The organism is Anabaenopsis arnoldii (assembly GCF_028331025.1).
GTDB lineage: Bacteria > Cyanobacteriota > Cyanobacteriia > Cyanobacteriales > Nostocaceae > Anabaenopsis > Anabaenopsis arnoldii.
Map to the genome: position 1 here is coordinate 1 of NZ_JAQMUH010000024.1, position 48,178 is coordinate 48,178.

Consider the following 48,178-nt stretch of genomic DNA (forward strand, 5'->3'; position numbering starts at 1 on the left):
CACTATTCCCTATCCCCTATCCCCTATTCCCTATTCCCTACTCACTATTCCCTACTCACTATTCCCTGTTCCCTGTTCCCTGTTCCCTGTTCCCTTAAAACCATAATGATGATGTCCTAACCAATATGTCCGTTGCTATAAAACCCAATACTAATGTACTTTCATTTAGCGATCTGCTTGCAGATCGCCTGTGCCAGTTGCGTCAGTCCTATTAATAACTTATTTTTATATTAAAAACTTATATAAAAATAACTACATAAAATCGTTTTTTTGTTAAAATAAATAATAATATTTATCTGAGTTAATCTAAGTCAAACAAAAGGTAAAAAAGATTTTAGTAGCAAAAATTAGGTCAATTTAATAATTGATAAAAATAAATTATGCCGCGCATATTTGACAACATAGAATTACAATTATTGCCCATATTAAGAGATACACTTAAAGTCTCCTATAGAGCAGATTTTTGTGTGGGCTATTTTAATCTGAGAGGTTGGCGAAAAATAGATGATTTAATTGAACAATATATTGGTGGAGAACGCGCTTGTTGTCGGTTACTAATAGGAATGCAAGCTTTACCCAGTGATGAATTCCATGCTGCATTTACCCTTGGTACTGGTGAAGGAAAAATTGATAATAGTGCTATTGTTCGCTTCAAAAAACGCATGGCCTCTGAATTTCGCCAACAGTTAACTATTGGTGCGCCTACCAATGAAGATGAAACAGGGTTAAGGCGATTAAGTCACCAACTGAAAACAAAAAAATTAATTATTAAACTGTTTTTGCGCCACCCTCTCCACGCCAAACTATATCTTGTCCATCGCCAAGACCCGAACACACCCACAGTAGGATTTTTAGGTAGCAGTAACCTCACACTTCCTGGTTTGGCAAAGCAAGGAGAATTAAACGTTGACATTTTAGATCATGATGCTTGTAATAAACTCCAAAAATGGTTTGACGACCGTTGGAAAGATTACGGTTGTATAGATATCTCCCAAGAATTAGGGCAAATTATTGATGAAAGTTGGGCAAGATCAGAATTAATTCCTCCTTATCATATCTACCTCAAGATTGCTTATCATCTATCCCATGAAGCTATCGCCGGAATTTCCGAATTTCGCATTCCCCGTGAATTTAATAACTTGTTTGAATTCCAAAAAGCAGCAGTACAATTAGCAGCACGTCATGTTACCAGACGTGGGGGTGTACTGGTTGGGGATGTAGTTGGTTTAGGGAAAACCTTAGTAGGAACTGCCCTAGGGAAAATATTACAAGAAGATTGTTATTTAGAGACCCTGATTATTTGTCCTAAAAACTTAGTAGAAATGTGGCAAGAATATGTAGATAAATATCGGCTGTATGCTAAGGTAATGCCAATTAGTAAAGTCCAGAATCAATTACCAGAACTACGCCGATACCGCGTTGTATTAATTGATGAAAGTCATAATTTACGTAACCGGGAAGGAAAACGTTATCGAGCAATTGCCGAATATATCGCTGCTAATGAAAGTAAATGTATTCTCTTATCTGCTACTCCCTACAATAAAACTTATTTAGACCTTTCTTCCCAATTGCGGCTATTTGTCCCAGAAGACGAAAATTTGGGATTTAGACCAGAAGCTTTAATTAATGAACTAGGAGGCGGAACTAGAGGAGAATTAGAGTTTATTAAAAAGCATCAATGTTCTGTACGTTCCTTAGCAGCATTTGAAAAAAGCGAACATCCTGATGATTGGCGAGAATTGATGAAACGCTACATGGTACGTCGGACTCGTTCATTTATTAAAGAAAATTATGCCCATGTTGACGAAGCTGGACGTAAATATTTAAAATTTGCAGATGGCAGTCGTTCTTTTTTCCCAGACCGCATACCTCGTACCATTAAATTCACCTTAGAAAATGCCAATTCTGACCCATACTCTCAACTTTATTCGGCATCAATAGTCGAAGTAATTAATCAACTTAATCTACCCCGCTATGGACTGGGTAATTACATTAATTCCAAACATAAACAACCACCGACAGAATCAGAACAACGCCAACTAAATAGTTTATTTCGCGGTGGGAGAAGGTTGATGGGTTTTTCCCGTACCAACTTATTTAAACGCTTAGAAAGTAGCGGTATTGCTTTTGTTCAATCAATTGAACGCCATATTTTACGTAACTTTATTTATTTATATGCAATAGAACAGGGGTTAGATATTCCTATTGGTACTCAGGATGCTGAACTATTAGATACTAGGAATAACGATGAAGATACAGATTCAGTTGCAGCAACTTTATTTGATACCGAAACAGAAGAAGATGATTCTAGTAACGATATTCCACAAGAAGAACAGGAAAATACAACTGTCACAGAAAAGAGTTTTTCTCAAAAAGCAGAATCAATTTACCAAGAATATACATCCAAATATAAAAAGCGATTTAAGTGGCTACGTTCTACATTATTTGACGTTAAAAGATTGAAACGAGATTTATTAGCAGATGCCAAATCTTTAATAAAAATATTACAGGAACTTGGACAATGGCAACTTCAGACAGATACAAAACTTGCAGCCCTAGTTAACCTTTTAACCAAAACTCACCCTCATGAAAAAGTTCTAATCTTCACACAATTTGCAGATACAGTTCATTATCTAACTGAGAATTTGCCAACTTGGAATATTACTAATGTGGCTGGAGTAACAGGACAATCTAAACATCCAACAGAAATTACCAGCAGATTTAGTCCTGTGAGTAATGGTAAACGAGAACAGATATCATCAAAACAAGAACTGCGCGTTTTAATTGCCACTGATATTCTCAGCGAAGGTCATAACTTACAAGATTGTGCAATTATTGTCAATTGGGATTTACCTTGGGCAATTATCCGTTTAATTCAAAGGGCTGGACGGGTAGACAGAATTGGACAAAATGCCGAAAAAATTCTCTGTTATTCCTTTTTACCAGCAGAGGGAGTAGAACGGATTATTAATTTACGGGGGAGACTTCGCCAAAGATTACAAGAAAATGCCGAAGTTGTAGGAACAGATGAAGCATTTTTTGAAGATGACGATACTCAAGTAATTCTTGATTTATATAATGAAAAATCGGGAATTTTAGATGGGGAAGAAGATGCAGAAGTAGATTTAACCTCAGAAGCATTTCAAATTTGGAAAAAAGCCACTGATAATAACCCAGCTTTGAAAAAGATAATTGAAGAAATGCCAAGTGTGGTTTATTCCACCCGCGCTCATACTCCCCAACCTGTGCAACCAGAAGGCGTACTACTGTACATGAAAACCACCGATGGTAATGATTCCTTAATTTATGTTGACAGGGAAGGTAACAGCGTTACTCAATCCCAATTGGGAGTGCTGAGGGCGGCGGCCTGTGCAGAATCTACACCAGCTATACCTAAAAATCAGCAGCACCATGAATTAGTGAAAAAGGGTGCGGAATTAATTGCCCAAGAAGAAAAAAATGCTGGTGGTCAGTTGGGAAGACCTTCTGGTGCAAGATTCCGTACCTATGAACGACTCAAAAGTTATGCACAGGAGATGAAAGGTACACTTTTTGTCACAGATGAACTGCTGAAAGCTATTGATGATATTTACCGTTATCCCTTGCGACAGTCAGCAATTGATACTCTCAATCGGCAACTACGAAGCGGTATCAGTAATCAGCAGTTGGCGGACTTAGTGGTAGCACTGCGAATGGACGAACGCTTGTGTATTGTCAGTGAAGAAGTAGAGAAGCGAGAACCCCAAATTATTTGTTCATTGGGATTGTTTCAAGCGTAACAGATGTAAATTAATCTTCACTTTTTTTAACGTGACATATATTACACCTATTGCGTATAATTAAAAACTAATGATGCTAGTCACCATCAAAGTATTTGGGGACTATGGCTGGTTCATGCAGTTTCTTTATCTTAAATAATATGTCCATTGACTTCACCTCAAGCCGCGAACTGCTGCAAAATTTTAATTTTCAGGACTTATTCATCCAACAACTAGGGTGGGAGTCTCCAGGACGAGAAAAACCTGTGGTGATGGAAGTTGATGGCGAAAATTACACCCGTAGTAAAATAGCAGAATTAGCGGGGGCAGTTGTATTTGAAATTACCTCTGATTCTGGTCAAATACCTAATAGTCAGACCCTTGAGGCAATTTATAGAGAAATCGCTGAATTACATTTAGAAAATTTGTTAATTTTTATTGATAGTGAGCGCACTCAATCATTATGGTATTGGGTGAAGAGAGAAGGAAATAAAATTTATCCCCGCAACCATGTTTATACTAAAAGTCAAGCCGGTGATTTACTCTTAGGTAAAATTAGTGCTTTGCGAGTTCCCATTGAGGAATTAGAAAATATTACAGTTATTGATATTGCAGAACGGTTACAAAGAGGTTTCGATGTTGAACGAGTAACCAAGAAATTTTTCAATGAATTTCAACAACAACATACTACTTTTTTAAGTTTAATTAAGGGGATTGATAATGAAGCAGATAGGCGTTGGTATACCTCGGTTTTACTGAACCGCTTAATGCTTGTCTATTTTCTCCAACGCAAGGGATTTATTAAGGGGTTTGCAGATGATGTTGATAATACTCTCTATTTGCAAAATCAATTACAAAAAAGTCAAGCAAGAGGTGAAAATTTATTTTTTCAAGAATTTTTAAACGCTTTGTTCTTTGAAGGGTTTGCGAAACCTGAAGAACAACGTCTTGAACCCGCTAAAGCATTAATTGGTGATGTTAAATATTTGAATGGTGGATTATTTTTAAAGCATAAAATTGAGCAAGAATACAATAATATTTCTATCCCGGATTCGGCTTTTGAAAATGTATTGAATTTATTTGCTAAATTCTCTTGGAATTTGGATGATACACTAGGAGGTAATGATAATGAAATTAATCCCTATGTATTAGGTTATATTTTTGAAAAGTATATTAACCAAAAAGCTTTCGGTGCTTACTATACCCGTCCGGAAATTACCTCTTATTTATGCGACAGAACCATCAATAAACTCATTCTCGACCAGGTAAACCAATTAGCAGCACCCCGCAAGTTTGACAGTATTAATGATTTAATTACCAAACTAGATAGTAATTTATGTCAACGGTTACTTTATGATATTTTACCAAATCTTTCTTTATTAGATCCGGCTTGTGGTTCTGGTGCATTTTTGATTGCGGCACTGCAAACACTGATTTACATTTATTCTAGTGTAATTGCCATGATTGAAATTAGAATTAAAGATCCGAGTCTTAAACAGCGTCTAGATAAAGACAGAGCCGCACATATTTCTCTACAATATTATATTAAAAAGCAAATTATCACTAATAATCTTTACGGCGTTGACATCATGCCGGAAGCGGTAGAAATTGCCAAACTGCGGTTATTTTTAGAATTGGTTGCTTCTGCTCATACTGTGGATGAATTAGAACCATTACCTAATATTGATTTTAATATTATGGCAGGTAATTCTTTAATTGGTTTGATGCAGATAAATGAAGCAGATTATGATTCTTCTCGTCGGGGACAGTTGGATTTATTCAGTAAGACTTACAGTCAGTTATTAGAAGAAAAAAATCGCCTGATTTCTGCTTATCGTCATGCTAGTAGTTATAGTGAAGATTTACAAGCATTACGTCAAGATATTGATGCTAAAAAAGCAGAAGCACAAAATAATTTGAATGATATTTTGTTGCAAGAGTTTAAAAAATTAAGAATTAAATACGAGGAAGTACAATTAAATGGTAAATCACAAAAACGGGATTTAACACTGGCTGATATTGAAGCTTTTCAACCTTTTCATTGGGGTTACGAGTTTGATGAAATTTTACAAAAGAATAAAAAAGGTTTCGATGCAATTATCACAAACCCACCTTGGGAAATATTTAAGCCTAATGCTAGAGAGTTTTTCCTTCAGCATAATGAATTAGTGAGAAAAACCAAAATGAATATTAAAGAGTTTGAGAAAGAACAAAAGAAACTTTTACAAACTCCTAAAATTGCTGAAGCTTGGTTACAATATCAGAGTGAATTTCCCCATGTCAGTGCTTACTATCGTTCAGCAGAACAGTATAAAAATCAGATTTCTGTTGTCAATGGTAAAAAGTCTGGTACAGATATTAACTTATATAAATTATTTGTAGAACAATGTTTTAACCTATTACGCAAAGGTGGGGAGTGTGGGATTATTATTCCCTCTGGTATTTACACAGATTTGGGTACTAAGCAACTCAGGGAAATGTTATTTACCCAAACTAAGATTGATGCAGTATTTGGACTGTCTAATGAAAGATTTATTTTTGAAGGTGTAGACCATCGCTTTAAATTCTGCTTATTAACTTTTGAAAAAGGAGGAGTGACAAATTCATTTAGGTCTGCATTTCGTATCGACCCACGAGAAGCTGTGCGAGTTAATGAAATTGAGCTATTTTTACAAAATCATGATGAACATATTCAAATTTCAGTGCCTTTAATTCGTAGATTATCACCTGATTCTCTTTCTGTGATGGAGTTTAAGAAAGAGGTAGATATTAATATTGCTGAAAAAATGCTCAAGTTTCCCTTACTTGGTGAAAAGATAAACGGTAAGTGGAATTTGCGGTTAACTCGTGAATTTGATATGACAAATGATAGCAAGTTATTTCAGCAGCAACCAGGGAAGGGGAAATTACCACTTTACGAAGGGAAAATGATTCATCAGTTTACTCACCTTTATGCTCAACCCAGGTATTGGGTAGATGAACAGAAAGGGAGGAAAGCGTTATTAGGCAAGAATGGGATTGATGAGGGTCAAGATTTAGATTATCAAACATATAGACTTGGTTTTCGTTCAGTAGCATCTAGTACAAATGAGCGTTCATTAATTTCAAGTATTGTACCTCAATCTGTATTTTGTGGTAACTCATTATTGGTGTCACAAATATATTCAGAAGATTATCAAGTTGCTATAAATAACCAAGAAATGTTATTTGGAATAACAATATTTAATAGTTTTGTGATTGATTATTGTTTACGCCAAAAAGTAACTACTAACCTGAATATGTTTTTTGTTTACCAACTACCAGTACCACGCTTAACAGAAGGAGACAAATACTTTAACGACATAGTAGAACGTACAGCCAAACTTATTTGTACCACACCAGAATTTGACGAACTCGCCCAAGAAGTAGGACTAGAATCTCATAAAAATGGCGTAACCAACGAAACAGAACGCGCCCAAATGCGTGCAGAACTAGATGGAATCATAGCCCATCTTTACGGTTTAACAGAAGCAGAATTTAGTTATATTCTCACCACATTCCCCATTGTTCCCGAACCAGTCAAACAAGCAGCATTAGCAGCTTATCGCACCTTTGCACCCCTGACTGGAGATGCAGAAATTATCGAATTAATTCAACAGGGAGAAGGGGCAAAAATCGAGTTCAAATCAACAGCCCGTTGGAATTTACGCGATAATAAACAAGATAAAGCAATGGAACATGAAATCGTTAAAACTGTTGCGGCATTTTTAAATGCAGATGGAGGTACATTATTAATTGGAGTAAATGACGACGGCGAACCCTTGGGCTTAACAAATGATTATCAAACATTGAGAAAACAAAATAACGACGGCTATATGCTGTTTTTAAATAATGATTTACTGTTAAGAGAAATAGGTAAAGATAGTGGTACACTCTTCCAAATTACCTTTCATCAAGTAAGTGGACAGGATGTATGTCGAGTAATTGTTAAACCTTCACCCAAACCTGTATATGTAAAAGTTAAAGATAATAGCGGTAGAGAAGAAGAGGTATTTTACCTTCGCAGTAATAACTCCAGCGTTAAACTTTCAACCAAAGAAGCTGTAGAATATAGTAAAAATCGGTTTGTCATCTAGTATGAAATTTACAGGGATAATGGCTACAACGTACCCTAGGCGATCGCGCCAGCGCTGCGGCACCGATCAGCTTATCCCCATACCTGAAGTCAGGGATCTTACGCCCCCCACAGATCCCCGACTTCTAGTTAAGTTATCCTAGATTATCTCTAATGATGTGAGAAGTCGGGGATCTTACTCTCCCCACAGATCCCCGACTTCTAGTTAAGTTATCCTAGATTATCTCTAATTATGTGAGAAGCAGTGTCGGGGTTGATTGCGCGATCGCTGCTGCACTGAGCAGATCCCATTGTCATCTAGTATCGAATTTACAGCGATAATGGCTACAACTTACCCTAGGCGATAGCGAAGCGCTGCTGCAAGCAGATCGCCTAAGGCAGTCTGGCTTCATAATAGAAGAATAAAATACAAGTCAGAATTAACAGTAAGGTGAATATGCGATTACTACACACAATGCTCAGAGTAGGTAACCTAGAAGAATCTTTGAAATTTTACTGCGAACTCCTGGGGATGAAATTGTTACGCCAAAAAGACTACCCCGGTGGGGAATTTACCTTGGCGTTTATCGGCTACGGCGATGAAAGCCAAAACACCGTGATAGAATTAACTTATAATTGGGGAGTAGAAAAGTACGACTTAGGTAACGCCTATGGTCACATCGCCTTGGGTGTAGATGATATTTATACCACTTGTGAGGCAATTAAAGAACAGGGTGGTAAGGTAACCCGGGAACCAGGACCGATGAAACACGGTTCTACAGTCATTGCTTTTGTAGAAGACCCAGATGGATATAAAATTGAACTAATTCAGATGGGAAGGGTCAGCACCTAGATAAGATAGTCTGTCAGGGATGGGCGGCTTTGGGTCTGACACTCATCGGCTACAATTGCTCAGGAAATTCCCCTCAATCTTCACCCCATGACAAGAGTTTTCTCCTAACTGTATGGGGTGCGGTGACTGGCAAAATCATGAAAATAATTGAGGATGACTAAACAAGATTTTCATCCTAGGCTAATTACAGAGGAGACGGCGAGAGCGTCAGAAACCTGCGCCCGACCGTCACCCAAAACTCATAGATTAAAACTTTTCTGAACCTACCCAATCTCAAATCCTTAAAGATGCAGCCTACAGATCCCAATAAATTTACTGATACAGCCTGGGAAGCGATTGTCAAATCTCAGGATATAGTGCGTGGATATCAACAACAACAATTAGAAGTAGAACATTTAATTATAGCCCTTTTACAAGAACCTACCAGTTTAGCTGTGCGGATATTCACCCGCGCTGAGGTTGATCCCCTGCGGTTACAACAGCAGTTAGAAGCTTTTACCAAGCGTCAACCCAAAGTTGGGAAAAATGATCAGCTTTATCTGGGGCGCTCTTTAGATATCTTACTAGATAAGGCAGAAGCAACCAGGCTAAGAATGGAGGATGGTTATATCTCAGTAGAACACATCATTTTGGCTTTTGCCGATGATGAACGGATTGGAAAACGGATTCTCAAAAGTTTTGACACAGATAGCGCTAAGTTAGGAACTCACATTAAAAGTGTTCGCGGTACCCAAAAGGTAACAGACCAAAACCCAGAATCTCGCTATGAAGCACTACAAAAATTTGGCAGAGATTTAACAGAACAAGCAAAAGCAGGAAAATTAGACCCGGTAATTGGGAGAGATGACGAAATTCGCCGGGTAATTCAGGTATTATCTCGCCGCAGTAAGAATAACCCCGTGCTGATTGGGGAACCAGGGGTGGGGAAAACTGCGATCGCCGAAGCTCTAGCACAGCGTATGGTTAATGGCGATGTCCCGGAATCTCTAAAAAATCGTCAATTGATTTCCTTAGATATTGGTAGTTTAATCGCCGGGGCGAAATTGCGGGGGGAATTTGAAGAACGCCTGAAAACAGTTCTCAAGGAAGTCACCGAGTCTAACGGTCAAATTGTCCTATTTATCGATGAACTACACACCGTTGTCGGTACTGGTTCCAATCAACAAGGAGCTATGGACGCGGGTAACTTACTCAAACCCATGTTAGCTCGGGGAGAATTACGCTGTATTGGAGCGACCACCTTAGATGAATACAGGAAATTTATTGAAAAAGACGCAGCTCTAGAACGCCGTTTTCAGCAGGTTGTCGTCGGTCAACCCAGTGTAGAAAATACCATTTCTATTCTCCGGGGGTTAAAGGAACGGTACGAAGTTCACCACAATGTCAAAATTTCTGACTCAGCTTTAGTCGCTGCTGCTACTTTGTCCGCCCGTTATATTGCTGACCGCTTTTTACCAGATAAGGCCATAGACTTGGTAGATGAAGCCGCGGCTCAGTTGAAAATGGAAATTACCTCTAAACCAGCGGAATTAGAAGCTATTGACCGCCGCTTGATGCAGTTGGAAATGGAAAAGCTATCTTTGGCGGGGGAAGAACGGGAAACCGCCCCAGCTAGGGAGCGCTTTGAGCGCATTGAACAAGAAATTGCCAGTTTGACGGTGAAACAGCAACAGTTTAATGAACAATGGCAAGGGGAAAAACAATTATTAGAGGCTATTAGTAGCTTAAAAAAAGAAGAGGACGCTTTGCGGGTGCAAATTGAACAGGCAGAAAGAGCCTATGATTTGAATAAAGCAGCCCAGTTAAAGTATGGTAAACTCGAAGGGGTGCAACGCGATCGCGAAGCTAAAGAAGCCCAACTATTAAAAATTCAAAGCCAAGGCTCTACATTATTGCGCGAACAAGTCACCGAAGCCGACATCGCCGAAATTGTCGCTAAGTGGACTGGTATACCGGTAAATCGCCTCTTAGCCTCGGAACGCCAAAAACTCCTAAAACTTGAACAACATTTACATCAACGGGTAATTGGACAGCAGGAAGCAGTCACCGCCGTATCCGCAGCCATTCGTCGCGCCCGTGCGGGAATGAAAGACCCCGGCCGTCCCATTGGTTCATTCCTGTTTATGGGACCCACAGGGGTAGGTAAAACTGAACTAGCGAGGGCTTTAGCGCAGTTTCTCTTTGATTCCGATGATGCTTTAGTCCGTTTGGATATGTCCGAGTATATGGAAAAACACTCCGTATCTCGCCTGGTAGGTGCGCCTCCAGGATATGTCGGTTATGAGGAAGGGGGTCAACTTTCCGAAGCTGTGCGCCGTCACCCCTATTCCGTGGTGCTACTAGATGAAGTCGAAAAAGCCCACACCGATGTATTTAATATATTGCTGCAAGTTTTAGATGATGGGAGAATTACTGACTCTCAGGGTAGAGTCGTAGATTTCCGAAATACCGTCATAGTCATGACTAGTAACATCGGTAGCGAATATATTTTAGATGTGTCTGGGGATGAGAGTAAGTATGAAATGATGCAAAAACGGGTCACAGATGCACTGCGATCGCACTTCCGCCCAGAATTTCTCAACCGGGTAGATGATATCATCCTCTTCCACCCCCTGAGCCGTGCAGAAATGCGCGACATCATCCGCATCCAACTAAAACGGGTAGAAAACCTCTTACAAGAGCAGAAAATCTCCTTTGACATATCCGCAGCCGCCTGTGATTATTTAGTAGAAGTAGGCTATGACCCAATTTACGGCGCACGTCCTTTAAAAAGAGCAATTCAGCGAGAAGTAGAAAACCCCCTAGCTACCAAATTACTAGAAAATACCTTCATCCCTGGAGACACTATTTACATCGATAAACAAGACCAGGGTTTAAGCTTTAGTAAAACAGTCCCCCTCAAAGTGACCATTTCACCCTCCACCCTCACAGTATTAGAGTCAAAAAGCCAGTAAAAAGCTCTGTTCTCCCCTAGGGTAGACCTAACTATCTCAGCCAAGATACGGAAATCCGAATCATACCATGGGGGGGAAACAATGCCCAAATTACGGTGCAATAGCCGGGACTATACCTTTAAAATTCTATAGGTAGGAATCTCTAAATCCTACTGACAGCTAAAATCAGATATTAACATCAAATTTACCAGTCATGCTCGAACAAGGCACCATCAGTATTCATACTGAAAATATTTTTCCCATTATCAAAAAGTCCCTGTACTCAGACCATCAAATCTTCTTCCGGGAATTAGTATCTAACGCCGTTGACGCCATCCAAAAGCTGAATATGGTATCCCGTGCTGGGGAATTTAGCGGCGATATCGGTGAACCAGAAATTCAAATTACCATTGATAAAGGTAAAAAAACCCTAGCCATCAGCGATAATGGCATTGGTATGACCGCCGAAGAAGTGAAGAAATATATCAATCAGGTGGCTTTCTCCAGTGCTGAAGAATTTATTCACAAGTATGAAGGTAAATCAGACCAACCGATAATTGGTCACTTCGGTTTGGGTTTTTACTCCTCCTTTATGGTGGCGCAAAAAGTAGAAATTGATACACTGTCCTATAAAGAAGGAGCCCAAGCTGTTCACTGGACCTGTGACGGTTCCCCAGCTTTTACTTTAGATGAGTCCACCCGCAGCACACGCGGTACTACTATTACTCTCACCCTCCAAGGAGAGGAAGAAGAATTTTTAGAAGCAGCACGAATTAGGAATCTTGTCAAGACTTATTGCGACTTCATGCCAGTACCGATTAAACTGGAAGGTGAAGTTTTGAATAGGCAAAAGGCACCTTGGCGGGAGTCTGCTCATAACCTCACTCAGGAAGATTATTTAGAATTTTATCGCTACTTGTACCCCTTTCAGGAAGAACCACTGTTATGGGTGCATTTGAATACTGATTACCCCTTTATTATTAACGGGATTTTGTATTTCCCTAAAATGCGCCCCGATGTGGATGTGACTAAAGGACAAATTAAGCTGTTCTGTAATCAAGTTTTTGTCAGCGATAACTGTGAAGAAATTATACCCCAGTTTCTTATGCCCATGCGGGGTGTAATTGATAGTACAGATATTCCTTTGAATGTCTCCCGCAGTGCATTACAAGGCGATCGCACAGTGCGCAAAATCGGCGACTATATAGCCAAGAAAGTAGGCGATCGCCTCAAAGAATTATACCGCGACAACCGCGACCAATACATCAACGCTTGGAAAGACCTCGGCACCTTTGTAAAATTCGGTGTTCTCAACGACGAGAAATTTAAAAAACAAATCGAAGACATCATCATCTTCCGCACCACAGCCAAACTGGAAGAAAAAGCCGAAACCCCCACATCAGAAGGGGATGCGTGGGAAACTACCACCTCAAACTCATCTGCTCTACCATACACAACCCTGAAAGAATACCTGGAACGTAACGAAGAACGCCATAAAAACCGCGTATTCTACAGCACCGATGAAACCAGTCAATCCGCATATATAGAACTTCACAAAAACCAAGGGTTAGAAGTCCTATTTATGGACTCATTCATCGACACCCACTTTATTAACTTCCTAGAACGGGAATACTCCGATGTGAAATTTACCCGGGTAGACTCCGACCTAGATAATACCCTGCTAGACCAAGACAAAACCGGGGAAATAGTTGACCCCAAAACCAACAAAACCAAGAGCGAGACCATTAAAGAACTCTTTGAAAAATCCCTCAACAAACCCAAGGTTAACATCCGCACCGAAGCCTTAAAATCAGAAGACCCCCAAGGAACACCACCCGCAATGGTACTCTTACCAGAAATTCTGCGTCGTATGCGGGAAATGAGCGCCATGATGCAACAACAAAATGTAGAATTCCCCGAAGACCATATTTTATTGGTGAATACCGCTCATCCTCTGATTCAAAACCTAGCAAATCTCAACCAAGGTAGTATTATTCAGGGAGATGGTCAATCATCTACAGAGCCATTAGTTACCATGATTTGTCAACACGTCTATGATTTAGCCCTCATGACTCAAAAAGGATTTGACCCCCAAGGAATGAAATCCTTTGTTGAACGCTCTAATGAAGTGCTGACTAAGCTGACAGAACAAGCCAGCAAATAGAAACACACGCCCTTTTGGGGACTACAATAGAAAGGTTGTATTCAAATAAAAACTTGGAGATAGTTGCTATGTCTCGTCGCTGCGAATTAACTGGTAAAAAAGCTAACAATGCCTTTGACATTTCTCACTCTCACCGCCGTACCAAACGCCTACAACACGCAAATCTACAAAATAAGCGTGTTTGGTGGGCCGGTGGTAATCGCTGGGTAAAAATGAAGCTCTCCACCAAAGCCATCAAAACCCTAGAAACCAAAGGCTTAGAAGCCATGGCTAAAGAAGCCGGAATTAATCTTAATCATTACTAAGCTGTGAAAAAAGGTATCAAGTACAAGATTTAATTTTTACTATTTACCTGAGAGAGAATACTTATACCCCCCAAGTGGGGGTTTTTTCAATTTGGGACAATCCCTAAATTATCAAGCTAATCAACGAATAATTACTTAATATAGAATGTGCTAAAATTTTTAGATATTCAGCAACAGCACTTAATTATTTTTACTCGCTACCCAGAACCAGGTAAGACCAAAACCCGACTTATACCTGCTTTGGGTGCTGTGGGTGCTGCCAATTTACAACGGCAGATGACAGAACATACAATACTTCAGGTGCAAGCACTACAAAAAACTACTCCTATATCCTGGGAAGTACGTTTCACCGGTGGTAACTTGCAACTGATGGCAGATTGGCTAGGATATGATTTACTCTACCATACCCAAGGAGAAGGAGATCTAGGCTCCCGCATGGGGCGATCGCTAACTGAGTCCTGGCAATCTGGCGCTCAAAAAGTAATTATTATTGGTGTAGATTGTCCCGGAATCAATGCTCACATTCTCACCCAAGCTTTTGAGCAGCTACACACCCATGACCTGGTATTGGGTCCGGCCATTGACGGCGGTTATTACTTGATTGGCTTGTGTCGTCCCTTCCCAGAATTATTGTTTAATATCCATTGGGGAACTTCTCAAGTCTTACAACAAACAATGAATATTGCTGAAAACCTGAAAATATCTGTTTCTTTCCTACCTCCTTTAGGTGATGTGGATCTTCCAGAGGATTTAGCGATTTGGCAACAATATTCAGGTAACTTTAAATAGGAAAATTACTTTCATACACGAAAAATAATTATGACTAATCGTCTTGCTGCGGGTAATGCTGCTTTGACACTCAAGGTAGTGGGGATAATTTTACTTTTGTCCTTCTTCCTAGAGTTTTTAATTGTGATTTTACCCTTCCAACCCACCGATCCGGGATGGCAAATCAATTTAGCTACCTCATTAGTTGACAGAGGTATTGTACCTTTAGTGGGTATAGGAATGCTATTCGCCGGTTATTGGGCTGATACTGTTCATCATAGCGATGGCCCCAAACCTATAGATATCAGATTTCCTATCTTGATACTCTCCAGTATTTTAGGGTTAATTTTCCTCTTAATTTTCCCCTTACACTTGAATAATGTCCGACAAGCGAGCGCCAACAGTCTCGGCCAAATCCGCCAAGAAGCTCAACAAGCAGAAAATGAAGTTAACAATCGGTTATCCCAATTCCAAGCCCAAATCAACAATGAGCAAGGAAAAGCTCAATTAGAACAACTGCGCAACCAAGTGAGAAGTCAGTTTACCGAGCTGCTCAAAAATGACCAAACATACCAACAAGCACTCAATAACCCTCAACTTCCCGCACAACAGAAAGAATTACTCAAGAAATTTAAAGCCAATCCCTCAGAACTCGAGACTTTTATCGCCCAGCAAACAGACCCCCAAGCACAAGCAAATCAAAGATTAACCGAAATTCGCCAACGTCGCGAAGAAGCTGAAAAACAAGCCAGAGGAAACGCTTGGAAGTCTGGACTGCGAATTGGTGTGAGTAGTTTGCTCTTATCCCTGGGATATATCATTATTGGCTGGACAGGTTTAAGAAGGATGAAACATATCTCGGTCACTAGTGAAGATAAATATTATTAACTTAATTTTCACAAAAAAAACCCCCGCTCAGTGACAAATTATCATCCTTCTTTAGCTGTAATCTAAGACTTACAGAATTTTCAGCAGCTTTTCACTCAGCGCGATAGGATCAGTAGTATATTAGAGACTTGCAATAATGGTTTACAAGTCTCACACATCCCATCCCCCATGTTCTTCCTTAGTCAATCTCTATATGCACCCGACTAGAAAAATGCTGTTTCCTGAGCAGCAAGTGTATATTTTTACAGCATTATTCCAGATGCTAGCAATCTTTACCCTCTAGCTAAAGTATTAAATATTACAATTAACTCTTGAGAATTTGATAAGTGTGCTGGTATGAATAGCAATCACAAAAATTCTAGTAATCTCAAACAGGAGCATAGAGACTGGGGAATTAATCAGCTAAAACAAGACTTAAAAAATGACCTAATTGCCGGTTTATTAGTAGTTATTCCTTTAGCAACAACTATTTGGCTAACTATTACCATTGCTAATTGGGTAATCAACTTCCTGACGAAAATTCCTAAACAACTCAATCCCTTTGACGGACTCCAACCTATAGTAGTAAATATACTGAATTTAGCTGTGGGGCTGGCAGTCCCTTTACTAAGTATTCTTTTAATAGGGTTGATGGCTAGGAACATTGCTGGGCGTTGGTTATTGGATTTGGGAGAGCGCCTATTGCAGGCAATTCCCCTAGCAGGGCAGGTATACAAAACTCTCAAACAGCTGTTAGCAACCCTGGTCAAAGATTCCAGCGACAAGTTTCGCCGGGTAATTCTAATAGAGTATCCCCGAAAAGGAATATGGGCGATCGGCTTCGTTACCGGTAATATCAGTACCGATATTCAAGCTCATATGCCCCGTCCCATGTTGAGTGTGTTTATTCCCAGTACCCCCAATCCTACCACCGGCTGGTATGCCATAGTTCCAGAAGATGAGGTAGTAACTCTATCTATCCCCATAGAAGATGCTTTTAAAGTATTAGTCTCTGGAGGGATTATCGCTGAGAATAAGACTCTACCCCCCCTAGTTATACCTCAGGAGCGCAATATAGAAACACAACCCTGAAAACGGCAAAGTTTCCAGTCAATAGATAGTATGATTATTTGACTTTGCCACCATTGCGGCCATACTCACCTTTCTCATTAGTGCTTAAGCACATACTTCAATGCAAGAACGAAAACCCCAGCAAATTGCCCGTGAATTGGCACTTTTAAGTCTCAGCCAGTTGCCAATTAACCCCAAAAAATTAACAGAAGAGCATCTACCAAAATTAATACTAGCCACAGTCCGCACCCTGAGATCAGAAGTGCAAGATACTCTAGATAATGCTACTGGAGAACTACAACGCAGTAATGATCGCCTCTTAACTAGCCAAACTCGTGCTTCAGACATCGATACAGCCAGAAACCTCCTGAAAGAGGCGATTAACTACACCCAAACCGCTATCAATCAACTGGGAGCCGCAGTTGAGTTCCCAGAATTGATTCAATTAGCAAATCAAGATAAGGAAGTTGGCAAATATGCCATTAAACTGGTGAAAATAGTCAACGAACACCGAGTGATTATCGATGAACATATTTCCTCAGCTTTAGTAGATTGGCAAGTGACTCGCCTAGCCCAAATAGACCGAGATATTTTGCGGATCGCAGTGGCAGAAATGATGTTTTTCAATCTGCCTGACAGAGTAGCTATTAATGAAGCTGTAGAGCTAGCTAAACGCTACAGTGGAGATGAGGGTCATCGTTTTATTAATGGTGTTCTGCGCCGATTTACCGAACAAAAAGCACCTGTGTAGATTAAAGCGCAAATTTTCCCCCCCCCAAATATCCTCAAGACCCTTGAGGATATTTAGTTAAAATCATCAACTAATACTTATAGATGTAATGGCTTTTAATTGGTTCCAGCGTCAACATCAGGATTCTTCTGATACCCCAGCCGCCGAAAAACAAGAGGTAACTCCTCCAGTAACAGAACCCCAAGTAGACCCCACAGAAGATTTATTGGCCTTTGCCAAATCTGCTTATAAAAATATCCAGCAAAAACAACAAGCTTCACCAGTAACAACAGCACCAGAAGTCGCAGATGTGGAAGCACAAACAATAGAAACTGTGCTAGACACCGCCCCTGTAGTCAGTGAAGTCGCCCTTACAGCAGAGTTAGATGTGGAAACTGCCAATAATCTAGACTCAGGGAGTCTAGATGCAGCTACACCAGAACCCACAGCCCCCAGTAATTTATCCTTTTTAGAACGGGCGGCCGCAGAACGGCAAGCCAAGCAAGAAAGGCTGATAGCCGCGGCTATTGAAGTGGCTCAACCAGAGGTGGTAACCCCAGCTACCACCGCAGAAACTACCCCAGATCAAGAAGCATTAGCTTTTGATGAAGGTTTTCTCTGGTCAGCAGAAGTATTGGCCGCCCAAGGTAGGCGAGCAGAAGATATTTCTGTGGAGGAAATTACCTGGCTGAAAAAACTCCGGCAAGGTTTAGACAAAACCCGCCGCAATATTCTTAACCAACTTAAGGCAATTGTCGGCCAAGGACCACTCAATCAAGCGGCTGTGTCGGAAATAGAAGCCGCACTTCTCCAAGCTGATGTGGGTGTGGAGGCTACAGATTACATTGTCAATACCCTCCAGAAAAAACTGTTAGCAGAGGTAACGCCCCCAGAAGAGGCGATCGCCTACCTGAAACAAATTTTGCGCGATATGTTAGACGCGCCACTACAAAAAGCCCCAAGTTTCAGCTTCGCCCCAGAAAAGGAAACTTTGAATATTTGGTTGATTACCGGGGTGAATGGGGCAGGGAAAACCACTACTATCGGCAAAATCTCCCACCTAGCCCAAAAATCTGGTTATAAATGCTTGATTGGGGCCGCAGATACCTTTCGGGCCGCAGCAGTGGAACAGGTGAAGGTGTGGGGCCAGCGTAGCGGTGTGGAAGTCATTGCTAATCCGGGGAAAAATACAGACCCCGCCGCCGTGGTCTTTGATGCGATCGCCGCCGCCCAAGCACGAGAAACGGAGTTACTATTGGTAGACACCGCCGGGCGACTGCAAAATAAGAAAAACTTAATGGACGAACTCGGCAAAGTCCGCCGGATCATCGACAAAAAAGCCCCTAATGCCAAAATAGAATCCCTATTGGTTTTAGATGCCACTTTAGGTCAAAATGGATTGCGTCAAGCTCAAGTTTTCTCCCAAGCCGCCCAACTCACGGGCGTAGTCTTAACTAAGCTAGATGGTACAGCCAAGGGAGGTGTTGCCTTAGCCGTGGTGCAGCAGCTGGGTTTGCCCATTCGCTTTATTGGCGCTGGTGAAGGTATGGAAGATTTGCGTCCTTTTTCTAGTTACGAATTTGTTGAAGCTCTCTTGAGTGGCTAATTGGGATTTTTTTAGTTAATATTTCTTCTGGGTCTGGCTGATTCATCTCCTGTGGGGGATATTTAGATGGAAAATTTGCTATGCTCACAAAGTCGAGGGCACAGACCCCCATTTAGCTGGTGTTTCAGTCGGCAAAAATTGTTTCATCTCCTCAGACATCTGTCTTGGTGTGTTGGTTTTCCCCACATCACGGATTGATAAATCTCAAGGGTGTTGATTTTTGCCCATCCCAGAGTCAAATACAAACAGAACACTCAATAATTAAGGCAAGGAGTAATTGCCTATAAAAGTTAATGCTGGGGATGAGAAACCTGTGAGCAATAATAAAATTAAAATTTTTTTGACTCCAAAGATGTATGATTTGCTAATTAAGTTCTAGAAAAATTAGGGTATTTATATGTTATGAGAGTATTGGCTGATTTTTACCTACTCATTGTTGATGGAAATTGCATCAATATTTAGCTAGAGATATCATAAGCAAATACAATAATTCTCTCTAGTTCGATGTTAAGTCTTGTGACTATTGCTAAAAATATCCACCTTGTCCCAATATAACTTAGCAATTTACTTGATTTATTCAGTAACCTAAACTCTATATTAAGTGCAATCATACCTTTGCCTGTGTCTCAACTGCCCTCTCAACCCACTGATACTAATAGTAGTGCTAAGACGGATGTCACACCAGTTGTGGCACTCAAAGAACTTGTGGAACGGTTGCGCCGAGAACAAAATAAAATCCAAGATTTACTCAGTTCTTTAGGATTTGCCCTCAGAAGTTTCAATAATTTGAACCAGTTTTTACAGCTGATACCACTGATCGCCACTCGAGTCACAGATGCAGATGGTAGTGCTTTATTCCTACATAAACCTAATGGTCAAATTCGCTTAGAGCAACTACACTGGCAGGATAGCCGCCAGCGTAAGAATATCCGCAAAGCTCTAGAAACAGCTAGTAGTCAAATCACACTTCTATCTCATACAGGACCTTTAGCAACAGCTACAGGGATGTTAGATGACCAAATCCATCGCTATTTAGATCCAGATGTGCAAATCTTTGGCACAGCAATTCTCGTCAAGCATACAGAACGGGGTTGGCTTTACGTCCTCAGCCGCGATCCTGAATATAGCTGGACGGATACCAGACAAAAGTTAGTCAGACTGGTAGCAGATCAAACAGCTGTAGCCATTGAAAACGAAGAACTAGCCGTAGAATTGAGGAAAAAAGAGCGCTTAGATCAAGAACTAGAAATTGGGGCAGAAATTCAACGGCGACTTCTACCCCGTCAATGTCCGATTATTCCCGGTGCGACCCTAGCCGCACGCTGTAAACCCGCTAATCGTGTGGGTGGAGATTACTATGACTTTATCCCCACCAATCACAATCAAGTACAGCTAAATGGTAAAACTACCCAGGAAACAAGGGGCTGGGGTTTGGTAATTGGCGATGTCATGGGTAAAGGTGTCCCAGCAGGACTAATTATGACCATGATGCGGGGAATGCTTCGTGGCGAAGTGTTCCATGGTAATTCCCCATGTGTAATTCTGCAAAATTTGAATCGCGTTATGTATGCGGATTTGGAAAATTCCCATCGCTTTGTGACTCTGTTTTACTCAGAATATAATCCTGTAAATCGGGTTTTATCTTATAGTAATGCCGCACACAATCCTCCGTTGTGGTGGCACGCAGCCACGAAAACTATTACCCGCTTGGATACTTTGGGAATGCTGATTGGTTTAGATGCCAATAGCCAATACGAAAATGCCCAGGCACAGTTAGAACCTGGGGATACAGTCATCTATTATACAGACGGGTTGACTGATGCGGCGGCGGCTAGTGGCGATCGCTTCGATGAAGAGAATTTTGTGGCTGCTTTTAATGCCGCTTGCAGGTATTGCAGTGGACCAGAGGAGATTGTAGATTATTTGTTTGAGCAAGTTCTGGAATTTATCGGTGGTGAAAGGCAAAACACCGATGATATGACATTAGTAGTTCTGAAAATCCATTGACAATCAGCTAATTATCTGCTATAGTTTGCATTTTTGCTGTAGATAGACTGCCAAAGAAGTCATAGCGGTCTAGTGCTTCCAAGATACCCCAGGCATAATTTCCTTGAGCAAAGTAAATTTGTGGATATTCCCGTAACTTTTCCAGTTCACGGCTGTAATTACCCACAACCACACCCAAAGTATTACCAGACAGCATTGATTCATCATTACCAGATGCACCTGCTACTAAAAATCGTTGTATTGGTAGTCCCCACTTCAAAGCACAATAACGAATAGCATCTCCCTTAGAAGCCCGGATAGGCAACAAATCAAGATACATATTATGGCTATAGACTCCTTTAACATGGAGCTTATGCCGCCGCAGATGACGCATAATTTCCTTAAAGCTTAAACATTTCACTTCATCAATAAAGTAACTGACTTTAAACTGACCTTGAGCTTCTGGGGGTTGCAGAGAAACACCCGGTAGTGTCTCCATTGCTTGACGGACAGCCTCAGCATTCCAATGGTAACTAATATGTCTTTGCCAGTTACTATCTGGGACTACCTGGGGTCCATAATAGATTTCAGTACCAGCCGAGACAATCAGCAAATCTAGTCTGGGAAAGTCCCATTCTTCCAACATATCCAAAGAACTTTGCAAATTCCGCCCTGTAGCAATACCCACGCCGGTAGATTGACCTTCCTGATGTACTCGCTCAATCAGTTTGTGTAAAGCTTCTTGGTCGCCTAACAAGGTATTATCAATTTCACAAACCAGAAACCGATCTGCGATCGGTAACCGGTTTTGGTCAGGGATATTCCAATCAGGGAGGTCACTTGCTAAAGCCCTTGGTAGGGGACTCAGCTGAGATTGCACTGGTCGTTGAGATAACTGCTGCACCTGTTCGAGATAACGTTCTACGTGACTAGACCAAGAGAAATTATCCCGCACTCGATGTAATCCATTTTCAGACCAAGTTTGCCATTGTTCTGTATCCGTGATGGCTGTACGCAGAGCATCCTGGATCTGGGTCACATCTAGAGGATCAATCAACATTCCATTGTGGCAGACCTCCAGGATATCTCGTGGACCACCATCCGATGTGGCGATAATTGGCACACCGCAGGCTGTAGCCTCAATTAAGGTGAGACCAAATGGCTCAGTTAATGCGGGATTGATAAACACTCCCCGTGTTTTCGCCACCAATCGATATAGTTCCGGAACTTCATCAGATGAATGGTGTTTGGGGTAGGCGACGTATCCGTAAAGGTCGTAGCGATCGATTAAGTGAAAAATTTCTGCAAACACATGGCGTGGGTCTGATTCCATGGTGCTGATGTCATCGCGATTTCCTAAAATCAGGACTAAATTTGCTAAATGACGCAACTGTGGATCTTCACCATAAGCTTTCACCAGAGTACCGACATTTTTCTTAATTGCTGGACGAGAAAGCGCCATAATCATCGGCTTTTCCGGATGATTGAGAAATCGTTTTAAATCCTGGTAAATTCCTGGTTCCTGCCAATTTTCTGGAATCGGGTAAAAGTCCTTGAGTGCTACCCCCGGCGGAATGACCACCATTCTATCAGGCTGATAGTGGTCATAAATACCGTACTGCTCGGTGACTTCTTGATGGGTACTAGCGATAACTAAAGCGGCGCTGGCCAAAGTGGTTTCCTCAGCCTCAATTCTGGTACTCATGTGATAAGTGCTTTCAATGGTTTCCCTTTTAGCACCCTGGTCTAAAAGTCGTTGTTGTTTCACACGTCCTAAGGAGTGACCAGTATGCACAAGCGGTACACCTAACCAACCAGCAACCCGACAACCTACATAACCAGCATCGGCGTAATGGCTATGAATGACATCGGGTAGTTTTCCCACTTGGCGCAGGTGCTTGAGTAATTCATCGGCAAAATTATCTAAATGCGGCCAGAGAACTTCTTTGCGCAGATAGCGCCGGGGACCGCAATTAACACGAATAATTTGGGCCTTGTCACCCAGAACTTCTACCGGTTGAGCATAATCGGAACTAACTTTTGGATCATTAATTAAACGAGTTACCAGGTCTACACGTTCTACTTGTGGGTTCGCTGCTAAAGCCTGAGCCAGTTCTACCGCATATTTAATTTGTCCCCCGGTGTCAGCATCTCGCCCTAATTCTAGATTCTTACCCCGAATTAACCCGTGAACACTGACTAGTAGAATATATAATCCTGGGCTATCTGACATTTTGCATCCCTCAATTTTACTGTGTTACAGCCCTGCAACAGCTTCTTATACACCCGGCTGTTGACTTCTACAGATTAGTGACAAAATTATGCTGATGTTTAAGAATTATAAAACAAATGTGCCAATTTGTAACAACAGTGTCTGAGAGGATGTTTGATAATAAGTTTTCAACAGGTAATTTTTATCTGAGGGAACAGGGAACACCGAACAGGTAACACAGTATTACCAACAAAGCGAAATTACTGGTTTTTTGTCGGCGCTGATTCTGATATTAATAAACTAAACAACCAGGAATACTTTCTCGGCTTCCCCTGGGGGGCATTGATCAAAGTAGGCAGCATTGATTACATATAAACTTATGGCGCTCATAGTTCAAAAATACGGTGGTACATCTGTTGGTTCTGTAGAACGTATTCAAGCTGTTGCACAGCGTGTTTACAAGACTGTTAAGGCGGGTAACTCTGTGGTCGTCGTGGTTTCGGCGATGGGTAAAACCACAGATGGACTGGTGAAAATGGCTCAGGAAGTTTCTCGCCATCCCAACCGCAGGGAAATGGATATGTTGCTTTCTACTGGGGAGCAAGTCACTATTGCTTTAGTTAGTATGGCATTGCAAGAAATTGGACAGCCAGCAATTTCTATGACTGGTGGTCAAGTAGGAATTGTGACTGAAGCTGAACATACCCGCGCCCGAATTTTACATATTGAAACCCAACGGCTGCGTCATCAAATTGCTCAAGGGAAAGTGGTTGTAGTTGCTGGATTTCAGGGTATATCTAGTCTCAGAGATATGGAGATTACTACTTTGGGTCGGGGTGGTTCCGACACCTCCGCTGTGGCTATTGCTGCGGCTATAGGGGCGAATTTTTGTGAAATTTATACCGATGTCCCTGGTATATTGACTACAGACCCCCGCCTGGTAGCAGAAGCTCAGTTAATGGAGGAGATTAGCTGTAATGAAATGCTCGAACTCGCAAGCCTGGGGGCGAAAGTTTTACATCCCCGCGCTGTGGAAATTGCCCGCAATTATGGGGTGCCACTGGTGGTAAAATCTAGTTGGCGTGATGACCCTGGTACTTGGGTAACATCCCCTAAACCCCAAGGGCGATCGCTAGTGAATCTAGAAATTGCCCGCCCTGTGGATGATGTAGAGTTTGATACAGACCAAGCCAAGGTGGCATTGTTGCGCGTCCCCGATAAACCAGGGGTAGCAGCGCGGTTATTTGGGGAAATATCCCGGCAAGATGTAGATGTAGATTTGATTATTCAGTCTATACATGAAGGTAATACTAATGACATTGCTTTCACCGTCACAGCACCGATATTAAAACGCGCGGAAGCGGTAGCATCCGCCATCGCCCCAGCATTGAGAAACCACCCCAACTCTGATGAGGCTGAGGTGATGGTACAGCAAAATATTGCTAAGGTCAGTATTGCTGGGGCGGGAATGATTGGGCGCCCCGGGGTAGCAGCTAAAATGTTCGCGACTTTAGCCGCAGCACAAGTAAATATTCAGATGATTTCTACTAGTGAAGTTAAAGTTAGTTGTGTAGTAGATGCGACAGAGTGCGATCGCGCTGTGGCTGCACTGCGTCAAGCTTTTGAAATTGCAGAAGACCAGGACATTAAGAAACCAGAAGCAATTGCTGTGTTATCTGCTCCCGCAGTGCGTGGTGTCGCCCTCGATATGAACCAAGCACGTCTAGCAATTCGTCAAGTACCCGACCGACCAGGGATGGCGGCCAGGTTATTTGGACTATTAGCACAGCATAATGTCAGTGTGGATATGATTATTCAATCTCAACGGTGTCGAATAGTTGACGGTATTCCTAGAAGGGATATTGCTTTTACTGTCTCGCAGATGGATGGGGAAAGTACACAAAAAATGCTCACTCAAGTGGCGGGAGAATTAGAATGGGGTGAGGTTGTCTTAGATAATGCGATCGCCAAGGTAAGTATCGTTGGTGCAGGGATGGTGGGACAACCAGGTATTGCGGCGAAAATGTTTGACGCTTTAGCCGAAAACCAAATTAATATCCAAATGATTGCTACCTCAGAAATCAAAATTAGTTGTGTTGTAGCACAAGAAGATGGTGTCAAAGCTTTGCAGGTTATTCACAGCGCCTTTGGGTTAGCTGGTACCGAAAAGTTTGTAGTTCCCGCCTAATTATTCATTGAATATCTGCCTAGGTCTTCAGTGATTCATGACTACAATTGCTTTGAGGAAATAGGCATTATTATAAGTGTAATCACTGATAGACTTATGACTGGTAGAATCTTAGATACGCGTTATCACATCCTGGAAGTCCTGAATGTAGAGGAGAAGGTACAAACCTATTTGGCTGAAGATGCTATCGTTCCCGGTCGTCAATTGGTAGTCAAGGAGCTACATCCTGATGGTGATACTCTCCCGGATTTAAATCTGCTGCGAGAGTTATTTCTCCATGAGGGACACAAGTTACAGCAACTTAGTCAGGAACATGACCAAATCCAAAATCTAGTGAGTTATTTTGAAGAAGATGGAAAATTCTATCTAGTTGAAGAATATATTATTGGTAATACCTTAACCAATGAGATTTTACAGGGCATACCTTTAACACAGGAAGAGGTAATTAGTGTTTTATCTCAAGTATTAGAAGTTTTGGTATTTGCACATCAGCGGGGAGTGATTCACCAGAATATTAACCCCGCAAATATCATCCGTCGAGAGTCAGATCACAAATTAGTTTTAGTTAATTTTGGCGCTATTCCCGAACTGATAACCAATACCGTCGCTAATCTTGAATATGTACCTATAGAACAATTGCGCGGTCAACCTCAATATAATAGTGATATATATGCTTTAGGGATAATTGTCATTGCGGCAATTATGGGTTTAACAGAGCAGGAAATATCAACCTTACAACAGCAGAAAGGTTTGCTAACAGGGGCAATTATTTGGCGGCGGAAAAATATTCAAATTTGTCAGGAGGTAGGAAAAATTTTAGATCAAATGGTACGCTTTGACTATCAGAAGCGATACCAGTCAGTAATTGAAGTTTTAAAAGATATAGAGCAGGTGGAAACTCATGAATTTACTTACAAGCAACTCCCAAAAGTTTGGTTAATCCTAGGGGGAATAGGTTTTATAGGGATAGTGACAGTATTGAGGTTAGTTTCATCACTGATAACTATTGCTTCTCCAGTAAAATTTGAGCAACTATACCAGGAGGGATTGAGAAAATATCAAGAGGGAAACTATCAATCTGCAGTTGAGAATTTTACCCAAGCTATTAGACTAGACTCAAGCAATTATCAGGCTTATAAGAGCCGTGGAAATACATTTTACCGGTTGGGAAACTATCAGCAAGCAAAGATAGATGCTACTAAAGCTATTGAATTAAACCCAGAAAATGCTGATGCTTACTATGATAGGGGATTTTCTTTATATGGATTGGGTAAATACCAAGAAGCAATTACTGATTATACCAAAGCGATCGCCTTAAATTCTCGTCATGCCTATGCTTATTATGCTCGGGGTTTAGCCTTAGTACAGATGAATGACAATAGAAGCGCTAATGAGAATTTTAGCACGGCCATCAGGCTGCGACCTAATTATATTGAGGCTTATTTACAACGGGGTATTCTCCGCCGTCGTCTGAGAATTTACCAAACCGCTATGGAGGATTTTGATGCTATCATTAAGATTAATCCCGGTGATGCTAGACCTTATTATCAAAAAGGTTTAATTTACGCTAGCAAAAATCAAAAATATGCAGCCATTCGGGAATATACTCACGCCATTAATCGCTATCCTCAAGCAGTCGCCTATCTCCGACGGGCGGATATGCACAGCGAGTTAGGATATAGATTAAAAGCTGGTAAAGATTATGATCAAGCTTTAGAGCTAAATCCCCGGTGGGGAGCAGCTTATAATCACCGAGGTATTCATCGTCTTTCTTTTGGAAATTACCAAGGTGCAATTGCAGACCATACTAAAGCTATTGAACTCAATTCTCAGGATGTAGCGGCTTACAATAATCGTGGTAATGTTCACCTACAATTGGGAAATTACAAAGCTGCGGATAAAGATTACTCTCAGGCGATCGCCATTAATCCTCAATATGGGTTAGCCTATTATAACAGGGCTGTGAATCACACAAAACAGGGAAATACACAAAGTGCGATCGCCGATTTTCAACAAGCTATTAAACTTTTCCAAAAAACTGGAGATCAAAATAGTCTTCGTGACGCACGCCAAGAACTGAACTTACTCCAAACTAAGGCATCACCTACAGATACACTTCACGAATCCTAGCAACTAAATTGCAGAATACCACACATACCCGCGTCAAATCAACCAGGGGTGTTCAGGTGAGGTTCCAGTTGATTTTATCACCCCATCAGCCTAATTTTCCAAAGACGAGTAATTTTTGTGACTTGAGGTAAAATGCTAAGATTTGTATAGTTATTTAGAAACTTAGACATCTGTGGAAGTTGAGGAGTATATTGATATGGCTAAAGAATACCTTAATAAAACAGATTATGAGAGTGCGATCGCTCATTGTAATCAAGCATTACAACTAAAACCAGACAATGCTGGCGCTTACTTCCAGCGGGGTAAAGCGCGCTACTACTTAGGAGAAATCAGCGCAGCCATTGAAGATTATACCCAAGCCATTAAAATTAATCCCCATGACGCTTATGCTTATAACAACCGGGGTAATGCTTACAGTAAATTAGGCAATAGGCAATTAGCAGTTAAAGATTATACCGAAGCGCTGAAACTTAACCCCAATGATGCTTATGCTTATAACAACCGGGGAGTAGCTCTCTATTACTTAGGCGAAACCGCCGATGCAATTGCAGATTATACCCAAGCCATCAAAATTAACCCTAATTTAGCTTATGCTTACAACAACCGGGGAAAAGCTCGTTATTACTTAGGACATAACCAGGGAGCAATTGCAGATTATACCCAAGCCCTGAAAATTAACCCTAATTTCGCCACAGCTTACTACTTGCGGGGTCTAGTTCACTATCACTTAGGAGAAACCATTGCTGCAATTGCAGATTACACCCAAGCCCTCAAACTTAACCACAATGATGCTTTAGCTTATTACAACCGGGGTTTAGCTCACTCCGATATAGGAGATAACCAGGGCGCAATTAATGATTATACTCAAGCCATCAAACTTAACCCTAATTACGCTTTAGCTTACTACAATCGGGGGTTAGCTCGTTATGATGCCGGAGATAACCAAGGAGCAATTGCAGATTATACCCAAGCTATCAAAATTAACCCCAATGATGCTGATGCTTACAATAACCGGGGAAATATTCTATCTGACCTAGGAGATGAACAGGGAGCAATTGCAGATTATACCCAAGCCCTCAAAATTAACCCCAATGATGCTGATACTTATAATAACCGCGGTTCAGCCCGTTATTACTTAGACGACAATCAGGGAGCAATTGCAGATTATACCCAAGCCCTTAAGATTAATCCTAATTATGCTTCTGCTTACTTCAACCGGGGGTTAGCCCTCTGTGATTTAGGAGATAACGAGGGTGCGATTAATGACTGGAAAGCTGCTGCATATATCTATCAAACAGCAGGGGATGAAGTATGCTATCAATATGCTGTAGATAAAATTGAACTGCTCTCACGCAACGGCGATCAAAAGTCATAAATCATAGTTAACCTAAATCTGGTTCTCCCCTAGAGGATGCTAAAAAATGCTCTTGTCCCTATTGCCAAGGCTTAATTAATTGATACACTTATGCTATAATAGACCAGTTAAGCAGCATCTATGGTACACGTCAAGCGCGTGGAACTCACTCACTTTAAATCCTGCGGTGGTACTACCTCGGTTCCTCTACTACCGGGGTTTACCGTCATTTCTAGCCCCAATGGTTCGGTAAAATCTCATATTCTCGATGCGTTGCTGTTTTGTTTAGGGCTTTCTAGTTATCAGGGAATGGGAGGGGATAGGTTACCGGATGTGGTGAATAATCCTCAAAAGCCTCAAGGACACCCTTGGGTTTTTGATGGTTGTGATTTTTCCCGCGTCTGCATATCTCCTCAAGGTGTTAATATTCCTTGTCAGATGAAGGCGAATTTTTACTAATGGACTGGAAAACTATATTACAAGCCCAACAGACAGACTTTATTAACCGAATGAAATCCGGTGATTTATTCCAGTGTGACCAGCAAGGAAAGCACAGTGAGTTAACGGTGATCACCGATGACCAGTTACAGCAATTACGGGATTTTTGCTGGGAAATGGCTGACAAGTATATAAATAAGTCCTCTTCTGTTCGTGATCTGTTTGTTAACAACATGAAGGGAAAGCTAGGGGAGGAGGTAGTTAAAACCCGTTTAGGTGATCTGCTCACGAAGGTTGACTATGAAAAATATCAGGGTGGTGATGGTAAGGTAGACTTTACCCTCACAGCTGATTCATCTATTGGTATTCAGGTAAAAGCTCGTCAGGGTAAATTTGAGCAAATTGAATGGTCAATTAGTCAAGAAGAAATTAACAAAAATGCTGTTTTGGTTTGTATTTTAATTGAAGAGCAAGTCAATGAGGCACAAAATCAATATCATTTAGTCCTAGCAGGGTTTTTACCCACTAATATAACCACTGCGACCGGGGGGAAAGCCAGGGTAAAAATCAATGAGTTGCTCTATTGTGGGGGTTTACGGGGCTATTTAGAAAGTTTGACAGTTTCCCCACTTGATGAAACTGTGCAAAATGCTCAAGTTGACCACAACCGGGGGGTATATCCCTCTAAGTTAGGAAACAACCAGGGGGGAATTAAAGACTTTACCCAAGCTATTCACATTAACCCTAATTTGGCTCAAGCTTACTTCAACCGGGGGGTATATCCCTCTAAGTTAGGAGACAACCATGGGGGAATTAAAGACTTTACCCAAGCTATTCACATTAACCCTAATTTTGCTCAATTTTACTTCAACCGGGGGGTATATCGCTCTAAGTTAGGAGACAAGCAGGGTGCAATTGATGACTATACCCAAGCTATTCACATTGACCCTAATTTGGCTCAAGCTTACCACAACCGGGGGGTAGATCGATCTAAGTTAGGAGACAACCTGGGTGGAATTAAAGACTTTACCCAAGCTATTCACATTGACCCTAATCTTGCTCAAGCTTACTACAACCGGGGGTTAGCTCGTTCTGACTTAGGAGACAAGCAGGGTGCAATTGATGACTATACCCAAGCTATTCACATTGACCCTAATTATGCCAAAGCTTACTACAACCGGGGGTTAGCTCGTTCTGACTTAGGAGACAAGCAGAGTGCAATTGATGATTTTGAGACTGCTGCCAATATATATGAAAGACAAGGAAAAACAAAAGACTATCAAACTGCTATGGATAAAATTAAATATCTCAACGATGATATTCCATCCTGAAACAGCTTAATCTCAACTCATACTGAACCTAAATCTGGTTCTCCCCTAGAGGATGCTAAAAAATGCTCTTGTCCCTATTGCCAAGGCTTAATTAATTGATACACTTGTGCTATAATAGACCAGTTAAGCAGCATCTATGCTACACGTCAAGCGCGTGGAACTCACTCACTTTAAATCCTGCGGTGGTACTACCTCGGTTCCTCTACTACCGGGGTTTACTGTCATTTCTAGCCCCAATGGTTCGGTAAAATCTCATATTCTCGATGGGTTGCTGTTTTGTTTAGAGCTTTCTAGTTCTCAGGGAATGGGAGGGGATAGGTTACCGGATGTGGTGAATAATGCTCAAAAGCCTCAAGGACACCCTTGGGTTTTTGATGGTTGTGATTTTTCCCGCGTCTGCATATCTCCTCAAGATGTTAATATTCCTTGTCAGATGAAGGCGAATTTTTACTAATGGACTGGAAAACTATATTACAAGCCCAACAGACCGACTTCATCAACCGACTGAAATCCGGTAATTTACTCCAGTGTGACCAACCAGGACAGCACAGTGAGTTAACCGTGATCACCGGTGACTCGTTACAGCAATTACGGCGGTTTTGCTGGCGCATGGTTGATATATATAGACGTAGTAACTCTAAGAGTGAGGATGTGTTTGTTAACAACATGAAGGGAAAGCTAGGGGAGGAGGTAGTTAAAACCCGTTTAGGTGATCTGCTCACGGAGGTTGACTATGAAGAATATCAGGATGGTGATGGTGGTGTAGACTTTACCCTAGCTGCTGATTCATCTATTGGTATTCAGGTAAAAGCTCGTCAGGGTCAATTTGATCAAATTGAATGGTCAATTAGTCAAAAAGAAATTAACAAAAATGCTGTTTTGGTTTGTATTTTAATTGAAGAGCAAGTCAATGAGGCACAAAATCAATATCATTTAGTCCTAGCAGGGTTTTTACCCACTAATATGACCAATGCGACTGGGGGGAAAGCCAGGGTAAAAATCAATGAGTTGCTCTATTGTGGGGGTTTACGGGGCTATTTAGAAAGTTTGACAGTTTCCCCAGTTGATAAACCTGTGCCAAATGCTCAAGCTTACTTCAACCGGGGGAAAGCTCGCTCTAAGTTAGGAGACAAGCAGGGTGCAATTGATCACTATACCCAAGCTATTCAGATTAACCCTAATTTTGCTAATGCTTACTTCAACCGGGGGTTAGCCCTCTGTGATTTAGGAGATAACGAGGGTGCGATTAATGACTATACCCAAGCTATTAAAATTAACCCTAATTATGCTGATGCTTACTTCAACCGGGGGTTAGCTCGCTATCTTTTAGGAGACAACCAGGGTGCAATTGATGACTATACCCAAGCTATTAAAATTAACCCTAATTTTGCTAATGCTTACTACAACAGGGGGAATGCTCGCTATCTTTTAGGAGACAACCAGGGTGCAATTGATGACTATACCCAAGCTATTCACATTGACCCTAATCTTGCTAATGCTTACTTCAACCGGGGGTTAGCTCGCTATCTTTTAGGAGACAAGCAGGGTGCAATTGATGACTATACCCAAGCTATTAAAATTAACCCTAATTTTGCTAATGCTTACTACAACAGGGGGAATGCTCGCTCTGACTTAGGAGACAACCAGGGTGCAATTGATGACTATACCCAAGCTATTCACATTAACCCTAATTTTGCTAATGCTTACTACAACCGGGGGAATGGTCGCTCTAACTTAGGAGACAAGCAGGGTGCAATTGATGACTATACCCAAGCTATTCACATTAACCCTAATTTTGCTAATGCTTACAATAACCGGGGGTTAGCTCGCTCTAACTTAGGAGACTACCAGAGTGCAATTGATGACTATACCCAAGCTATTCAGATTGACCCTAATTATGCTAATGCTTACAACAACCGGGGGTTAGCTCGCTCTAACTTAGGAGACTACCAGAGTGCAATTGATGACTATACCCAAGCTATTCAGATTGACCCTAATTATGCTCAAGCTTACTACAACCGGGGGTTAGCTCGCTATTTTTTAGGAGACAACCAGGGTGAAATTGATGATTTTAAGACTGCTAAATATCTGAATGATGATATTCCACTCTGAAACAGCTTAATGTCAACTAATACCTAACCTAAATCTGGTTCCCCCCTAGAGGATGCTAAAAAATGGTCTTGTCCCTATTGCCAAATCTTAATTAATTGATACACTTATGCTACATTAGCCCAGTTAAGCAGCATCTATGGTACACGTCAAGCGCGTGGAACTCACTAACTTTAAATCCTTCGGTGGTACTACCTCGGTTCCTCTACTACCGGGGTTTACGGTCATTTCTGGGCCGAATGGTTCGGGTAAATCTAATATCCTGGATGCGTTGCTGTTTTGTTTAGGGCTTTCTAGTTCTAAGGGAATGCGAGCGGATAGGTTACCGGATTTGGTGAATAATGCTCAAAAGCCTAAAGGACGCGCTGGAATTGAGGCCAGTGTGACGGTAACCTTTGATTTGTCGGGGGATGTATCCGGGACACAAACCCAGATTGGGGAGGGTGCTCTAACTGAGTGGAGTGTAACCCGCAGGTTGCGGGTAAGTCAGCAGGGGAGTTATACCTCTAACTACTATATTAATGGTGTAGCTTGTACTCTGACGGAGCTACATGAGGAGTTGAATAACCTGCGGATTTATCCAGAGGGTTACAATGTGGTGTTACAAGGGGATGTTACTAGTATTATCTCTATGAATGCTAGGGAACGTCGAGAAATTATTGATGAGTTGGCTGGGGTGGCGGCTTTTGACCGTAAAATTGTCCAAGCTAAGAAAACTCTGGATGAGGTGAAGGACAAGGAGGATAGTTGTCGGATTATTCAGACTGAGTTAACTATACAGCGCGATCGCCTATCTCAAGCCCGTGCTAAGGCGCAAAAGTATCAAGTACTCCGCAGTGAGTTTCAGTGTAAGCAGTCCTGGGAGGCGGTTTTATCTTGGCGCTCTCTTCAAGCACAGCAAGAAAATTTGGTGGCGCAAATTCAAGGCGGCGATCGCAGTTATATTGAATTTACTACTCAGTTAAATAACCTCAATTGCGCCATTACTCTCCAGACGGAGCAACTAGAACAACTCAATGCTTATGTCAAAGCTTTGGGTGAGGAGGAACTCTTGGCGCTCCAAACTACTTTAGCCACCCAAGAGGCGGAATTTAAACAACTCCAGCGCCGACAACAGGAATTAACCGCAGCCATAACCCAAACAACCCAAGAATTGAGCCAAACTCACCAGGATGTGGCACAATATCAGCAGTCACTAACAAGTTTAGCCCAAACTGAGGTTTTAGCCAGAGAATCTATTCTGGGTTGTGTGGAAGCACGAAATCAAGCCCAAGGGGTTTTAGATGCTTCCAGGTCAGCAGCTGCGGCGATCGCTTCAGCTTCGGAAGCTTGGGTACAGCAACAAACAGCTTTTAATCGTCAAATTGAATCTTTACTGCAAATCCTGGAACCCCAACGCACTGAACAAGCACAACTGAGGGAACGCTATGAGCAGTTACAGCAGCTAATTACTGAACAAACTCAGCTGGTTAATAGTTGGGAACCGGAGTTAAGTGGTAAACAAGCTGAATGTAGTCGCTGGGAAATGGAGTTTCAGGGAGGGGGCGAACCCATAGCCAATTTAACCGCAACTCTCGCAGCTACAGAACAAGAGTTACAAATCCAACAGGAAACCCAAAAGCGACTTTTACAAGAACAACGGGAAAAACAACGCCAGTTAGATAAAATTGAAGCCCAAGCCCAAGCCCAACAGGAGGTACAGGGAACCCAAGCCAGTAAGGTAATTTTACAGTCGGGACTGCCGGGGTTGTGCGGTTTGGTGGTACAGTTGGGTAAGGTAGACCCCCGCTATCAGTTAGCCTTGGAAATTGCCGCTGGTGGGCGTTTGGGTCATATTGTCGTAGAAGATGACAGCGTAGCCGCGGCGGGAATTGAATTACTCAAGCAAAAACGGGCAGGAAGGGCAACTTTTTTACCTTTAAATAAGGTAAAACCTAGTAAATTTACTCAGGATGCCACCTTGCGTTATGCCCACGGGTTTGTCAATTATGCCATGAATTTAATTGAATGCGATCGCCGTTATCAAGATGTGTTTAGTTATGTATTCGGTAATACAGTAGTATTTACGAGTATCCAAACAGCCCGGCAAAATATGGGTTTGTATCGGATTGTCACCTTAGATGGGGAATTGTTAGAAACTAGCGGCGCTATGACAGGGGGGAGTAATAGTCAGCGTTCTGTATTGCGGTTTGGGAAAACTGAGTCAGCGGAATCTGAGGAAGCTATAGCTTTAAAGGGGCGCTTGGGAGAGATTGAGCGAATTTTATTACGTTGTACTGAGTCCATAACTACTTTATCGGCTCAAACTAAACAATACACCCAGGAACTCGCAGAAGCAAAACAAACCCGGAGAGAACAGCAGTTACAATGGGAACAACTGCAAAAAGAAGTCAAGAATTTAACAGAGCAATTGCATGGGACGCGATCGCAACTGACCCAAAATACCGAAAAAATCAGCCTCGCCCAATCCCGTTTATCAGTGTTAGATCGGGAATTACCAATAAAAGAAAATGAGTTACAACAATTGCGACAAGAGTTAGGGGAATTAGAAGCATCTCAAACCCCCAGAGAATGGCAAGAAATGCAAATAACTATTAAAAACCAAGAGCAACAACTACAACAAAAAGAGAGAGAATTAAGGGAAGCCGAAGAAAAATTAAAAAATTGTCAAACTCAACAACAGCGATCGCAAGAACGCATCCAAGAAGCTGAAGCTAAAATCCAGCAATATCAGCAACAACAAACCAGCCAAGAAAATCAACTAAATTCCCTGAATAGTCAATCAGTTAACCTCAGCAGTGAAATTAATCAAAACCAGGCTAATTTACAGCAAGTCAGCGAAAATTTAGGGTTAGAGAAACAAAAACGGGACAAAATAGAACAAGAATTGCGATCGCAACTTTTACATCAACAACAACTGCAATGGGAAATAGAAAAACTCCAAGAAAGCCAACACAAACGGATCGAAGAGTTGAAAGCATTGCAAAACCAATTACGAGAAACCGGCGCAGAATTGCCCAATCCCTTACCAGAAGTACCAGACCAGGTAGATTTAGAGGAACTGCAAAAAGAACTGCGCAGCCTAAGCAAACGCTTACAGGCCATGGAACCAGTGAATATGTTGGCCTTAGAGGAATACGAACGCACCCAGAACCGCCTAGAAGAACTAACGGAAAAACTACAGACCCTAGAAGGCGAACGCACAGAATTACTCCTAAGGATTGAAAACTTTACCACATTGCGACAGCTAGCATTTAAAGAAGCCTTTGATGCGGTCAACACCAACTTTCAATCTATTTTTGCGGTTCTTTCCGAAGGTGACGGCTATTTGCAACTAGAAGATCCCGAAGATATTTTTAACAGTGGGCTAAATCTAGTCGCCCACCCCAAAGGTAAACCAGTACAGCGCCTTGCGTCCATGTCCGGGGGGGAAAAATCCCTCACAGCCTTAAGTTTCATCTTTGCTCTACAACGTTACCGCCCCTCCCCATTTTATGCTTTTGACGAAGTAGATATGTTTTTAGATGGTGCCAACGTCGAGCGATTAGCTAAAATGATTAAACAACAAGCCCAACAAGCCCAATTTATAGTTGTGAGTTTACGCCGTCCGATGATAGAATCGGCCGAACGGACTATTGGCGTTACTCAAGCACGAGGAGCTTACACTCAAGTATTGGGGATTAAATTAAAATCATCCAATGCATCTGCTTGAGATTTTGTTAATAATAGTGTATAGATAAACCGGATTCGAGATCAGGACTCGGTATAGAATGACCTCTGAACAGATAATTAGGCGTTCCGACATATTAAACACCCAGGTGATTACTCGCGATAACGGCAAACGGCTCGGTATCGTCAATCAACTTTGGGTTGATATTGATCAAAGAGAGGTTGTGGCTCTTGGTTTGCGAGACAGCCTGATCTCTATTTCGGGTCTGCCACGCTATATGTACCTCAACACTATCAACCAAATTGGTGATGTAATTCTAGTTGATAACGAAGATGCGATCGAAGATATTGAGATTGAGAGTTTAAGCAACCTGATTAACTGGGAAGTAATCACAGAGACGGGTGAAGTATTAGGGAGAGTGCGGGGTTTCAAGTTCAATGGCGAAACTGGTCGGATTCTTTCCATAGTCGTCGCCTCTTTAGGAGTCCCCCAAATTCCTGACCAATTTCTCAGCACCTACGAGTTATCGATGGATGAAGTCGTCAGCACCGGACCGAGTAGGTTGATTGTATTTGAAGGAGCCGAAGAGCGAGTTAACCAGTTAACAGTGGGCGTACTAGAGCGCTTAGGTATCGGTAAAGCCCCCTGGGAAAGAGAAGCAGAAGAGGAATATGGCTATATTCCCCGCACGGTTTCACCAACAAATCAGCTACCTAGTGGAGTACCATTACAACCACCTAAAACCAGAGTCCGCGCTCCTGAACCTGTGGAACAGGAGGAATGGACCCAAGACTATGTGGAAGAAGAAATCCCCCGTCGTCAAGTCATGCGGGCCCAACAGTACGAATCTATTCCATACGAAGAAGACGAGGAAGATAACTGGAGTGAAGTTACTCCTAGGGATAGATATCAAGAGCCACCTAAACCTAGATATGAAACCCAAGCTTACACCAACGAATACGACGATGATGATGATGTAGAAGGCGATGCTTGGGAGGATGCACCAAAGCCAGTGAATATTCCCAAGAAAATCAAAGAAAGACAGCCAGAATACGAAGAAGAAGGCGGATACTGAAATAATCGCTCATATTTGCTTTTCCCTGCGGAAGCGCTACGCCAAGGTAATTCGTAATTAAGTAGATAAGATAACCCTAACCCTCTTCCTCTCATACACGGAAGGGGGTATTTCAATTCCAAGTATTATTCTAAATATCCTCTAAAATAACCTCTTGTGAGACTTCACAAAAGCAGTGTATAACAAAATTTCAATTATTATCCCCACCTATAATGAAGCAGGAAATATTCGAGAGGCGATCGCTTGTACTCAACCCAGCACTAATGTAGAATTAATCGTGGTAGATGGAGGCTCACAAGATGACACTGTTACCATAGCTGAGTCTTTAAACGTCAAGGTCATCGCCTCGGCTCCTGGTCGTGCTACTCAAATGAATACAGGTGCTATGGCTGCAAGTGGGGACATCCTCCTGTTTCTCCACGCCGATACACGCTTACCCCCTGGATTTGATGGTATGATTCGCACAGCGGTACAACAGCCGCAGATGGTAGCGGGAGCCTTTGCTTTACAGATTAATGCCACCCTGTGGACTTTGAGATGGGTAGAAAAAGGAGTAAATTGGCGATCGCGTTTTTGTCAAATGCCCTATGGTGACCAAGCAATATTTTTAACAGCAGAAGTATTCGATCAAGTTGGTCATTTTCCAGATTTACCCATCATGGAGGATTTTGAACTCATCCGTCGTTTACAAAGCATCGGCAAAATTATCATCATCCCTGTACCAGTTATTACTTCTGCGCGGAGATGGTTGCAAAAAGGAGTATTTTACACTACAATCCTGAATCAAATAGTGATTACTGCTTACCTTCTGGGTATATCACCGAAACGCATTCGCCGCTGGTATCGGCGATAAAAACTTGATAAATATCCTATATTAATATATCCAAAAATTAAACATCTTAATATTTGGATACCATTCATCTTTTATTAAACTCCCTTTGTGTTTTAGTACCTTAGGATTAAAGAAATATTTTATGGATACAAAAAACCAATTACATAGAAGACTTAAATTATTAATAATTAGTTTTCTAGTTGCTAGCCTAATTATTTTGGCGCGATATTTCCCAGTTAAACAAGTTTTCAATGATGCCATCTCACAGGTGCAAAGTCTTGGTATTTTAGCACCCATAGCTTATATGATAATTTACAACTTAGCAACTATATTATTTATACCAGGTTCTGTCTTAACTATCAAAGGTGGTTGCTTATTTGGTCTGGTTTGGGGGTCTGTATATGTCTTAATTGCAGCAGTGATCGGAGCAATTGTAGCCTTTATGATCGGACGTTATTTATGCCGTGATTGGGTGTCTCGACAGCTTGATAAATATCCTAAATTTACAGCCATTAACTTAGCAGTCGCTAAAGAGGGATGGAAAATTGTCTTACTCACGCGTTTATCTCCCATCTTCCCATTCAACTTGTTAAATTACGCCTTTGGAGTTACACAAGTTTCTCTAAAAGACTATATCTTAGGTTCCTTGGGCATAATTCCCGGTACAGTTATGTACGTTTATATAGGTTCCTTAGCCGGTGATTTAGCCATGGTCAATACTCCCAATCAGCCCAGTCATCCACAAGCGCAAATCTGGCAATGGGTCATGCAAATAATTGGGTTACTTGCCACTATTGCCATAACAGTATATATCACAAAAATTGCCCAAAAAACTCTCAGGGAAACTGTAGGAATGGCGGAAATTAGCCATAAGCAGATTAATAATTGACCGGCGATGTACCACAGAGTGCCTGAGTTAAATTTACGTCAATAAAACTCATTATTCCCCTAAACTAAAAGTAGTAAACCTGTTGCAACTGCATGAGGAAAGTAGATTTTGACTGAAACAAATAATTTCAACTTCACCACTCCAAATGTCAGCCGTAGCGAATTGCAAGACCTGGTGCGAAATGAGCTACGAATGTTCCTAGAATTGGGGGACTTACAAGCAGCAAAATCTATTCTCAGACCCGTACAACCTGCGGATATTGCTGAGGCCATTGAAGGTTTACCAGAAGCAATGCAAGCTTTGGTTTTTCGCTTGCTTCCTAAAACTGAGGCTATTGAGGTGTATGAATATCTCGACTATAGTGTTCAAGAACATTTAATTGAGGAACTCAAAAGCCAGGATGTCCGTGACATTGTAGATAAAATGTCCCCGGATGACCGCGCCAGATTATTTGACGAGTTACCAGCCAAAGTTGTCAACCGCTTGCTAGAACAACTCAGCCCAGCAGAACGTCAAGCTACAGCCCAACTCTTAGGTTATGAAGCGGGTACAGCTGGGCGGATCATGACCCCAGAGTTAATTTATATCAAAGAACGTCTGACGGTATCTCAAGCCATAGAACGCATTCGCCGTCTGGCACATCTGAGTGAAACGATTTACTACCTTTACGTTACCGATAGCGTCAGGCGTTTGACGGGTATTGTTTCTTTACGAGAGTTGGTAGTATCTCAGCCAGAGCAAACCATTGGCGAAATTATGACCCGTGAAGTTGTGTTTGTTTACACTGATACAGACCAAGAAGAAGTCGCTAGATTAATTCAAAGATATGATTTTTTAGCTCTACCTGTGGTGGATAAAGAACAGCGTTTAGTAGGTATTATCACCGTTGATGATGTGATTGATATTCTCGAACAGGAGACTACTGAAGATATCTACGCCCTGGGCGGTGGTGTGCAATCCGATGGTGACAACTATTTTCAAATGAGTTTGGTACAAGTTGCCCGGAAGCGGGTACTATGGTTGTTTGTCTTACTCATCACTAATACAATCACTGGCACAATTATTAAGTCCCAGGAAGATATCTTAGAACAAGTGGTAATACTGACGGCCTTTATCCCTTTGCTCACAGGTACTGGTGGTAATGTGGGCGCTCAATCTTCTACAGTGGTCATTCGCGGCATGAGTACCGATGAAATCAGATCCCTGGGAGTATGGCAGGTCATTGGCAGAGAAGCGATCGCCGGGGCTTTTTTGGGACTAATGTTAGGTGGTATCGCCACAGTCTGGGCTTATTTTTTGCAAGACCGCCCAGAGGTCGCATTTACTGTAGGTAGCAGTTTGGTGGCTATTTCTGTGATTGCTTCTGTCTCAGGTTCTGCACTGCCATTTTTATTCCGCTCCTTCCGCCTAGACCCCGCGTTGATGTCAGCACCGTTTATTACTACAGCCGTTGATGTCCTGGGTGTTTTGATTTACTTTAATTTGGCGCGAGTAATTTTAGGGTTATAACTGTGAGGATGTTTCAGGGGCGACAATTTCCCCAGTGCCTAATTCTATAATTTTGTCTTGATTCGTAATTAATTCATTGAGTTCTCTCACCTTTAAATTCATTGTCTGACAAGATTCTCTCAGGGCCTGGCTAAAACTATTAATATCATCGCCATACCCACATTGATAAGCAGCAATTTCTATTCCTTGCTTGGCATTTGCTCTAGCACAATCTACTAAGTCTGTACCTAGCAATGGTTTTGGGGATGTCATAGGTTGTAGTTGTTGTTTTTTATAAGTAATTAGCCGTTGACTCTTGATAGTGCGGATCATCAGCTTGGGGACGGGGCTTCATTTCTGACTCTTTACCGGGTGGTTTTTGTTGCTGTGGTGGTTGTAATATTTCTTCTGGCATAGGATAATTTTATGTGTAAATTAATCAAGAAAAAACAATTCACAGATTCCTAAAAGCAAACCTCGGATTAATACCTCAATCCAAGGTTAAAATTTATGCTTTAGCTCCCAACTGATAATGTTCAAGTTCAGGCAGTTTTACCCAGGATGTCAGCTAAACTAGGTTTAGCTGACATTGTCATCCTCACACCTGACACACGCTCTTAATCTGACCACTGAAAACAAGTACACAACTCTCTTGGAATGTCAGGATTGCTCCTGTTCATCTGCTTTTAAGTTAACTATGAAAATATAGAAATTTATCATTCTTGAGGTGGAAAGACAAATTAGCTTTTCTCACTCTCAAGAAGTAAAATCAATCATCTGGATGTTAATTTCACTGAACTATGGCAAATAAAACACTGGGAATAGAACCATCACTATATAACTACTTATTATCCGTATCTTTACGGGAACCGGAAATCCTCTCCCAACTGAGAGCAGAAACAGCCCAGCATCCGATGGCTGTGATGCAGATTGCACCGGAACAGGGACAGTTTATGGCCTTGCTGGTGCAATTAATCGGGGCAAAAAAAACCTTAGATATAGGAGTATTTACGGGTTATAGTTCCCTGGTGGTGTCTTTGGCATTACCTGCCGATGGTCGGGTAGTAGCCTGTGATGTGAGTGCAGAGTTTACATCGATCGCCCGTCGTTATTGGCAAAAAGCAGGGGTTGCAGATAAAATTGATTTACACATTGCCCCAGCAATGGAGACATTAGACCAATTATTAGCAGCAGGTGCTGCAGAAACCTTTGACTTTGCCTTTATTGATGCTGACAAAAGTAATTATGACGGTTATTATGAGCGATCGCTCCAACTAGTCAGACCAGGAGGATTAATTTTGATTGATAATGTACTTTGGTCTGGTAGTGTAGCCGACCCACAAATTCAAGACAATCGCACTACCAACATTCGCGCCCTCAATGAAAAACTACACCAAGACCAGCGGATTAATTTGAGTTTACTTCCCATCGCCGATGGCTTAACTTTAGCCCATAAGAAATAATTATCCTGTTTTGAATTGCCTTTAGTTACCACTAAAGGCGATCGCTATTGATCAAGCTTTACATCAGGAATGATTTCAATTATTTGGAGTTCTTCTTCTGGTAGTGCTTCAAAAAAGGCCTCGCCCAGTTTTCCCTTGAGTAAACCGGGGGTGCGGGGTTGCGTACGCTCTTGATTTAAACCTAATCGAAAGTAATGAATTACATTATATAGTTCTCCTAGTTTGTCTTCGGGAATGTCTTGCAGTTCTTGAACTATCTTCTGGATAAGCATAACTTCAAAACAATAACTACACTTTGACTATATCTCAACCTAACGGAAACGCCGTTTACGGGAGGAGCGATCGCTATTTTAGTGATTTTAGTATAAATTTTTATAAATTTTTCAGAAACCCTGGATAATATTTGGGGAAAATATTATAGTGAAATTACTGTGTTGCACAGATAAAAGAAACCGAGTGCGATCGCCTAAAATACATCTGTATTTGTTGCTTTGCCATTATTGGGGAAAAATTCATGAAAAAAAAGCCCTTGCTATGGGTAGCCTGTGGTATATTTTTATTCTTATGTCTTCACCTAACAATACCAATCATTTCTACAGCACAAACTCCCAATGTAGCTAACCGCTTACAAACTCTGGTGAAAGCAGATCAATTATACCTAGCAGGAGATACCGCAGGAGCCGAAAAACTTTACCGCCAAGTCAAAACCCCATTTGCTCAGGAAGCATCTAGAATTACTCTTCCTGAGCCAATTACTGACCCAGAGCAACTTTCCGGCGCTGGGAGAGTATATTGGCGCAACGCCACCGAGGGAATGCAACAGGGACTTACCAGTAAAATCTTTGTCCCTTTACAAATGCTTCTAGAAAGACATCCAGAATTCACCCCTGCATATACACTCTATGCAGAAGCCACGAAAAAATATGGTGATAAGAAAGATATACTACCTGTTTTAGAGCGTGCCATCAGTATTTTCCCCCAATCGGCAGAACTAAATCAAGCCCTAATTAAAGCCCAGCAAGAAGCTGAACAATGGTTAGAAGCCTCTATTACTGCGCGTCAATTTGCGATGACTTACCCCGATCATCCCCAAGCCGAGGAATTTACCAGTATTGCTGAAAATAATTTTAACCGCTTTCGTAGTCAACTAAATCAACAAGTGGTATTGCAGGGCATTGTGGGTGCTACAATTGGGATTGTAACTGGTAATGCCAATCTCCAAGCCGTCACATTAGCTCCTTTGCTCCTCCAAGGTGAGTCAGCTATGGGGGCGCAGCTTGCAGCAGTTTATAAGCAGCAATCAACTTTAATAGAAGACCCCACCATTGTAGAATACGTTAGCCGCATTGGTAATAACATTGCCAACTTAATGGGGCGCAATGATTTTGATTATGAATTTAATGTCATCTTAGATGATTCGCTCAATGCCTTTGCTCTACCCGGTGGTAAAGTATTTGTCAATACCGGGGCGATTATGGCCCTCAATTCAGAAGCAGAATTAGCCGGACTATTAGGACACGAAGTTGGTCACGCAGTTTTATCTCATGGATTTGATCGGATAACTAACGCCAATCTCCTGGCAAATGTTGGGCAAATTATCCCTTTTGGCAATCTGATCTCTAATTTAGCAATCCTAGATTATGGCCGTCAACAAGAAACTCAAGCCGACGTTGTTGGTACTCGTGTATTAGCTGGTGCGGGTTATGCTGCTGATGGTTTACGCAATTTCTTTGTTACTATCAAACAACAGGAAAAAGGACGAACTATCCCCGCCTATTTGAGTACACACCCCGCATCTGAAGACCGGATGCGCTATTTAGAAGAAATCATCCAGCGTAATGGTTATAATCGTTATGCCTTTGAAGGTGTGCAAACACACAAGGAAATTCAAGCCAGACTAGAGCAAATTCTGGAGGAAAGTAAACAACAAGAAGATGAAATTGTGCAAGAGTGATCGCAAAAGCCTGTAATATTGGGTCTTGAGATTCTCAAACTGATTCGGCAAAAGTTGGAATATAAAAGAATCCAAATATTATAAATCTCATTCTGTGGGCAGGAAAGCCCACCCTGGTATGGCTCACGCAGAAAAAAGGTGCTGTAATTTATACTGTTTCCACTTCTCCTGTTGACGCAGCCTTTTTTCCGCAGTCAGACTATCAAAGCAGTGAGGACAAGAAATACCTTCTTCATATTGAGGAGAAGCCTTATCTTGCTCAGAAATAGGATATCCGCAACAAAAGCATAACTCATGACTACCTAACTCCAATCCATGACGAACCGCAACCCGTTCATCAAAAACAAAACATTCACCCTCCCACAAACTTTCCTCTGCTGGTACTGATTCCAAATACTTGAGAATACCACCCTTCAGGTGATAGACCTCCGTAAAACCTTGGGAGAGCATAAAAGCTGAGGCTTTTTCACAACGAATCCCCCCTGTACAAAACAAAGCGACTTTCTTGTGTTGATTGGGGTCAAGGTTATTACTCACATATTCCGGGAACTCTCGGAAAGATTTGGTTTGGGGATTTTGTGCTGTTTTAAAAGTACCGATATTCACTTCATAATCATTACGGGTGTCAATGACAATCACCTCCGGGTCACAAATCAAATCATTCCATTCTTGAGGACTGACATAAGTACCCACCTGCTGATTTGGGTCAACTTCTGGTAAACCCATAGTCACAATTTCCGCCTTTAACCGCACCTTCAGGCGTTCAAATGGCTGTGTTTCAGTATATGACTCTTTGTGTTCTAAGTCTGCTAAACGGGGGTCAGAACGCAAAAACGCCAAAACAGAGTCAACCCCTGGACGCGAGCCGGCAATAGTCCCGTTAATGCCCTCTGCTGCTAATAAAATAGTCCCCTTAATACCTTGTGATTGGCAGTAAGACAGTAGGGGTTCTTGTTTCTCGACAAAGTCCGGTAAGCTGACAAATTTATACAGCGCCGCCACTACCTGATTTTTTTCTTGCATAATCTATTGAGTAATGATATAATAATTAAAAATCAGCAAAAACTGTTTCTCAAAGCTGTTTATAGTTGATGGGGGTTTAGCTCAGTTGGTAGAGCGCCTGCTTTGCAAGCAGGATGTCAGCAGTTCGAGTCTGCTAATCTCCATGGTCAAGAGCGTTCAAACACTACAGAGAGATTGTTAGCCGGCATTTGGTAAGTTGCTTTTAAGTTCATATTTTCCCTGGTAGCTGCTGCAATCACATCCTGTAAATTACGCACCCCCCAAGCTGGGTTCTGCGCCCTCAAAGATTCATCAAAAGCAGCGTTACTAGGTGCTGTATGCTCTCCATTTTGTTTAAACGGTCCATATAAATAGAGTATTCCCCCAGATGGCAAAATGCGACCCGCACCAGCCATTAGTCCTAGACAAGTTGACCAGGGCGAAATATGAATCATATTAATATTAACTATAGCTACAATGGGTAAGTCTGGTGCAGCATCTTTCTCTACTGTCCAACTCGCCATACTAGCATCAAGTTCTAAGGGTGGGTAAAGATTATCTGATGGATATTCTTCAGCCCAAGCCTTAATACTAGCACGTAATAAAGGATTTTGTTCAGTAGGTAACCATCGGCGGGGGGTAAGACCGGGCGCAAAATATACAGCGTGTTCACCCGTGCCACTAGCGACTTCTAAAATAGTACCAGTTGGGGGTAACACCTGTAACAGTACCTCTAGAATAGGTTCACGATTCCTTTGTGTAGCTGGCGCGTACTTTCGCCCATCTTCGGGTGTATTCATATTCAAATTACTTAATCCTTTACTTAATCCTTTACATACCAACTACATAATAATCTGGAGAGTTACTTTGCCTAAGTCAATTCGTTCTACCCAACCACCACTCAAATTCATTCCCCATCACTTTAACCCATTTATACTACAGATTTTCCGGTGGTTATTGCCTATTGTGCTACGTTTTCGTACTAGACCTTGGTTACCTGCGGGAATTGTGCAAGTGGAAGGTGAGAATGTGGAGACCTTAGCTAAACTTTATCAACAATTCCAGTCCGGGAAAATTCGCTTTTTGATTGCATTTCGTCACCCAGAGGTAGAAGACCCTCTGTGTATGCTCTATCTACTTTCCTACATTTTGCCCCGGGTTGCACGCCAGCAGGATATTCAACTGCGATCGCCCCTCCATAGCTATTTTCTTTATGACCGGGGTATGACTATATGGGCTGGGGATTGGTTAGGATGGTTATTTTCTAGGGTGGGTGGTGTCCCCATTCGTCGTGGTCGCCGATTAGATAGAAAAGCCATTCAAACAGCACGGGATTTATTTAGTCATGGGCAAATGCCCATCGCCGTTGCACCAGAAGGAGGTAATAATGGTCATAGTGGAATTGTTAGCCCCTTAGAACCCGGTGTAGCCCAATTAGGTTTCTGGTGTGTAGAAGACCTGGAAAAAGCCCAGGGTGATCAGACTGTGTTTATTGTCCCGGTAGCTATTCAGTATAGCTACGTCCAGCCACCTTGGTCAAGACTGAATTGGCTATTAAGTAAGTTAGAAGCTGATAGCGGTTTGGGGGTAGTTGAGCAAGGAACTAATCACCAACTAGAAGTTTACTATCAACGTATTTGTTGTTTGGCTGAGTATTTAATTACCCAGATGGAAGAGTTTTACCGCCGTTTCTATCATCGAGACATACCTAAAACTAACTCTGTGGATCAATCTACCACCCGTAACCAGATGATCATTAACAGATTACATCATTTAATGGATATAGCCTTACAGGTGGCGGAAGAATATTTTGGCGTAACACCACAAGGTAATTTTATCGATCGCTGTCGTCGTTTAGAAGAAGCAGGTTGGAATTATATCTACCGGGATGATCTAGCAGATATTGACGCTTTAGCACCCTTCCAACGTGGGTTAGCAGACTGGGTGGCCTGTGAAGCAGATTTGAAAATGCAACACATGAGGATAGTAGAAACTTTTGTAGGTGTGACAGCTAATTATATTCAGGAAAAACCAACCCCCGAAAGGTTAGCGGAAACAGCTTTATTAATGTTTGATCTGCTCTCTCGGATTCAGGAGTCTACCCTCCCCGGTAGACCTAGTTTAGGTTTCAGGAAAGCGACGATTACTGTCGGTGAACCAATTTCTGTTACTGAACGCTGGCAAAAATCCGCCGGCGATCGCCCTGCTACTCGTCAAGCTGTCAGTCAGTTAACCAAAGACTTACAAAATGCTTTGCAGACCATGATTGATTATACTGTTTAACGCCAAGTGGTTTTTCAACCTTTGGGCGATCGCCTTGTAGCAGCGCTTCCATATCACATCTTGTCAAGATAATCAAATAGATGATTTTCTAGTCAGATTTATCTGACTTTAGCTTTGAGACGGGGGTTTTTAACCCCTGGCTCCCCGTGTAGCATCCAACGTAAATTTTAACCCCTTTTAGGTGGCGACTATATCTGTTGTTAAACGCAAAGGGGCGCAAAGGTACGCAAAGGTACGCAAAGGTTTATTTTCTATGGCTTTGAGAGGGGGGTTTGTAACGCTTCCCTTGGTGGCGATCGCCTTTAACATCGCCTTACCATCCCCTCCCACAGACACACAGATCCCCGACTTCTAGCTAAATCATCCTAGATTATCTGTGATGATGTGAGAAGTCGGGGATCTTGCACCCCCTCCCAAATCTCCGACTTCTTCCATAACCTAGGGAGTTATTGAATACTTGGGAGAGAAGTCGGGGATCTTAACCACCCGACATCTGATTAACAATATTCATAGTTTCCATGCTGACTCTACACACCCGCATTAATAAATCTATGACCTGTTCTTTGTAGTCTGCAAACCGGTAAGTGTTGAATTTTTCTGCAATGGTGGGGTCTTTGGGTTTCTTC

31 protein-coding genes, 1 tRNA gene and 3 pseudogenes are annotated in these 48,178 nt (G+C 41.8%); 28 read left to right on the top strand and 7 right to left on the bottom strand.

Features of this window, described 5'->3' with window-relative positions; all coding sequences use genetic code 11:
- Positions 1-380: 380 nt before the first annotated feature.
- The 12 genes from PN457_RS01830 to PN457_RS01885 all read left to right on the top strand — a co-directional run bounded on the left by PN457_RS01830 (position 381) and on the right by PN457_RS01885 (position 21,155).
- Positions 381-3,779, top strand: coding sequence for a helicase-related protein (locus PN457_RS01830; RefSeq protein WP_271730926.1), 3,399 nt, complete (start codon positions 381-383; stop codon positions 3,777-3,779).
- A gap of 140 nt (positions 3,780-3,919) precedes the next feature.
- Positions 3,920-7,873: an Eco57I restriction-modification methylase domain-containing protein gene (locus PN457_RS01835; RefSeq protein ID WP_271730927.1), complete on the top strand. Its 3,954-nt coding sequence runs from the start codon at positions 3,920-3,922 to the stop codon at positions 7,871-7,873.
- A 435-nt stretch (positions 7,874-8,308) separates the two neighbouring features.
- Positions 8,309-8,704, top strand: coding sequence for a lactoylglutathione lyase (gloA, locus tag PN457_RS01840; RefSeq protein ID WP_271730929.1), 396 nt, complete (start codon positions 8,309-8,311; stop codon positions 8,702-8,704).
- A gap of 287 nt (positions 8,705-8,991) precedes the next feature.
- Positions 8,992-11,658, top strand: coding sequence for an ATP-dependent chaperone ClpB (gene clpB / locus PN457_RS01845; protein WP_271730930.1), 2,667 nt, complete (start codon positions 8,992-8,994; stop codon positions 11,656-11,658).
- 193 nt (positions 11,659-11,851) lie between these two features.
- On the top strand, positions 11,852-13,801 hold the full coding sequence (gene htpG, locus PN457_RS01850) for a molecular chaperone HtpG (protein ID WP_271730932.1): 1,950 nt from the start codon (positions 11,852-11,854) through the stop codon (positions 13,799-13,801).
- A gap of 68 nt (positions 13,802-13,869) precedes the next feature.
- Positions 13,870-14,106 (top strand): 50S ribosomal protein L28, encoded by a 237-nt coding sequence (gene rpmB, locus PN457_RS01855; RefSeq protein ID WP_271730934.1) that lies wholly within the window; start codon positions 13,870-13,872, stop codon positions 14,104-14,106.
- Between the two features lie 147 nt (positions 14,107-14,253).
- Complete coding sequence (locus PN457_RS01860) at positions 14,254-14,895, top strand: TIGR04282 family arsenosugar biosynthesis glycosyltransferase (RefSeq protein ID WP_271730935.1); 642 nt, start codon at positions 14,254-14,256, stop codon at positions 14,893-14,895.
- 30 nt (positions 14,896-14,925) lie between these two features.
- Positions 14,926-15,762, top strand: a complete 837-nt coding sequence (hpsJ-B, locus tag PN457_RS01865; RefSeq protein ID WP_271730936.1) for a hormogonium polysaccharide biosynthesis protein HpsJ — start codon at positions 14,926-14,928, stop codon at positions 15,760-15,762.
- A 336-nt stretch (positions 15,763-16,098) separates the two neighbouring features.
- Complete coding sequence (locus PN457_RS01870; RefSeq protein WP_271730937.1) at positions 16,099-16,833, top strand: DUF502 domain-containing protein; 735 nt, start codon at positions 16,099-16,101, stop codon at positions 16,831-16,833.
- 100 nt (positions 16,834-16,933) lie between these two features.
- Positions 16,934-17,563, top strand: coding sequence for a transcription antitermination factor NusB (gene nusB, locus PN457_RS01875; RefSeq protein WP_271730939.1), 630 nt, complete (start codon positions 16,934-16,936; stop codon positions 17,561-17,563).
- 88 nt (positions 17,564-17,651) lie between these two features.
- Positions 17,652-19,148 carry a signal recognition particle-docking protein FtsY gene (gene ftsY, locus PN457_RS01880; RefSeq protein ID WP_271730940.1) on the top strand — a complete coding sequence of 499 codons (1,497 nt, stop codon included), beginning with the start codon at positions 17,652-17,654 and terminating at the stop codon, positions 19,146-19,148.
- A 615-nt stretch (positions 19,149-19,763) separates the two neighbouring features.
- On the top strand, positions 19,764-21,155 hold the full coding sequence (locus PN457_RS01885) for a PP2C family protein-serine/threonine phosphatase (protein WP_271730942.1): 1,392 nt from the start codon (positions 19,764-19,766) through the stop codon (positions 21,153-21,155).
- A gap of 7 nt (positions 21,156-21,162) precedes the next feature.
- Here the strand turns inward: PN457_RS01885 and PN457_RS01890 are convergent, their stop codons facing one another.
- A complete protein-coding gene (locus tag PN457_RS01890; protein WP_271730944.1) occupies positions 21,163-23,367 on the bottom strand; it encodes an HAD family hydrolase in 2,205 nt (734 codons plus the stop codon).
- Positions 23,368-23,725: 358 nt separating this feature from the next.
- On the opposite strand from PN457_RS01890, the gene PN457_RS01895 reads away from it, so the two are divergent.
- The 12 genes and pseudogenes from PN457_RS01895 (at position 23,726) to mgtE (ending at position 40,871) form a co-directional block, all read left to right on the top strand.
- Positions 23,726-25,534, top strand: a complete 1,809-nt coding sequence (locus PN457_RS01895; protein ID WP_271730946.1) for an aspartate kinase — start codon at positions 23,726-23,728, stop codon at positions 25,532-25,534.
- Between the two features lie 96 nt (positions 25,535-25,630).
- Complete coding sequence (locus tag PN457_RS01900) at positions 25,631-27,664, top strand: serine/threonine-protein kinase (RefSeq protein ID WP_271730947.1); 2,034 nt, start codon at positions 25,631-25,633, stop codon at positions 27,662-27,664.
- A 196-nt stretch (positions 27,665-27,860) separates the two neighbouring features.
- A complete protein-coding gene (locus PN457_RS01905; protein WP_271730949.1) occupies positions 27,861-29,039 on the top strand; it encodes a tetratricopeptide repeat protein in 1,179 nt (392 codons plus the stop codon).
- 120 nt (positions 29,040-29,159) lie between these two features.
- Positions 29,160-29,381, top strand: a pseudogene (locus PN457_RS01910) (AAA family ATPase); the annotation flags it as partial.
- A gap of 95 nt (positions 29,382-29,476) precedes the next feature.
- On the top strand, positions 29,477-30,787 hold the full coding sequence (locus PN457_RS01915; protein ID WP_271730952.1) for a tetratricopeptide repeat protein: 1,311 nt from the start codon (positions 29,477-29,479) through the stop codon (positions 30,785-30,787).
- A 136-nt stretch (positions 30,788-30,923) separates the two neighbouring features.
- A pseudogene (locus PN457_RS01920) lies at positions 30,924-31,145 on the top strand (hypothetical protein); the annotation flags it as partial.
- Positions 31,146-31,240: 95 nt separating this feature from the next.
- Complete coding sequence (locus PN457_RS01925; protein ID WP_271730954.1) at positions 31,241-32,899, top strand: tetratricopeptide repeat protein; 1,659 nt, start codon at positions 31,241-31,243, stop codon at positions 32,897-32,899.
- A gap of 136 nt (positions 32,900-33,035) precedes the next feature.
- Entirely contained in the window at positions 33,036-36,608 is a 3,573-nt protein-coding gene (gene smc / locus PN457_RS01930) for a chromosome segregation protein SMC (RefSeq protein WP_271730956.1), read from the top strand.
- Between the two features lie 58 nt (positions 36,609-36,666).
- Positions 36,667-37,641 carry a PRC-barrel domain-containing protein gene (locus PN457_RS01935; protein WP_271730958.1) on the top strand — a complete coding sequence of 325 codons (975 nt, stop codon included), beginning with the start codon at positions 36,667-36,669 and terminating at the stop codon, positions 37,639-37,641.
- Positions 37,642-37,816: 175 nt separating this feature from the next.
- Positions 37,817-38,494, top strand: coding sequence for a TIGR04283 family arsenosugar biosynthesis glycosyltransferase (locus PN457_RS01940; RefSeq protein ID WP_271730959.1), 678 nt, complete (start codon positions 37,817-37,819; stop codon positions 38,492-38,494).
- Positions 38,495-38,615: 121 nt separating this feature from the next.
- Positions 38,616-39,362, top strand: a complete 747-nt coding sequence (locus PN457_RS01945; protein WP_271730960.1) for a TVP38/TMEM64 family protein — start codon at positions 38,616-38,618, stop codon at positions 39,360-39,362.
- A 108-nt stretch (positions 39,363-39,470) separates the two neighbouring features.
- Entirely contained in the window at positions 39,471-40,871 is a 1,401-nt protein-coding gene (gene mgtE / locus PN457_RS01950) for a magnesium transporter (protein ID WP_271730961.1), read from the top strand.
- On the opposite strand, the gene PN457_RS01955 is transcribed toward mgtE, so the two are convergent.
- Both PN457_RS01955 and PN457_RS01960 read right to left on the bottom strand, forming a co-directional pair.
- Complete coding sequence (locus PN457_RS01955; protein ID WP_271730962.1) at positions 40,866-41,123, bottom strand: hypothetical protein; 258 nt, start codon at positions 41,121-41,123, stop codon at positions 40,866-40,868. The two genes, mgtE and PN457_RS01955, sit on opposite strands and share 6 nt — an antisense overlap.
- A 37-nt stretch (positions 41,124-41,160) precedes the next feature.
- Positions 41,161-41,265, bottom strand: a pseudogene (locus PN457_RS01960) (NAD(P)-dependent oxidoreductase); the annotation flags it as partial.
- Between the two features lie 385 nt (positions 41,266-41,650).
- On the opposite strand from PN457_RS01960, the gene PN457_RS01965 reads away from it, so the two are divergent.
- Positions 41,651-42,313: a class I SAM-dependent methyltransferase gene (locus PN457_RS01965; protein ID WP_271730963.1), complete on the top strand. Its 663-nt coding sequence runs from the start codon at positions 41,651-41,653 to the stop codon at positions 42,311-42,313.
- A gap of 44 nt (positions 42,314-42,357) precedes the next feature.
- Here PN457_RS01965 and PN457_RS01970 read toward each other — a convergent pair whose 3' ends face one another.
- Complete coding sequence (locus tag PN457_RS01970) at positions 42,358-42,585, bottom strand: hypothetical protein (RefSeq protein ID WP_271730964.1); 228 nt, start codon at positions 42,583-42,585, stop codon at positions 42,358-42,360.
- Between the two features lie 242 nt (positions 42,586-42,827).
- Here PN457_RS01970 and PN457_RS01975 point away from each other — a divergent pair, with 242 nt between their 5' ends.
- Positions 42,828-44,267, top strand: coding sequence for a M48 family metalloprotease (locus PN457_RS01975; RefSeq protein WP_271730965.1), 1,440 nt, complete (start codon positions 42,828-42,830; stop codon positions 44,265-44,267).
- A gap of 123 nt (positions 44,268-44,390) precedes the next feature.
- Here the strand turns inward: PN457_RS01975 and trhO are convergent, their stop codons facing one another.
- Entirely contained in the window at positions 44,391-45,290 is a 900-nt protein-coding gene (trhO, locus tag PN457_RS01980) for an oxygen-dependent tRNA uridine(34) hydroxylase TrhO (RefSeq protein WP_271730966.1), read from the bottom strand.
- 70 nt (positions 45,291-45,360) lie between these two features.
- Here trhO and PN457_RS01985 point away from each other — a divergent pair.
- Positions 45,361-45,433: transfer RNA gene (locus PN457_RS01985), tRNA-Ala, on the top strand.
- A 3-nt stretch (positions 45,434-45,436) separates the two neighbouring features.
- Here the strand turns inward: PN457_RS01985 and PN457_RS01990 are convergent.
- Positions 45,437-46,069, bottom strand: a complete 633-nt coding sequence (locus PN457_RS01990) for a DUF938 domain-containing protein (protein WP_271730967.1) — start codon at positions 46,067-46,069, stop codon at positions 45,437-45,439.
- Between the two features lie 67 nt (positions 46,070-46,136).
- Here PN457_RS01990 and PN457_RS01995 point away from each other — a divergent pair, with 67 nt between their 5' ends.
- On the top strand, positions 46,137-47,552 hold the full coding sequence (locus PN457_RS01995; protein WP_271730969.1) for a lysophospholipid acyltransferase family protein: 1,416 nt from the start codon (positions 46,137-46,139) through the stop codon (positions 47,550-47,552).
- Between the two features lie 177 nt (positions 47,553-47,729).
- Here PN457_RS01995 and PN457_RS02000 read toward each other — a convergent pair whose 3' ends face one another.
- Entirely contained in the window at positions 47,730-47,888 is a 159-nt protein-coding gene (locus tag PN457_RS02000; RefSeq protein WP_271730970.1) for a hypothetical protein, read from the bottom strand.
- Between the last annotated feature and the right edge of the window lie 290 nt (positions 47,889-48,178).

Excerpts from the sequence above, each read along its gene's own strand:
- PN457_RS01900 (WP_271730947.1), top strand. The coding sequence starts at position 25,631 with ATGACTGGTAGAATCTTAGATACGCGTTATCACATCCTGGAAGTCCTG.
- PN457_RS01890 (WP_271730944.1), bottom strand. The coding sequence starts at position 23,367 with ATGTCAGATAGCCCAGGATTATATATTCTACTAGTCAGTGTTCACGGG.
- PN457_RS01925 (WP_271730954.1), top strand. The coding sequence starts at position 31,241 with ATGGACTGGAAAACTATATTACAAGCCCAACAGACCGACTTCATCAAC.
- PN457_RS01945 (WP_271730960.1), top strand. The coding sequence starts at position 38,616 with ATGGATACAAAAAACCAATTACATAGAAGACTTAAATTATTAATAATT.
- clpB (WP_271730930.1), top strand. The coding sequence starts at position 8,992 with ATGCAGCCTACAGATCCCAATAAATTTACTGATACAGCCTGGGAAGCG.
- PN457_RS01970 (WP_271730964.1), bottom strand. The coding sequence starts at position 42,585 with ATGCTTATCCAGAAGATAGTTCAAGAACTGCAAGACATTCCCGAAGAC.
- smc (WP_271730956.1), top strand. The coding sequence starts at position 33,036 with ATGGTACACGTCAAGCGCGTGGAACTCACTAACTTTAAATCCTTCGGT.
- PN457_RS01965 (WP_271730963.1), top strand. The coding sequence starts at position 41,651 with ATGGCAAATAAAACACTGGGAATAGAACCATCACTATATAACTACTTA.
- htpG (WP_271730932.1), top strand. The coding sequence starts at position 11,852 with ATGCTCGAACAAGGCACCATCAGTATTCATACTGAAAATATTTTTCCC.
- PN457_RS01975 (WP_271730965.1), top strand. The coding sequence starts at position 42,828 with ATGAAAAAAAAGCCCTTGCTATGGGTAGCCTGTGGTATATTTTTATTC.
- PN457_RS01915 (WP_271730952.1), top strand. The coding sequence starts at position 29,477 with ATGGACTGGAAAACTATATTACAAGCCCAACAGACAGACTTTATTAAC.
- PN457_RS01935 (WP_271730958.1), top strand. The coding sequence starts at position 36,667 with ATGACCTCTGAACAGATAATTAGGCGTTCCGACATATTAAACACCCAG.
- rpmB (WP_271730934.1), top strand. The coding sequence starts at position 13,870 with ATGTCTCGTCGCTGCGAATTAACTGGTAAAAAAGCTAACAATGCCTTT.
- ftsY (WP_271730940.1), top strand. The coding sequence starts at position 17,652 with ATGGCTTTTAATTGGTTCCAGCGTCAACATCAGGATTCTTCTGATACC.
- PN457_RS01835 (WP_271730927.1), top strand. The coding sequence starts at position 3,920 with ATGTCCATTGACTTCACCTCAAGCCGCGAACTGCTGCAAAATTTTAAT.
- PN457_RS01990 (WP_271730967.1), bottom strand. The coding sequence starts at position 46,069 with ATGAATACACCCGAAGATGGGCGAAAGTACGCGCCAGCTACACAAAGG.
- trhO (WP_271730966.1), bottom strand. The coding sequence starts at position 45,290 with ATGCAAGAAAAAAATCAGGTAGTGGCGGCGCTGTATAAATTTGTCAGC.
- PN457_RS01870 (WP_271730937.1), top strand. The coding sequence starts at position 16,099 with ATGAATAGCAATCACAAAAATTCTAGTAATCTCAAACAGGAGCATAGA.
- PN457_RS01955 (WP_271730962.1), bottom strand. The coding sequence starts at position 41,123 with ATGACATCCCCAAAACCATTGCTAGGTACAGACTTAGTAGATTGTGCT.
- hpsJ-B (WP_271730936.1), top strand. The coding sequence starts at position 14,926 with ATGACTAATCGTCTTGCTGCGGGTAATGCTGCTTTGACACTCAAGGTA.
- nusB (WP_271730939.1), top strand. The coding sequence starts at position 16,934 with ATGCAAGAACGAAAACCCCAGCAAATTGCCCGTGAATTGGCACTTTTA.
- PN457_RS01895 (WP_271730946.1), top strand. The coding sequence starts at position 23,726 with ATGGCGCTCATAGTTCAAAAATACGGTGGTACATCTGTTGGTTCTGTA.
- PN457_RS01905 (WP_271730949.1), top strand. The coding sequence starts at position 27,861 with ATGGCTAAAGAATACCTTAATAAAACAGATTATGAGAGTGCGATCGCT.
- gloA (WP_271730929.1), top strand. The coding sequence starts at position 8,309 with ATGCGATTACTACACACAATGCTCAGAGTAGGTAACCTAGAAGAATCT.
- PN457_RS01830 (WP_271730926.1), top strand. The coding sequence starts at position 381 with ATGCCGCGCATATTTGACAACATAGAATTACAATTATTGCCCATATTA.